Here is a 46,750-nt window from a genome sequence, read left to right on the forward strand (position 1 = left end):
CCCCGACAGGGCCATTGGTCAGGAGGATCCGGCCGACGTGCGGCGCATTCGTGCGGGTTTTCCCATCAGGTCGCCAGGCTGGCGTCCTTGAGCTTGCGGATCTGGTCGCGCACGCGGGCGGCATCTTCGAACTCCAGGTCGCGCGCATGCTTGTACATGCGGTCCTCGAGCTGCTTGAGCTTGGCCGCGATCTGCGAGGCGTCCATCGCGCCGTAGTCCACGCGCTCCTCCGCCACCACGGTGCCCCGGCCCTTGCCCTTCTTCTTCTCGCCCGGCTCGCTGCGCGCGCCTTCGAGGATGTCGACGATGGGCTTGGACACCGACACCGGCACGATGCCGTGCTCGGCGTTGTATTCGAGCTGCTTGGCGCGGCGGCGGTCGGTTTCGTCGATCGCCATCTTCATCGAACGCGTCATCGAGTCGGCGTAGAGGATCGCCTTGCCGCGCAGGTTGCGCGCGGCGCGGCCGATGGTCTGGATCAGCGAACCGCCGCTGCGCAGGAAGCCTTCCTTGTCGGCGTCGAGGATCGCGACCAGCGACACCTCCGGCATGTCGAGGCCTTCTCGCAGCAGGTTGATACCGACGAGTACGTCGAACTTGCCCAGGCGCAGGTCGCGGATGATTTCCACGCGCTCGACGGTGTCGACGTCCGAGTGCAGGTAGCGCACGCGGCAGCCGTGTTCGCCGAGGTATTCGGTCAGGTTTTCCGCCATGCGCTTGGTGAGCGTGGTGACGAGGACGCGGTCGCCCATCGCCACGCGCAGGTTCACCTCGCCGAGCAGATCGTCGACCTGCGTGGCGACCGGGCGGATTTCGACCTCCGGATCGATCAGGCCGGTGGGGCGCACGACGAGTTCGACGACTTCGCCGGCGGACTCGCGCAATTCGTACGGGCCCGGCGTGGCGGAGACGTAGATGCTGCGCGGCGAACGCAATTCCCATTCCTCGAACTTGAGCGGACGGTTGTCCATCGCCGAAGGCATGCGGAACCCGAACTCCACCAGCGTTTCCTTGCGCGAGCGATCGCCCTTGTACATCGCGCCGATCTGCGGAACGGTGACGTGCGATTCGTCGACGACCAGCAGCGCGTCGGGCGGCAGGTAGTCGTACAAGCACGGCGGCGGCTCGCCCGGCATGCGGCCGGTGAGATGGCGCGAGTAGTTCTCGATGCCGTTGCAGTAACCGACTTCGGCGAGCATCTCCAGGTCGTACGTCGTGCGCTGTTGCAGGCGCTGCGCTTCGACCAGCTTGTTCTGCGAATACAGGTATTCCAGCCGATCCTTGAGCTCGGCCTTGATCAGCTCCACCGCCTGCAACACCGTGCGGCGCGTGGTGACGTAATGCGACTTGGGATAGATCGTATAGCGCGGCACCTTGCGCAGCACTTCGCCGGTGAGCGGGTCGAAGATGGACAGCGATTCGATCTCGCCGTCGAACAACTCGACGCGCAGGGCTTCCATGTCGCTTTCGGCCGGGTGCACGTCGATGGTTTCGCCGCGCACGCGGTAATGGCCGCGCTGGAGTTCGAACTCGTTGCGCGTGTACTGCATCTCGGTGAGGCGGCGGATCAGCTCGCGCTGCTCGATGCGCTCGCCGCGCACCATGTGCAGCACCATGTTGAAGTATTCGTTCGGATCGCCCAGGCCGTAGATGGCCGAAACCGTGCAGACGATGATGGCGTCGCGCCGCTCCAGCAACGCCTTGGTCGCCGACAGGCGCATCTGCTCGATGTGCTCGTTGATCGAGCTGTCCTTCTCGATGTACGTGTCCGACGAGGGCACGTACGCCTCGGGCTGGTAGTAGTCGTAATAGCTGACGAAATACTCGACCGCATTGTGCGGGAAGAACGCCTTGAACTCGCCGTACAACTGCGCGGCGAGCGTCTTGTTGGGCGCCATCACCAGCGTGGGTTTCTGCACCCGGTTGATGACGTTGGCGATCGTGTACGTCTTGCCCGAGCCGGTGACGCCCAGCAACGTCTGCCGCGCCAGGCCCGACTCGAAATTGGCCACGAGTTTTTCGATCGCCGGTGGCTGGTCGCCGGCCGGGGAATACGGCGAAACGAGCTGGAACGGCGTGGTGTCGGACGAAGGTGGGCGCATCGGGCTCGGCAACGGAGGTGCAACGGGGGATCGGACGAGTGTAGCGCCGCGGGGATGAAGCCCGAGGCGTTGGCGCGGTGTTTCCTGACAACGCGGCGCAGGCGTTTCCGACGGCGGCCGTGGGGAGGCAGCACGCAGCATCGGAGGACCGAAACGAAGCCCCTGATATGCGTGCCCTTCCCACTGGTTTCAACCGCAGGCGCACCGATGGCGCCACGCTGCTCGAAGTGGCCATCGTGGTCGCGGTGGTCGCCACGCTCGCCGTGCTCGCGCTACCCCGCTTCACCGCCGCGCGCGAAGCCGCGCGCACCAGCGCCGTGCACCAGGCGTTGCTCGCGTCCCTGGTGACCGCGTCGACCCACGCCGCCTCCGCGGGCACCGACGTCGTCGCCTGCCCCGGCGCATCCGCGGGGTGCGCGGGCACGCACGACTGGAGCGGCGGATGGATCGTCTTCGCCGACCCCGACGGCGACCGCACGCGCGACCCGATGCGCGAGCCCCTCCTCCATCGCGCGGCGGCCGCCGGCGGCCGGACCCACCTGCGCACCACAATCGGCCGCACGCGCATCGTGTTCCAGCCCGACGGCAGCGCCGCCGGCTCCAATGCCACGTTCACGTTGTGCGACGGCCGCGGCCCGCAACGCGCGGTGGCGTTGGTGATGAACAACAGTGGTGCGTTGCGGGCGATGCCGGCGACGCCTGCGAGCGCGCAGGCATGTGCGACTGCGCTTTAGCGAAGCGCCGCCGACGATTTGGCGGGCCCGACAATCCGCATGTCTTCCGTGGTGCAAAGGCTGGGAATCAGCGCATCCACCCGCGACTCCCGCCTCGGGAATGCGCCCACGTTGTGCTCCACCGGCAAACCGGCGTACGACTGTCCGTGTTTCGGATACGAAAAAAGGCCTGCATCGCTGCAGGCCTTTTGTCAATCGAATCTGGCGCCCGAAGTTGGACTCGAACCAACGACCCCCTGATTAACAGTCAAGTGCTCTAACCGGCTGAGCTATTCGGGCGGGGGCGCATATTCTGGCCGCCGACGCGGGGCGGCGTCAACGTGTGCGGCGTCGCTTTCGCGGATTTCGAACATTTGCGTGTCTTCCAGCGTCGCCTGGTCGCCTTGCAGGTCCGTGGCGCCCGGGATATGCGTGCTGCTCGCGGCGCCGGAATTGGAGAGTCGCGCGACCGCGACGGCGTCGGTTGCGCCGTGTGCGAGGCCACGGACGCGGCCGCCGGGCACGGGCACATCGGCTGCCGGGTCGTGCGAATCGACGGCGAGCACGTCGGCATCACGCACGGACCATGCGGCGATGTCTGTGAGGTCCTGCGTGAAGAACGGCAGGTACGGCAGCACGCAATCGGCCAGGTGCGCTGAGCCGGCTGCGCAGCCGTCGTTTGCCCGACGCGCGTCGACCGCGTCGTCGAGTGCCTTGCGTGCGATGGGTTCTAGGGCGTCGACGTAGAGCGCCCGCGCGTGGAGATGGCGGCGGTCCGTCGGCGGGGGCGTCGCGATGGTGATCCGCGCCGGCAGGTTCAGGCCACGCGCGGGTTCGTCATGCAAGGCGCGCGCGTTGTCGGGCGCGGGGACGTCGGCGTATTGCGCGAGATAGTCGCGAACGAAGCGTGTGTAGCGATGCGCGGCCTCCGGGTCCGGTTTGCGCGACGCTGCCGGGACGCCGTCGATCGCTTCGGTTTGCAGCAACGCGAAGTGACGCGCCTGCAGATCCGCCGCGGTGCGCCACCACCCGTCGACCCGGACCAGGCGGCAGCTGTCGACGTAAGTCCCCGAGACAGTGTCGTCGACCTGGACGAGTGCGCCGCCTTCGTCGAGGTCGTACTTGCGATACCGGGGGTCTGCGTTGGCCGGATCGAACTCCGCATGGGGCGACGGACCCGCGACGTCGTGGCGATCGCGGCAGCATTCGCGGCATCTCGGGCTCTGGACGACGTCGGGGTCGGGGCCTGCGGTGTAAGCCGCGCCGGGTGGCGGCGTGTCGCCTTCCGGTGCGTAAAGGCCATAGCGGACGCCGGTCCAGATTGCCGGCCATTGCGGCACGCGATGAACCGGCCCGAGGTGGGCGCCGCCTGCGTCGTATCGGCATCGACACTTGATCACTTCCATTTCGATGCGATCGCCGATCCGCGCGCCTGCATCGTCGTCAGGGGTGTAGGTCACGATGTCGAAGCGCGTGCCGAGTGCGTCGATGCGCGGCGCCGTGGTCACTTGCATGCGTCCCTCGCCGACGGCGATCGGCAGCGCGTCCGCGGTGGTGATCGCCGCGGCGGTGCTCCGCACTTGCGGATGCAGCGGCATGTGCGCGAAGGCGCGAATCCGATTCGGATCCAGCGCGAGTCCGCCGAGCACGGTGCGCAGTTCGAGCGTGCGGGTTTCCCCCGTGGGCGCGGTCCACTCCGCTGCGACGCGCACGGATTTCGACGCACCACCGCCCGCCGACGCGACGGTCCGGTGCAGGCGCAGCCCGCGGATGCCGCTGTCACAGGCGGCGTGCTCGGCTTCGTTCGCCGGCGCCGCGCAGGTGGGGTCGCGCGCATCGATGGGCGCGGCGAGCGACGCGATGTCGGCGAACGGGGTCGCGCGCAACGCGTCGAGTTCACCGGACACCAGCGCGAGCACCCGGGAGCGCGCCTTCGCATCCGCGGTCCCCCGCGCCAGTGCGCCTTGCAATGCGGCGATCGCCAGCAGGCCCGTGGCGAGCAGCGCGACGGCGATGAGGACTTCGAGCAGGGAAAAGCCGAATGGACGACGTGGCATCAGCGCGGCCTCAGTACGACACGTGATCGCTCCACGCACCGGGGACCGGTGCATGGACGGCGGGGATGGTATCCGCGAGATTCGCGATGACATCGGGCGCCGAGACGATCGCGCGCGCGCCGCTCGCTTGGTCGACCGACCCTTGCACGACCACCGCCCCGTAGATCGCCGCCGAACCATGCAGGCGAAGGCGCGCGTTGCCGCCCGTCGCGGGATCGAGCGCGTCGCCGTCATCGCGGACGAACACGAGTCCGAAGACGCGGCCATGCACATGCAATGGACCGTCGGCGACCAACAACACAGGCGCGGCTGGGGTGCCCAACCCATCGCCGCTTCCGATGTCGCATGCGCGCTGGCACCATACCAGGCCCGCGAGCGCCGGCGAAGGATAGGACTCGACCAATGCCTGGTTGCGCCGCATCAGTGCCGCCGCAGCCGCGTCGCGCGGAATGATGCGTTTCGCATGCCGGTACAGGAACGCATCGTCGGCCGTGAGCTGCATGCGTCCCATCGTCGCTGGTGCGACATACGCCACTTGCGGCGCGCGGCTCTCGCAGAACGCATCCGCGTCCGCATCGATGCGCGCCACGACACCGAACACCTGCGCGAACAGATCGCAGGGGAATCCGCCGGGTTCCAGGTCGAGGTTCACTCCGAGCGCGTTCGATCCATCGCTGCCGTCGACATCGAGGATGTCGACGCCTTCCGGATCATGCGTGTCGACCAATCCACCGGCCAGCGGACAGCGACAGTCGTCGCAGGTAAGCGAACCGGATTGGAACGCCGCCGCGGCACCGTCGAAGAATTCGCCGGGATGGCACGTGTTCGCCGCGGACTTCAGGACATCGCGGCGGCTCCACGCCGAAATGGGAACACCGTGTCCGCCCGCATTCGGATTCGCGACCACGTTGAGCGGCGTGCGCAGATCGACCGACCCGCTGGCGATGACCGGTGGCATGCGCGGATTGGGTGCGAAGGCTGCAGTGCGCGCGAAGCGCTGCGTCACCGTCGCGCGTGCGCCCTCGTCGACCAGGCGACCCAGGCCGACGACGGTGTACGCGACGTCGCCGCCCTCTTCCGCCGGATCGGTCGTGCAGCGCGCGGGCGTCTCTCGGGCAGTGCGGCACAGGACCACGCCCGCGCCATGGGCGACGCGATCGAACGCGCCCACCTGCGTGATGCGCCCATCGGTCAACGGCAGCATGCGAGCGTCGAACACATCGACACCGCCGTCGCCATCGCGATCCCCGCCAACTTCCGTCCAGAAGTACATCCCCGCGCGCTGCGTGCCATCCGCGACCGCGCCGCACGGAAAGGCATCAGCTTCCACGAGGTCCGCGCAGCGCTGCCATTGCGCACCGTGCGCGAGCCGCATCGGATCGCCGGCGATCCACGCCGCGCCGTGCGCGACCGCAGCTTCCGCGAGCTCGGCCGCAACGCGACTGCGTACGAGATTGCCCGTTGCGCGTTGCTCGAACACGCCGACGTGCAGCGTCAACAATGTCGCCACGCTCGCAAGCAGCAGCACCAGGAGGGCGGCGACCAGCGCGTTGCCGTTCGAAGCATGCATCAGCCGCCCCCGTTCGAGCGCAAGGCCACGACCTGCCGCAGCCGCACCTCCCGCAGGGAGAAGAACGCCGGCGAACTGCGCAACGCCCCAGCCAGTTCCACCTGCACGCGCCGGTCATTGACCGACACCTCATGCGTGAAGCGCAGCGCAGTCATGCGCACGGCAGGGCTGCCCATGCCCTCTCCCGCCGCCTCGCAATCCACGCCCGGCCCGCGCGCCACTCGCAGCGCGCCGTCCCGCAACGAAATCGCGATGCCCGTGCCGACGAGACATCCGGGTGACGCAACGACATCCCCGCCACCCGCCCGCGCCCGACGCACCTCCGCCACGACGACCGCCATCGACGTCCGCAGCTCCTGCTGCAGCCGCGCCGACAGGACGATCTCGCTCCCCGCCCGCAATATCTGCAGCAGAAACCCGAGCGCCGCCGCGATCACCACCAGCCCCAGCGCCAGCGCGACCAACAACTCCACGAGCGTGAATCCGCGATTCAACATGCGGGCACCCCGGCGAACGCACCGCCACGACTGCACATCGAGACTTGCCCCATGGGGGAAACGGCGAGCGTCAACGCGAACTGCCCGGTGCGCGACGCCAGTTGCGCCCCGCTCCCAGGTGCACCGACGCGCGTCCCGCTCGCACCGTCGAATTCCAGCGCATCGCCAGGCACGACCAGCGCAACGCCACGATGCATCGCGCTCGTCACCACCGCCGTTCGCGCATCGACCACGCACGCGCCCACGGCGGCCGTGCAATCGCACGTGGCGCGCCCCGCCATCGGCATGCCGACCGGCGGCATCGCCGCTTCACGCGCGCCGACGCACCACTGCGTCCCGCCCCCGCCGAAACGCACCGTCACCGCGCGTCCCTGCTTCACCGCACCGATCCGCGCGTCCCCAATGAGCGATGCCACGGCATCCGCGGCCGCGCGCAAACGCGTCCTTTCGAAGTAAGCCGTGAACGCAGGGACCGCGAGTGTCGCAAGGATCGCGAACACCGCCAGCGCCACGATGAGTTCGACCAGCGTGAATCCGCGCGCCGTTGCGGCGTGCATGTATCGAGGCATCCGAGCCTCTCCTTCGTTGTCCGTTGCACGCGGTGTAGCATGCGCTTTCGGCGTGCGCGCCAGTCCGGACCGACGAGCGGGAACGGATGAGGGTGTCAACGGTCCGAGGCGCCGAACGTGCCGGCGTAGCATCGGCCGCACGCCCGCCATGGAGTGCCCGCGATGCGTCGCCGCCCGCCTGGATTCACGTTGATCGAAGTGATGATCGTCGTCGCCGTCGTGGCGCTGCTGGCGCTGATCGCGTTGCCGATGTACAGCGAGCAGATGCGCAAGGGCAAGCGCGCGGAGGCGGCTCAGGCATTGGGCGACATGCAGTTGCGCGAGGAGAGTTGGCGCGCGGACAACCCGGCGTACGGGTCGCTCGACAACCTGACGGGCAGCGCGGCGGCATCGACGGCCTTCAACAACGGGCTGAAGTACTACACGGTCGGCGTGACAACGCCGACCGCCACGGGTTACGTACTCACCGCCACGCGCAAGGGCGAGCTGGCCAACGATCCCAAGTGTGGGAACTTCACCTTGACGATGACTGCCGGCGTAGTCACGAAGGGCGTGAGCGCCGGCGATGTCGACTATTGCTGGCGCAGGTAAGCGTCAGGTCACCACGCGATAGCACGGGCGGTATTCGCCGGCGATCTTCATGCGGCGTTGTTCGACGAATGCGCGCAGCAAGCCATCCAGCGCTTCCATCATGTCGCGGTCGCCGTGGATCTCGAACGGGCCGCGTTCCTCGATGCGGCGCATGCCGTCTTCCTTGACGTTGCCCGCGACGATGCCGGAGAACGCGCGGCGCAGGTCCGCCGCCAGGGCATGCGGCTTGCGGCCGTGGTGCAGGTCGAGCGCGGCCATCGCTTCATGCGTGGGCACGAACGGCTTCTGGAACTCCAGCGGCACGTGCATCGCCCAGTTGAAGAAGAACGAATCCTTCTGCGCGATGCGCCAATCTTTCACCTTGCGCACGCCCGAGGCCATGCGCTTGGCCACCTTGCCCGGGTCGCCCACGATGATTTCGTAGCGCGACGTCGCCGCTTCGCCGAGGGTCAGGCGCAGGAACTGGTCGATCTGCTCGAAGTACGGCGCCGCCGCCGTCGGGCCGGTGAGGATCAGCGGGAACGGCAGGTCGGCGTTCTCTTCGCGCAACAGGATGCCGAGCAGATACAGGATTTCTTCCGCCGTGCCGACGCCGCCCGGGAACACGATGATGCCGTGGCCCATGCGGACGAACGCTTCGAGGCGCTTCTCGATGTCCGGCATGATCACGAGGTGGTTGACGATCGGGTTCGGCGATTCGGCGGCGATGATGCCCGGCTCGGTGATGCCGATGTACCGCATCGTGCGGCGGCGCTGCTTGGCGTGCGCGATGGTTGCGCCCTTCATCGGGCCCTTCATCGCGCCCGGGCCGCAGCCCGTGCAGATGTCCAGGCCGCGCAGGCCGAGCTCGTAGCCGACCTGCTTGGTGTACAGGTATTCGTCGCGGCCGATCGAGTGGCCGCCCCAGCACACGACGAGGTTGGGTTCCGACGGTTGCAGCACGCGCGCATTGCGCAGCAGGCCGAACACCGAATCGGTGATGGCTTCGCCGCTGTCGAGGTCGCGTTCGTTCAATTCGATCGCGGTGTACGCCAGGTCGCGCACGACGGCGAACAACAGTTCGGCGACGCCGCGGATGATCTCGCCATCGACGAACGCCATCGCCGGCGCGTTGAGCAGGTCGATGCGCACGCCGCGGTCCTGCTGCAGCACCTGGATGTCGAAATCCGGATACAGCTCCTGCGCGGCGCGCGGGTCGTCCGATGCGCTGCCACTGGTGAGCACGGCGAGCGCGCAGCGGCGCAGCAGGTCGTGCATGCCGCCGGAGGAGGCGTCACGCAGGCGGGCCACTTCGGCGCGCGAAAGGACATCGAGTGCGCCACGCGGATAGATGCGCGCGTTGGCGGTGGGGAGCATGGTCTGGGTGGCTTCGTTCATTGCGGCAAGGGTATCGCAAAAACAGAAACGGCCGGGTTTCCCCGGCCGTTTCGGCTCAAACGTATCGCTTCGAGATCTTAGAACTCGTAGCGCAGCGTGACGTTGGCGGCCCAACGCTGCGACGGGTTGAAGTTCTCGTTGACCGGCAGCGCGGTCGGGGCGTAGTTGCCGTTGCCATCCAGGTACGGGCGGATGTCGTAGACGTAACGGCCCTGCGCGTCGATGCCCGACACGTTGGCGAGCGTGCGCTCCAGCGGGAAGCTGGCGCGGTGTTCGACACCCCAATCCTTGTTGAGCAGGTTGAGGAAGTTGAAGATGTCGAGGCGGATCTCGCCCTTGTGGCCTTCACCGAAGCCCGGGATTTCCTGCGAGAACGACAGGTCGAGCTGGTTCACCCACGGCGCGCGGCCTTCGTTGCGGTCGAAGATGCTGCCCTGCTGGCGGACGAGCTGGTCGTTGTTCGCGATGTAGGCGAAGAACGAGTCGATCGAGGCCTGCGAGGTGCCGCCCGGCTGGCCTGCGTTGACGAACGAGATCTCGTTGCGGTTCATCGGGATGTAGGCCAGGTCGCGGAACGACGAGTCGCCGTTCACGTCATTGCCGAACACCCAGCTGTACGGCGCGCCGGAGTGGCCGTCGTACAGGGCCGACACGCGCGTGGCGTACTCGCCGAAGAAGGCGTGCTCGTACGTGAACTGCGCGAGCAGGCGCTGCGGCACCGAGTAGTTCGACGTGGCGAGGTAGTCGTCGTTCGGGTTGATCCAGTCGCGGTTGCCGTAGGAGCTGGCGGCGACCGAGCTGGTGCCCGGGTTGACGTCCTTCGCATCCGAGATCGTGTACGAGATCGACGCCGACCAGTCGTTCGCGAAGGGCTTCTTCCACGCGAAGGTCAGGTTGTCGGCGTAGCCCTTGTCCGTGTTGGTCAGCAGGATGTTCTGGCCGAACGACGGGTTGGCGTTCCAGCGGGCCTGGTTCGTGCCACCGGTGCCGGTGGTCGTGCCATTGGGATTGCGCTGGTAGGCAAGACGGCCATCAGGCAGCACGCCGGTCGGCGCGCCGAGGTTGATGTTGTCGTACTTGATGCCCTTGATCGTGTCGATGTGCTGCGCTTCGACGGTGAACACCGAGTCCAGGAACGGCAGCTGGTAGTCGTAGCCCAAGGTGTACTTGGCGACGGTCGGCAGCTGGAAGTCCGGGTCGACGATGGCGAGCGACATCGTGGACGTGCCCAGGCCCGGGTCGACCAGCGTCACGCCCGGGGGCGTCTGCGTCGAACCGTTCGGGTTGAAGGGCGGCGTCACGTTCGGCGTGGCCGGGTTGAACGCGCCGATGTCGTAGGTCGCGACGGCGACACCGTTGTTCGAGAACGGGTTGCCGAGCCACACGGCCGGGGTGTTCGAAACGAACAGGCCCGCGCCGCCACGCAGCTGCGAGTTCTCGTCGATCATGAAGTTGAACGACGCGCGCGGCTGGATGACGTCGTTGCCGTCGATCGTGCCCTGGTTGCTGAAGCCGTAACCGCCGACGGCGGCGTTCGAGTTGGTCGTGCTGGCGCGCAGGCCGCAGGGACCGAGGTCGCCCGTGGTGCCCGGAGCGGCGGCGAAGCACGGGTTGAACGTCGGGGTGTCGTTGATCTGCGGGATGTCGTAGCGCACGCCGTACTGGACGGACAGGCGGTCGGTGACCTGCCAGGTGTCCTGCACGAAGAAGCCGAACTGCTTGGTCGTCAGGACCGCGGCGACGTTGTTGAGGTCGTAGCCGGCCGCCGGCGTGGCGAGCTGGTAACGGTTGTACTGGTTGTTGACGAAGTTCGTCAGGCCGTTGAACTCGTACGCGCCGTTGTAGTTCTGCAGGAACAGGTTGTAGAGCTCGTCGCTCTGGTAGTCCACGCCGCCCTTGATCACGTGGTCGCCGAGGTAGTAGCTACCCGCGAAGTACGCATTCCACGTCTTCACGTTGAGGCGGTTGGCGTGCGTCGGCGGTTCGGTGCCGAGGAAGATGCCCGGGCCCGAGTTGGTCGTGCCGGTGCGCACGAGGATCGAAGGCTGGTGGCCACCGACCATCGGGTCGCGGTCCTGGTTGAACTCGCTGTAGGCGACCGAGGTTTCGGTGCTGAAGCTGTCGGACCAGTCGTCGTAGAAGCTCAGGGCGTAGGCGGTCGACTTCTTGTCGAGCGTGTACCAGTTCGACGAGAGCGCCAGGCGCGGCGACGAGCCGGTGACGGTGCCGTTGACGACGATGGGTTCGAACTCGGTCGTCTGGCTCAGGCGCAGGCTGGCGCGGTGCGCGTCGTTGATGTTCCAGTCGAACTTGACGAGGGCGCGCTCGGTGTCCATGTCAGGCGCCTGGCCGTTGTCGCCGGGCGTCAGGCCCTTGGCGGTGGCGGCGGCGGTGACGTCGTTGATGAACTGCTGCGAGATGCCCGGCACCTTCAGCGTGGCGTTGGACTCGGCCGGACCGGTGATCGAACCGATGCCGTCCTTCTGCTGCTTCTCGAGCGAGACGAAGAAGAACAGCTTGTCCTTGACGATCGGGCCGCCGAGCGTGATGCCCGCGGTGCGATCCTTGTCGTAGCCTTCCCACTTCTTGCCCGACGCGTTCTCGCCGACCATGCTCGAAGCGTTCTGGTAGACGAAGTACGCCGAACCGTGGAACTCGTTGGTGCCCGACTTGGTGACGGCGTTGATCGTCGCGCCGACGCCGCGGCGCGTGGCCACGTCGTAGTTGGCGGTCGAGATGTTGTATTCCTGGATCGCGTCCTGCGAGATCGGCGTGCCCTTGGTCGGCAGGCCGTTGTCGTTCAGGCCGAAGGGGTCGCCCGCGTTGACGGTGTCGACGGTGATGCTGTTGTAGCGGAAGTTCTGGCCGTTGGCCGAGAACGCGCCGCGGTCGCGGTCGGTGATCACGATGCGGGGATCGGCGCGCACGATGTTCTGGATCGAGCGGTCCGGGGCCGGCATGCGGTCCATGTCTTCGCGCGAGAGCGTCGTGGCGATGCCCTTGTTGTCGGGCTGGATGACCGAAGCGCCCGTCACGGTGACGGCGGCGAGTTCCTGCGGGGCGATCGACATGTCGACCTGCGCCACCTTGTCGAGCGGCAGGTAGACGTTGTTGGTCGTCTTCGTGCCGGTTTCAGCCTTGTTGACCGTGACCGTGTACGGGCCGCCGACGCGCAGGCCGCGCGCCGCGTAACGACCGTTCGCGTCGGTCACTGCCTTGCTGACGGTGCCCGATTCGGCGTGCACGATGGTCACTTCGGCGCCCGCGACGGGCTGGCCCGAGGCATCGACCACGCGACCGCCGACACCGGCGGACGTGCTCTGCGCGAACACGGGGGCGGCAGCGAGGGCCGCGATCAGCGCCACCGACAGCTTCGACAGCCGGACGCGATTTCGATCAGTCATCTTGGATCACCTTGGATGGGATGTGTTTTTCGGACAGAGCAAAGCCCCACGCCCGCATGTCCGTATGCGTGCCTGTGGCGAACGAATGGGTATTCCCCCGCCCGTGCGCGGGGCGCTTGGGCTAACAACAGTTTAACACCATAGATTCGGCGGATGACCGCCGAATGACGGTGCCCGGAGCGTGCGATCGCGAGGTTCGCGGCCCTGAAGGCTTCAGGTCACCGCGCCACCGGGGGTCACGCCCCCGGGGCGATGGTGCTGGTGACGTAAGTGCCCAGCCCGTCGAGGAACATCTGCACGGAAATGGCCACGAGCAGCATGCCCATCAGGCGTTCGAGGGCGATCAGCACGCGGGTGCCGAGCCAGCGATACAACACCGTCGCCGAGAACAGGATCGCGGCCGTGGCGCCCCAGGCGATCAGCAGCGCCAGGCTCCATTCGGACAGGCGATTGGGCTCGTTGCTGCCCATCAGCATCACCGCCGCCATGCCCGAGGGGCCGGCCACCAGCGGGATCGCCATTGGCACGATGAAGGGCTCGCCGCCGGGGAGATCGCCCATCAGGCCGCCTTCGGCCGGCGGGAAGATCATGCGCAGGCCGATGAGGAACAGCACGATGCCGCCGGCGATCGACACCGACTCTTGCCGCAGGTGCATCAATTCCAGCGCGTACTTGCCGCCCCAGAGGAACAGCATCAGCACGACGAGCGCGATGAGCAGCTCGCGCATCAGCACGAAGTGACGGCGCTTCGGCGGCAACGGCTTGAGCAGGCCGAGGAAGACCGGGATGTTCCCGAGCGGATCGAGGATCAGGAACAGCAGCAGCGCGGCCGACGCGATCGTCATTCGAGTTCGCCCGTCGCGCCGTTCGCGATTTCGCCGTTGAACGCCACGCCCATCGGCGAGAGCAGTTCGACGCAGGCCTGCGCGGCGAACGCGGGATCGCGCGCGTCGCGGTCCATGTCGTCGACGAAAGCCTTCGCGCGCAGGCCCGTGCGCATCGGGCCGGGTTGCAGGCCGGCGACGCGGATGGGCGAGTTCGCGAGTTCCGCGTGCAGCATCGACACCAGGCCGACGCGCGCATGTTGCGCCAGGCCGTACGCGCCCCAGTAGGCGCTCGACACGCGTTCGAGATCGTCGACGACGAAGACCACCGAGGCGTCGTTGGACTTGCGCAGCACCGGCAGGCACGCCTGCGTGAGCCACGCCGGCGCGGTGACGTTGACGTGCATCGCGCGCGCGAACGCGGACGGCTCGGTGTGTTCGATCGGCGTCAGCCCGCGGAAATCGGCCGCGCAATGCAGGATGCCGTCGAGCCGCCCGTAGGCATCGTCGATGCGTGCGGCGAGTTCGGCGAAATCGTCGGGCGATGCGCCTTCGAGGTCGAGCGGGTACAGCACCGGCGCCTTCGCGATGGCGGCGATGGCGTCGTGCAGTTTTTCCAGTTGCCGCACCTTGCGGCCCAGCAGCACGACCGTGGCGCCGGCCTGCGCGCAGGCCTTGGACGCGGCCGAGCCGAGCCCGCCGTGCGCGCCCGTCACCAGGACGATGCGCCCCGACAGGGGCGCGCGGTCGGGCCGGAAACTCACGCCTTCTGCGCTTCGGTGATCATGCGCGCCAGCTCGCCGGATTCGGCCAGTTCGCACGTGATGTCGCAGCCGCCGATGAGCTCGCCGTTGATGAACAACTGCGGGAAGGTCGGCCAATCCGAGTAGCGCGGCAGGTTGGCGCGGATCTCGGGTTCCTCGAGCACGTTCACCGTGTGCAGTTGCGAGGCGCCGGCGGTCTTGAGCGCCTGCACCGCGCGACTGGAGAAGCCGCACATCGGGAACTGCGGGGTGCCTTTCATGAAGAGCACGATGGGATGGCCGGTGACTTCGGCCTGGATGCGCTCCTGGATGGGCACGGACTGCAGGGACATGGTGGCTCCGTAAAAGCGTTGACGCGACGTGGGGCTAGAATTGTAAGTCTTCACCGCCCCACCAGGAGTCTTGTCATGGCGATCGAGTTGCCGCCCCTGCCCTACGACCGCACCGCGCTGGAACCCCACATCTCCGCCGAAACGCTGGATTACCACCATGGCAAGCACCACAAGGCCTACGTGGACAACCTCAACAAGCTGATCGCCGGCACCGAGTTCGAGTCGATGGACCTGGTGGAGATCGTCCGCAAGTCGCAGGGGGGCATGTTCAACAACGCCGCCCAGGTCTGGAACCACACGTTCTACTGGAACTGCATGAAGCCCGCCGGCGGCGGCGAGCCGCAGGGCAAGCTCGGCGAGGCCATCGCCAAGGCCTTCGGCGACTTCGGCAAGTTCAAGGAGCAATTCACCGACGTCGCCATCAAGACCTTCGGGTCGGGCTGGGCGTGGCTGGTGCAGCGCCCCGACGGGTCGCTCGCGCTGGTGAGCACGCCGAACGCGGCCACGCCGATCACCGGCGAGGACGTGCCGCTGCTGACGTGCGACGTGTGGGAACACGCTTACTACGTCGACTATCGCAACGCGCGTCCGAAGTACGTCGAAGCGTTCTGGAACCTCGTGAACTGGGACTTCGTGTCCGGCCAGATGCGCTGAGGCACGCTCAACGCAGGGCCGCGATCACAGGTTCGACCTGGGATTCGCGGCCCAGCGCTTTTCCGACGCGCGCCAGCGTCTGCGCGAGTTCCTGCGGCGTATCCGCCCGCAGCGTCGCGTGGCCCACCTTGCGGCCCTTGCGCGCGTCCTTCCCGTAATCGTGCCAATGCCCGCCCGGTTCGGCGAGCACGGCGAACGCATCGGGCATTTCGCCGATCCAGTTGAGCATGCATGCCTCGCCCACCATGCGCGTGGCGCCGAGCGGCAAACCGAGCACGGCGCGCAGGTGGTTCTGGAACTGCGAGGTCTCGCTGCCTTCGATGGTCCAGTGGCCGGAGTTGTGCACGCGCGGCGCGAGTTCGTTGGCGAGCAGCTCGCCGTCGCGGCAGAACAACTCCAGCGCGAACACGCCGACGTAATCGAGCGCATCGGCCAGCGCGCGCGCATACGTGATCGCCCTGGATTCCACTTCCGGCGTCGACGGCGCGGGCGCGAGGCTCGCGGACAACACGCCATCGACGTGCCAGTTCTGCGTGAGCGGCCATGCGCGGAATTCGCCATCGCGGCCGCGCACGGCGACGACGCTGACTTCCTTCTCGAATGCGACGAAGCCTTCGAGGATCAACCCGACCGTCGTGGCCTGCGCGCCGAGCGCGTCCCATGCGGCATCCGCATCGGCGAGCGTCTTCAGGCGGAACTGGCCCTTGCCGTCGTAACCCAGGCGCCGCGTCTTGAGGATGCACGGCGTGCCGATCTGCGCGAGCGCGGCATCCAGACCGTCGCGCGAATCGATCGCGGCGAAGGGCGGCACCGGGATACCGAGTTCGCGGAACAAGGTTTTTTCGGCGAGGCGATCCTGCGCGACGGCCAGCGCACGCGGGCTCGGGAACACGGGCACGCGTTCGGCGAGCCACTGCGCGGATTCGGCAGGGACGTTCTCGAAATCGAACGTCGCCACATCGATCTTCGATGCGAATTCGGCGAGCGCGTCTTCGTCGCGCCAATCCCCGACGATCATCGGCGCGAACTGGCCCGCGCATGCGTCGGCGACGGTGTCCATCACCAGGAAGCGCAGCCCGAGCGGCGCGCCGGACAGCGCGAGCATGCGGGCGAGCTGGCCCCCGCCGAGGATGCCGACGGTCGTCATCGGGTGACCCGAGTGCTTGTTCACTGCCTCGGATCGTCGTTGTTGGCGACGTCGTCGGTCTGCCGTTGACGGAATTGCGCGAGCGCATCGCCGATGGCCGGATGCGTGGCGGACAACAGCGCGGCGGCGAACAACGCCGCGTTCGACGCACCGGCGTTGCCGATGGCGAACGTCGCGACGGGAATGCCCGCCGGCATCTGCACGATCGACAACAGCGAATCCATGCCGTTGAGCGCCTTGCTCTGCACGGGCACGCCGAGCACGGGCACCGCGGTCTTGGACGCGAGCATGCCCGGCAGGTGCGCGGCGCCGCCGGCGCCGGCGATGATCGCGCGCAGGCCACGCGCGTGCGCCGTCGCCGCGTAGTCGAACAGCACGTCCGGCGTGCGATGCGCGGAAACCACGCGCACCTCGTGCGGCACGCCCAGCGCTTCGAGTTTCTGCGCGGCGTGCTGCATCGTCTCCCAGTCGGAGCGCGAGCCCATCACGATGCCGACCAGCGGTGCGGCGGTGCGCGCGTCTTCCCTTGCGGCCATGGTGTTCCCGATGCGGCTGGCGCCTGCTGCGAAGGGGGGTATTCTAGCGGGCCTTCCGACGACCTGCCCCGCACGTGCCCATGGATCGCAAGTTGCTCGACATCCTCGCCTGCCCCGTCACGCGCCAGCCGCTGTCGATGCTCGAAGGCAAGGGCCTGGCGGCCGTGAATTCGGCGATCGCCGCCGGCGGCATCCACCGGGCCGACGAACAGGCGCAGACCGACGCCCTGCGCGAAGCCCTCGTCACGCGCGACCGCAAGCTGGTCTACCGCATCGACGACGGCATCCCGGTGCTGCTGGCCGAAGAGGCCATCGCCACCGGCCAGGTCGCGGATTTCCCGCCGGCATGACGGAGTTCGCGCCGCCGCCGCCGTCCGTGGTCGAGGCCGACGTCGCGCGCGCGCTCGAAGAAGACCTCGGCACCGGGGATGTCACCGCCGCGCTGCTGCCCGACGTCCGCGATACCGCCTACCTGTTGTGCAAGGAAGCGGCGGTGATCTGCGGGCGCCCGTGGTTCGATGCCTGCCACCGCGCGCTCGATCCGGAAGTCGCAATCGCCTGGCACGTGGCCGAAGGCGACCGCGTGCGCGCCGGCACCGTGGTCGCGACGCTCGAAGGCCGCGCACGCGCGCTGGTCTCGGCGGAACGCGCATCGCTCAATTTCCTGCAGACGCTGAGCGGAACGGCGACGGTCACCGCGGATTACGTCGCGGCCGTCGCCGGCACGAACGCGCGGATCCTCGACACGCGCAAGACCATCCCGGGACTACGCCTGGCGCAGAAGTACGCGGTGCGCGTCGGCGGAGGCAGCAACCATCGCGTCGGGTTGTTCGACGCGGTGATGCTCAAGGAAAACCACGTGCGCGCCGCGGGCTCGATGTCCGCTGCCATCCGCAACGCACGCGCTGCGCAGCCGTCGCTGCCGCTGATCGTGGAAGTCGAATCGCTGGAGCAGCTCGACGAGGCGTTGCGCGAAGGCTGCACGCGGATCCTGATCGACGACTTCGACGCCGGCATGCGGCGCGAAGCCGTGCGTCGCGCGGCGGGCCGGATTCCGCTGGAGGTGTCCGGCGGCGTGGACCTCGACACCGTGCGCGCGATCGCCGAAGACGGCGTGGATTGCATCTCGATCGGCGGACTGACGAAGCATGTCCGCGCGGTCGACCTGTCGTTGAAGCTGGGACGGCGCGGCTGACTCAGCGGAACGCGTACACCAGCACCGCCGCCGCGACCACCGCGATGCCGGCGATCAGCATCCACATGCGGTTCGGCGCGGGCGCGTCGTGCACGGGTTCTTCGTGGTGCGCCGTCTCCGGCATGCCCGGTGCGATCAGGCGGAAGCGCAGCGTGTCGAATCCGATCTCGTCGCCGGCGTGCGCTTCACCGCGCAACACGCGCTTGCCGTTGAGGAAGCTGCCGTTCGTCGAACCGAGGTCTTCGAGCAGGAGGCCATCGTCGGTGGGCAGCAGGCGCGCGTGGATGCGCGACAGGCCCGGTTCGTCGATGCGCAGGTTGCACTCGTCGGCGCGGCCCACGGTGGTGGCGCCAACGACCGGGTACGTGCGGCCGAACGCTTCGCCCGACACGCCACGCAGCACGTAACGCGGCAACACGGGGCGGACGGCGGTGGCGCCCGGATCGTCGTTGGCCGATTCCGGCAGGCGGCCCGGGATGCCGGCGCGATGGCGCACCGCGGCGGGCGCTTCCATCGAGGAGAGCTTCGCCTCGACGCCGTCGAACGCGACGCTGTCGCCGGGGCGCAGCGCGATCAACCCGTCGACCTGGCGGCCGTTGACCGACACGGTGGTGCCGTGCGGCACGTCGAGCATCACGCCGCTCGGCGTCACGTGCAGCTGGCAGTGCTGCGGATTCACGCCTGGGCGGTCCAGCACGATGTTGGCCTGCGGATCGGACCCGATGCGGTTGACGCCTGGGCCGAGCAACACCTGCGGGTGTTCTCCGCCCGGGAAGACGAGTTTCATGCGCGTGGCTCCGTCGCGTCCTGCGTGTGTGGCATCAAGGAATTCCCCCGCCGGCGGCTTGCAGCCGCGCGAGCGCGCCGCCACATTAGGTGGATGGGAAGTCTACTCGTTGTGATGATCGTCGCAGGCCTCGCGTTCTTCTACTGGAGCGCCGGGCGCGCGGCCGCCGAACGCGCCGAAGCACTTGGGCGCGATGCGTGCCAGGCCGCGGGCGTGCAGTGGCTCGATCAATCGGTGCATGCCGCGGGACTGCGATTGCAGCGCGGGGAAAGCGGGTGGCTCGGATTCGAGCGCACGTTCCGGTTCGAGTATTCGTACGACGGCAGCGACCGGCATGTCGGGCGCCTGGTGCTGCGGGAAGGGCGGCTCGTCGCGTTCGTCGGGCCGACGCGCGCGGCGAACGTCGTGCAACTGCACTGACCGTTACTTGATGACGCGCAGGTGCCCGCGGCGCGGCGGCGCGCCATTGGTGTCGGGCGTCGCATCCGTGGGCGGCGGCGTGGGTTCGTCATGCGGGCCGGAGGGGTCTTCCGGCAATGCCATGCCCTGCCCGGTTTCGCGCGCATAGATCGCGAGCACCGCTGGGATCGGCACGATCACCGGATGGCTCACGCCGCCGAAGCGCGCGGTGAAACTCACCGCGTCGTTGTCGATCAGCAGGCGCGCGACGGCGCGCTCGGCGATGTTGAGGACGACCTTGCCGTCGCTCACGGCCTGTGGCGGCACCTGCACGCCGGCGCGCGTGGCGTCGACGAGGAGGTGCGGCGTCATGCCGTTGTCGGCGATCCACTCGTTGAGCGCCCGCAACAGGTACGGGCGATGGCTGGTCATCGAAGGGCCGGTGTCGCCGGTGCGCTCGTCTTCCATGCGCGGGAGTCTAGCGGCTTCGCGCGGCCTCAGGCCGGGACGGCGCGCAACTTCTTTTCCTGGTCGGTGAGGCTGCGCAGGAAACCGGGATTGCGGAAGATGCGGTTGCCGTAGTCCTCGATCACCTTGCCGTCCTTCGGCAGCGGGATGTCGAGCGCTTCCAGGCGCCAGATGATCGGGGCCATCGCGCAATCGGCCAGGCTCATTTCCGGATTCAGGAAGAACTTGCTGGCCTTGAACAGCGGCACCGACGCGGTGAGCAGTTCCTTCAGGCGCTTGCGGCCGGCTTCGGCCTGCTGGCGGTTGCCGAGCTGGATGGCCTGCACCTGTGGCACCCAGTCGTGCTCCAGGCGGAGCATCGCCAGGCGCAGGCGCGCGCGGGAGAGCGGGTCGACCGGCATCAGCGGCGGATGCGGGTAGCGCTCGTCGAGGTATTCGGTGACGACCGATGCGGCGTACAACACCAGCTCGCGCTCGACCAGCGTCGGCACCGAGTGGTAGGGATTGAGGTCGATGAGGTCTTCCGGCGGGTTCTGCGCATCGACCGGGATCAGGTCGTAGGTGACACCCTTGGCCGCCAGGACCAGGCGCACGCGGTGGCACAACACGTCGTCGGTCGACGAGAACAACGTCAGGGCATTACGCATACGCGGGCTCGCGGCCATCATCGATCTCTCCATCGATCGCAGCGTTGGCGCCGCCCCACCCCTTGCGAGGCGGTCGCCACGAATCCCGAGCCTAGCGCCGCTTCCGGAAAAAGTCGCCACCCCTGGCGCCAAGGTCCCGGTGGCCGGATCGTTTCGGATCCGGCCGCGTGCGCTATCAGTGCACGTCCTTCCAGTATTCCTTCTTGACCATGTAGGCCAGGAGGGTGAATGCGGCGAGGAACAGGACCACCCAAACGCCGAGACCCTGGCGCTTGAGGGCGGCCGGCTCGCCGGCATACGCGAGGAAGGCGGTGATGTCGCGGACGCTCTGGTCGTACTGCTCGGCCGACTGCGTGCCGGGCGTGCGCAGTTCCAGGCGCTCGACGTGCGCTTCGCCCGACGCGCTGGGCTTGGACAGCACGGCGTGCTGCAGGCCCTGCATTTCCCACAGCGGGTTGGGCATGGACACGTTCGGGAAGAGCGTGTTGTTCCAGCCGACCGGGCGGGTTTCGTCGAGGTAGAACGACTTGAGGTACGTGTAGATCCAGTCATTGCCGCGGACGCGCGCGATCAGGCTGAGGTCCGGCGGCATCTTGCCGAAGGCCTGCTGCGCGTGTTCCGGCGTCATCGCCGTGCCGATGGTCTCGCCGTACTTGACGCCCGACATGTTGAGGTTGCCCATCACCTCGTCCTCGCTCAGGCCGAGGTCTTCGGCCATGCGCGAGTAACGCAGGTACTTCAGCGAATGGCAGCCGCTGCAGTAGTTGATGTACAGCTGCGCGCCGCGCTGGAGCGATGCGCGGTCGTCGAGGCGTGCGCCCGACTGCTGCAGGTTGCCGCCTTCGGATGCGAAGGCGAGCGAAGCGGCGAACATGCCCGCGGCGAGGGCCGCGGCCTGGCCGGCGCGGACGAAGAAGTTAGTCATGCATCGTCACCCGTTCCGGCACCGGCTTGGTCCGATCCAACTTGGTCCAGATCGGCATGGTGATGAAGAAAACGAAGTACAGGAAGGTCAGCACGCGACCGATGATGGTCTCGGCCGGGTCCGTGCCCGGGCCGCCGCCGATCTTGCCGAGCCACAGGAAGCACACCGCGAGCATCAGCAGCATCGCCCACGACAGCTTGCCGCGGTAGCGGTAGGACTTGACCGGCGACTTGTCGAGCCACGGCACCAGGAACAGCACGGCGATCGCGGCGAACATCACCAGCACGCCCCACAGCTTGATGGCGAAGAACGACGGCACCACGCGCAACATCGCGTAGTAAGGCGTGAAGTACCACGTCGGCTTGATGTGCTCCGGCGTCACCAGGCGGTTGGCTTCCGTGAAGTTGTCGTGCTCCAGGAACAGGCCGCCGAAAGTGGGCTCGAAGAAGATGATGAAGGCCGCGATGATCAGGAAGAACCCGACGCCGAACAGATCCTTGCCCGTCGTGTAGTACGGGTGGAACGGGATGCCGTCGGCCGGCGCGGTCGTCGACCAGCGGTTGCCCTTCGGCCCCTTCTTGATGTCCACGCCGTCGGGGTTGTTGGACCCGACTTCATGCAGCGCGCCCAGATGCAGCACGACGAGCAGCAGCAGCACCAGCGGCAGCGCGATGACGTGCAGCGCGAAGAAGCGGTTGAGCGTGGCGTCGCCGGGCAGGTAGTCGCCCATGATCCATTCGGTCAGGCCGTTGCCGATGACCGGGATGGCGCCGAAGAGCGAGATGATCACCTTCGCGCCCCAGAACGACATCTGGCCCCACGGCAGCACGTAGCCCATGAAGGCTTCGGCCATCAGCACCAGGTACAGCACCATGCCGATGACCCACACCAGCTCGCGGGGCTTCTGGTACGAGCCGTACATCAGGCCGCGGAACATGTGCAGGTAGACGACGATGAAGAACAGCGAGGCGCCGGTGCTGTGCATGTACCGGATCAGCCAGCCCCACTCCACGTCGCGCATGATGTATTCGACCGACGAGAACGCTTCGGCCGCGGAGGGCTTGAAGTGCATCGTCAGGAAGATGCCGGTCAGGATCTGGTTGACCAGCACGACCGTCGCGAGCGAACCGAAGTAGTACCAGACGTTGAAGTTCTTCGGCGCGTAGTACTCGGTCATGTGCTTGCGATAGAACGGCATCATGCCGGGCGCACGCGCGTTGACCCAATCCATCACGTTGGTGGTGGTCCGCGTCAGGAAATTGGCCATGGCTTATGCCGCTCCCTTCGGGTCGACGCCGATCACGATCGAGGTGTCGCTCTCGTAATGGTGCGGCGGCACGAGCAGGTTGATCGGCGCGGGCACGCCGGCGAACACGCGGCCGGCCATGTCGAAGCGCGACTTGTGGCACGGGCAGAAGTAACCGCCCTTCCACTCCGGATCGAACGGCTCGGGCTTGATCTCCGCCTTCATTTCCGGCGAGCAGCCCAGGTGCGTGCACAGGCCGACGAGCACGGAGATCTCCGGCTTCACCGAACGCAGTTCATTGCGCGCGTACTGCGGCTGCTGGTCGAGGTTCTCGGACTTCGGATCGAGCAGGCGCGGGTCGAGCGTCGGCAGGATGTCGAGCATCGCCTTGGAGCGCTTGACGATCCAGATCGGCTGGCCGCGCCACTCGAGCACGATGCGCTGGCCTTCGGCCAGTGCGCTGATGTCCGCGGTGACCGGGGCGCCGGCGAGCTTGGCGCGCGCGCTCGGGTTCCAGGACTTGATGAAGGGAACGGCCGCGACGCCGACACCGACCGCACCGACCACAGCCGTGGTGGCGGTCAGGAACCGGCGACGGCCCTGGTTGACGGGTTCCCCGTCGTGGACATGAGCGGGATCGTTGACCCCTACCCCAACATTGGCCATCCGGCACTCCGCAGTAAGACGCTGAACCGAAGCAACGACCGCTTCCGCGCGATTGCGTGGAGGCGGCCAACAAAGACGGGGAAGTGTAACGGAACGCTTAATCGACCATCAATCCGGCATCGCGTCCGGATGAGGCAGGCGATTACTTCGCGGCGACCGCGGTGCCCGCGATGGCGCCGCGGTAGCGCTCGGCGAGGACCGAAACGCGCTCGACGTAGCGGCGGGTCTCGTTGTAGGGCGGGACGCCACGGTACTTGTCCACCGCGCCCTCGCCGGCGTTGTAGCCGGCCGCGGCGAGGCTGAGGTCGCCTTTGAAGCGCTTGAGCAGCCAGGCCAGGTACTGCACGCCGCCGGAGATGTTCTGCCCGGCATCGAACGAGTTGCTCACGCCGAAGCGGCGGGCCGTGGCCGGCATCAGCTGCATCAGGCCCTGCGCGCCCACGCGGGACAGCGCATTGGGGTTGTAGGCCGACTCGGCGTGGATGATCGCGCGGACGATGGCCTCGTCCACGCCGTGCTGCTTCGCGGCCGCACTGATTTCTGCGGAATAGGCATTGGTGTTGAGGCGCAGCGTGCCGAAGTTGACGCCCGGACGCGCGGCGCAGGCGTAGCACGTCTCCATGAAGCTGTAGCGGATGGTGCGCACCGACGAAGCACCCGCCACGCCCTTCGGCGCCTTGCTGGTGTAGTGGCGCACGCCGTCCTGGATGTACGAATACACCTGGCCCTGCACGAGGCGCGGGGCCTGGTAGGGCTTCTGCACGGGGGCGGCGGATGCCGGCGCGGCGGATTCGCTGGCCACGGTGGCGGAAATCGGCGAGCCGGCGACGTTGCTCGCCGTGGTCGTGCTGCCGACCGCGGCGGCGCGCGGCGCGGCGGGCGCGGGCGAGGCGGCCTTCGAATAACTGATGACGGTGCACTTCGCGCCGGGAATGCGCTTGCTCACGTAGCTGCGCGCGCCGTCGGCGGTGTCGCAGCGATACAACCCACCCGCGAACGCCGGCATCGCGGCGGAGGCCGCGAACACGAGCACGAGTGCGGCCAGGCCGCGCGAGAATCCCCATCCCCTAGTCATGGCCCGCATGCTGACCTCATTCTTGAGCCTTGACAAGTCCTTGATTCATATGAACGGACCCTTGATGCATGTGAACGAGACACCCGTCGCGAACCGGACGTCCGGGCGAGGCGCTAGACTTCGCCCCCTTCACGCAAACCACCCGGCGCGGACTACCCACCGCCCTCCCGGAACCGCCATGACCGACCTGCCTGTCCTCGATGTCGCCGCCCCTGCGGCCGACGCGCCCCGCCCCACGCCTCGCGGCAAGCTCTTCATCAAGACCCACGGGTGCCAGATGAACGAGTACGACTCGGCCCGCATGGCCGATGTCCTCGCACTCACCGAGGGCCTCGAGCTGACCGACAACCCCGAAGACGCCGACGTCGTGCTGGTCAACACCTGCTCGATCCGCGAAAAGGCGCAGGAGAAGGTCTTCAGCCAGTTGGGCCGCTGGAAGGCGCTCAAGAAGGACGGCAAGCCGGTGCTGATCGGCGTCGGCGGCTGCGTGGCCTCGCAGGAAGGCGCCGCCATCGTGAGGCGCGCGCCCTACGTGGACCTGGTCTTCGGCCCGCAGACCCTGCATCGCCTCCCCGAATTGATCCGCGAGCGCCGCGCGAGCGGCCAGCCGCAGGTCGACATCAGTTTCCCCGAGATCGAGAAGTTCGACCGGCTCCCCGAGCCGCGCGCCGACGGCCCGAGCGCCTTCGTTTCGGTCATGGAAGGCTGCTCGAAGTACTGCTCGTTCTGCGTCGTGCCCTACACGCGCGGCGAGGAAGTCTCGCGGCCCTTCGAGGACGTGCTGGTGGAAGTCGCGCAGCTCGCGGCGCAGGGCGTGCGCGAAATCAACCTGCTCGGCCAGAACGTCAACGCGTATCGCGGCCCGCTCGGCGACGGTGGCGATACCGATGAAAGCTACGCCGACCTCGGCCTGCTGATCCGCGCCATCGCCGGCATCGACGGCGTCGGCCGCATCCGCTTCACCACCTCGCATCCGCTGGAGTTCTCCGACTCGCTGGTCGAGGCCTATCGCGACGTCCCGCAACTGGCGAACTACCTGCACCTGCCCGTGCAGGCCGGCAGCGACCGCGTGCTCGCCGCGATGAAGCGCGGCTACACGGCGCTGGAGTTCAAGCAGAAGATCCGCAAGTTGCGCGCGGTGCGGCCGGACATCTCGATCTCCTCGGACTTCATCGTCGGCTTCCCCGGCGAAACGGACGCGGATTTCGAGAAGACGATGAAGCTGATCGAGGACGTCGGCTTCGACCAATCGTTCTCCTTCATCTACTCGCGTCGCCCCGGCACGCCGGCGGCGGATCTGTCGGACGAGACCACCGACGCGGAAAAGCACGCCCGCCTCGAACGCCTGCAGGCACGCATCAACGCGCACGCCGCACAGATCTCGCAGGCGATGGTCGGCACCGTGCAAACCGTGCTGGTGGAAGGCCCGTCGAAGAAGAACCCGAACGAGCTCACCGGCAAGACCGAGAACATGCGCTCGGTGAACTTCCCGGCCCATCCGCGGTTGATCGGCCAGTTCGTCGACGTGGTGATCACCGAAGCGTTGTCGAACTCCCTGCGCGCCCGCGTCGCGGTGGACTGAACCGTCAGTCCAACCGCTTGCGGAACCGCAGGATCGCCGCCGTCATCATCACCGCGGTGAACGCGATCAGCGCGATCGTCTCCGGCCACAGCTCCCACAGGCTCGCGCCGCGCAACATGATCCCGCGCACCAGCCGCAGGAAGTGCGTCAGCGGCAGCACCTCGGCGAGCCACTGGATGATCTTCGGCATGCCCGCGAACGGGAACATGAAGCCCGACAGCAGGATCGACGGCAGGAACACGAAGAAGGTCATCTGCATCGCCTGGAACTGCGACTGCGCCTTCGTCGAGATCATCAGGCCGAGCGAGAGGTTCGCCAGGATCAGCAGCACCGCGGCGATGTAGACATCCAGCAGGGCCCCGCGCACCGGCACTTCGAACAACCATGCGCCCAGGATCAGCACCAGCGTCGTCTGGATGAACCCGATTCCCGCGAACGGCAACACCTTGCCGATCATCAGCTCGCTGCTGCTTACCGGCGTTGCGATCAGCAGTTCCATGTTGCCGCGCTCGCGCTCGCGGACGATGGACACCGCGGTGAACATCACCATCGTCATCGTCAGGATGATCCCGATCAGCCCGGGCACGATGTTGATCGCCGAACGACGTTCGGGGTTGTAGAACCCGACGACACTGATCTGCGCCGGTTTCGATTTCACCGTCGACCCACTGTCCAGCGGCACCTGCGCCAATTGCCCCGCGGCCGCCTGCACCGACGTATCGCTGCCGTCGACGAGGATCTGCACCGCTTCGCGGCCGTCGATGCGGCGGCGCTCGAAATCCGGCGGAATGACGACCCCGACGCTGATCTCGCCCCGCCGCAGCATCGTCATCAGTTCCTGCGGCGACGTCGCATCCTTCACCGGGTTGAGCACGCCGGTGTTCTGCAGGTCCATCACCAGCGCGCGCGATCCCGCGGTGTTCGCCTGGTCGGCGATCGCGGTGTCCAGGTTGCGCAGTGTGAAGTTGATCGCATAGCCGAACAGCACCAGCTGCATCACCGGGATGCCCACGATCATCGCGAGCGTGATGCGGTCGCGGCGCATCTGCCGCAACTCCTTCACCATGATCGCGAACAGGCGGCGCGCGCTCATGCGGCCTCCTGCGCTTTGGCCGCTTCGCGACCGCGCGTGGCGGAGACGAAGACGTCTTCGAGGTTCGGTTCGGATTCGGCGATCTCGCCGTGCAGGCCGCCTTGCGCCAACACCTGCTGGAGGCGATCGGCGATGCCGCTTTCGCTGGTGAGCACGCGCAAGGTGTTGCCGACCTGCGCCGCGCTGATCACGCCGGGGGTTTCCATCAACGCGCGTCGCGCCCTGCGCGGCGTGTTGGAATGCACCGCGAGCGTGCGGCCGGCGATCGCGCCCGTGAGTTCTGCGGGGCTGCCGTCGGCGACGAGCACGCCGCGGTCGAGGATCGCGAGCCGATGGCAGCGTTCGGCTTCGTCCATGTAGTGCGTGGAGACGAGGATGGTCGTGCCGCCGTCGGCGAGTTCGAACAACTTCTCCCAGAAGTCGCGGCGCGATTCGGGATCCACCGCGCTCGTGGGTTCGTCGAGGAACAGCAATTCCGGCGAATGGATCACCGCGCCGGCGAGGGCGAGGCGCTGCTTCTGGCCGCCGCTCATCGTGCCGGCGAGTTGCTTCTGCCGATCTTCGAAGTGGTAACGCTGGACCAACTCGTCGATGCGGGCCTTCGCCTTCGCGCGCGGCAGGCCCTGCACCGCCGCCAGGAATTCCAGGTTCTCGCGCACGCTGAGGTCTTCGAACAACGAAAACTTCTGCGTCATGTAGCCGATGCGCAGGCGCAGGGCTTCGGCCTGTTTCGGCAGCGTCAGGCCGAGCACTTCGATCTCCCCTTCCGTCGGCGTCATCAGGCCGCACAGCATGCGGATCGTCGTCGTTTTCCCCGAGCCGTTGGGGCCGAGGAAGCCGTAGACGTTCGCCTTCGGCACGCTCAGGTCCACGTGGTCGACGGCGATGAGGTCCTTGAAGCGCTTCGTCAACCCGCGTGCGCGGATCGCGAGGTTGGTCGCGTCGGGTTGCGCGCTCACTCGCCGAACTCCGCGCGCACCGGCAAGCCGGCGGGAAGCTTCGACTTCGCATCGTCGACCAGGATTTCCGCGATGTACGACAGGCGCGCGGCGTCCTTGCCGATCAAGGCGAAATACGGCGTGTACGTCGGTTCGGTGCGGATCATGCGCACGGTGCCGGGGATCGCCTCGTCGCGGCCGTCGATGAACAGGCGCGCCTTCGTGCCGACGGCCACGTCCGCGCGGATCGGTTCGGGCACGTACACGCGCGCATACGGGCGGCCGACTAGCAGGATCGCGAGCGGTTGCCCCACCGCGGCCTGGTCGCCGAGCTTGTACGGCAGGCTGTCGACCACGCCGTCGCGCGGTGCGACGACCGAGAGTTTCTGCAACGTCACCTGTTGCGCGGCGACATCGGCTTCCGATGCGGCGACGGCCGCCTCGCCCTGCGCGATCTGTTCCGATCGCGTGCCGGCTTCCAGCTGGCGCAGCGCTTCTTCCAGCGCGCGCGCCGTGGCCGCGGAGTTCTGCGCGGCGGCGCGGGCGCGGTCGACGTCGGATGCCGACAGCAATTGCTGCGCGCCGAGCGGGCGCACGCGGTTGTAGTAGATGCGGGCGTCGTCGGCCTGCGCGCGTGCGGCGGCGAGTTCGGCGCGGGCGCGGGCGATCTCTTCTGCGCGCGGCCCGGTTTCCAGTTCGGACAACGACGCGCGCTGGCGGGCGGCCTGTGCGCGCATCGCCTCGGTGGCGGCGCGCGTGCGGTCGAGTTCGAGCTGCAACAGTGATTGGCCGGCCTTCACTTGCTGGCCTTCGCGCACGCCGACCACGACGATCTTTTCCGCCGCCGGCGCGGGCAGCGTGATGCGGTCGTATTCCAGCGTGCCGAGCGCTTGCGGCGCATCGTTGCGGCATGCGCCGGCGAGGACTGCGAATGCGCAGAGAACGAGAAGTCGGGGGCGAAGAGTCATGGCGGGCTCGTGGTCAGGGGATGCCGATGCCGGTGTCCAACAGGGCGATGGCGTGGTTCTTCATGGCGACGGCGTCGATGTCGTCGGCGTCGAACAGGCGGCGCCAGATCGGTGCGCCGGCGGCGGGAAACAGGGTCAGGCCGATCAGCGAGGTGACGAGCAGGCGCGGATCGAGGTCGCGCGCGAGCTGGCCGTCGGCTTGGGCTTTCGCGAATTTCGCCGCCAGGACCTGCGGCATCTGCGGGCCGACCGTCTGGAACAACACCTCGCGCAGCGCGCCGCCCTCGCACAACACCTCGCGCACCCACAGCGGCGGCAGCCACGGGTGCTTTTCGATGGTCTCGCACATGCCGCGCACGAAACCGGCGATGACGCCGGCGATGTCCTCGCCGCCCTGCATCGTGGCGTTGCGCACTTCGGTGAAGGCCGGCATGAGGCGCTCGGCGATCACCGCCTGCTGCAGTTGCTGCTTGTCGCCGAAGTAGTAGTGGACGAGCGCGGGGTTGACGCCGGCCTCGTGGGCGATCTCGCGCAGCGTGCTCGCGGCGATGCCGTGGTGGGCGAAGCAGGAGACCGCGACGTCGAGCAGCCGGCCGCGCAGGTCGGCCGAATCGCCCGTCGGGCGGCCGACGGCGCGCTTGCCGGCGGGCTTGCGGCCCCGTTTTGCGGCGGTTTTCGGGGGGAAAGAGGGCATGTCCATTATTTAATTCGGCAATGAATTAATGCGCAAGCGAGGTCCGACGAGCGGTCTCGGGCCTCCTTTTGGAGTCCACGCATTGCATTCCATCCGACGGCCGTCCTTTTTGGCCTACTTATCCGGATGGCGCCGCGCGTTCATCGCGCGTCGAACGCCTACCGCGCTACCCTTCGCCCCGCATGAACGAACCCACCCAGCGCGACTTCACCCTCGAACCCGCCGATACCGAACGCCTGGCCAACCTCGCCGGCGCATTCGACGCGCACCTGCGCCAGATCGAACTGCGCCTGGGCGTGGAGATCGCCAATCGCGGGAACATCTTCCGCGTCACCGGCCCGGAGCCCGCCGTGCAGCGCGCCGAGCGCTTCCTGCACGAGCTCTATGCGGAGGCCGGCGAGGAACGCTTCGACGGCCACGCGATCAACGTGCGCCTCAACGCCGTGGACGCCGACCACCACGCCGCGAGCGAGATCGAGCCGCAGGAGGTCGCCATCCGCGTCAAGCGCGGCACCATCCGCGGCCGCGGCGCGAATCAGGCCAAGTACCTGCACGCCATCGCGACCAACGACATCAATTTCGGCGTCGGCCCCGCCGGCACCGGCAAGACGTTCCTCGCCGTGGCGATGGCGGTCGAAGCGCTCAACGAATCGCGCGTTCAACGCCTGATCCTCGTGCGCCCGGCGGTGGAAGCCGGCGAGAAACTCGGCTTCCTGCCGGGCGATCTCACGCAGAAAGTCGATCCGTACCTGCGCCCGCTCTACGACGCGTTGTACGAAATGCTCGGCGTCGAGAAGGTCATCAAGCTGCTGGAGAAGAACGTCATCGAGATCGCGCCGCTGGCCTACATGCGCGGGCGCACGCTCAACGATGCCTTCGTGATCCTCGACGAGGCGCAGAACACCACCATCGAGCAGATGAAGATGTTCCTGACGCGCATCGGCTTCGGCTCGACCGCGGTGGTGACCGGCGACCTGACGCAGATCGACTTGCCCAAGCACCAGAAGTCCGGCCTGCGCGATGCCATCGACGTGTTGCGGGGCGTGGACGGCATCAGCTTCACGTTCTTCGAATCGCGCGACGTCGTCCGCCATCCGCTGGTGGCGCGCATCGTCGATGCCTACGACCGGCGCGACGATGCCGACAAGGCGAGCGGCCCCAACGCGTGATCGCGGACGGGTCTAAGATGGCGCGCCCCCACGCGCGCGACGGACTGCGATGACCAAAGGCCCCGTTCGTCTCGATGTCTCGGTCGAATACGCCCTCCCCCGCGCCGGCCTGCCGGCCGCGGTGAGCTTCCGCAAATGGGTCGGCGCCGCGCTGAAGGGCCGCATCCGCGAGGCCGACCTGGCACTGCGCATCGTGGGCACCCGGGAAGGCCGCGCGCTCAACCGCCATTACCGCGGCCGCGACTACGCCACCAACGTGCTCAGTTTCCCGGCCGAACTCCCCGAAGGCGTGGTCCTGCCCCTGCTGGGCGACATCGTCCTCTGCGCGCCCGTCGTCGCCCGCGAGGCCCGCGAACAGAAAAAGGCGCTGGCCGACCACTGGGCGCACCTGACGGTCCACGGCACGCTGCACCTGCTCGGCTGGGACCACGAGGACGCCCGCGAGGCCGAGTGCATGGAACAACTCGAGCGCGAGATCCTTGCCGAGATGGGCATCGGCGACCCCTACGCCGAAGACTGACCGCGCAACCGCCGCGATTCACCGGCCCGACCCCCGCCTGCGCTAGACTCCGGCCAGGTCGCTCCAGCTTCCGGAGCACTCCCCCACACCCATGGCCGACGACGACAGTCCCCCGCATTCCGAAGACAAGAGCCGCCGTACCTGGCTCGATCGCATCACCGCCGCGCTGTCCGGCGAACCCACCACCCGCGAGGACCTGGTCGAACTGCTGCGCGACGTGCAGGCCGACGGGCTGATCGCGGCCGACACCTTGCGGATGATGGAAGGCGCCATCGCGGTGTCCGACCTGACGGTGGGCGACGTGATGATCCCCCGCGCGCAGATGGTGGCGCTGTCCGCCGATGCGCCGCTCGACGTACTGATGCGGCTGGTCGTCGAATCCGGCCACTCGCGCTTCCCGGTCCACGGCGAAGGCAAGGACGAGATCCTCGGCATCCTGCTCGCCAAGGACCTGCTCCGCGTGGTGGTGGCCGAACAACACGCGCATTCGCACGAGAGCGTGCGCGAGTTCCTGCGCCCCGCGGTGCTGATCCCCGAGTCCAAGAAACTCAATGTTTTGCTGCGCGAGTTCCGCCAGTCGCGCAACCACATGGCCATCGTGATCGACGAATACGGCGGCGTCGCGGGCCTGGTCACCATCGAGGACGTGCTGGAGCAGATCGTCGGCGACATCGACGACGAGCACGACGAGGCCGTGGACGAAACGCAGCTGATCTCGGCGCAGGCCGACGGCCATTTCGTGGTCGATGCACTGACGCCGATCGCCGACTTCAACGAACGCTTCGGTTCGGACTTCGACGACGACGAATACGACACCATCGGCGGCCTGCTGACCGCGGCGATCGGGCACCTGCCCGAAGCCGGCGAGGAACTGACGCTGGGCCGTTTCGGCTTCCGCGTGGCGCGCGCCGACGCGCGCCGCCTGCACGCCCTCCATGTGAGCGTGCATGCGGACGCTTAAGGTTGTCGCGGCATTGCTGCTGTGGCTCGTCGCCACGGCAGCCACCGCCGCCACGCCCCGCATCGGCGTCATGACGATGCAGCCCGGCGAGATCTTCTTCGAACGATTCGGCCACAACGCGATCGTCGTCGACGACCCCGACGCCCCGGCGCCGCTGTCCTACAACTTCGGCTTCTTCGATCCGAGCGAGTCCGGCTTCATCGGCCGCTTCGTGAAAGGCGACATGCGCTACGTGCTCGCCGTGCTGCCGATGTCGGACGACTTGTCCTACTACCGCGAAGTCGGCCGCGGTGTGTCCATCCAGTGGCTCGACGTGACGCCTGCGCAGGCGCGTTCGCTCGCCGACGCACTCGCGTTCAACGCACGCCCCGAGAACGCGCGCTACCGCTACGACTACTTCACCGACAACTGCTCAACCCGCGTGCGCGACGCGCTCGATCGCGCCCTGGGCGGCACGTTGCGCAAGCAGCTCGCGGTGCGCTCGGCCGGCGATACGTTCCGCAGCGAAGCCGTGCGCCTGGCCTCGCCCGCGCAATGGATGTGGCTCGGCTTCGACATCGGCCTCGGGCCGTATGCCGATCGACCGCTCTCGCGCTGGGAAGATGCGTTCGTGCCGATGCGCCTGGCCGCCAGCCTGCGCGAGATGAAGAACACCGAAGGCCGCCCGCTGGTCCTCGAAGAATCGATGCTGCTGCCGCATCGCATCGCGCCCGAGCCGCCGGACGCGCCGCGCCGCTGGTGGCCGTGGCTGGTCGCCGGCCTGCTGGTCGCCATCGGTGCGCGCTGGCTGATGGCACGCAAGCCGCGCGTGCTCGGCGCGCTCGCGCTGCCGTTCTGGACGGTCTGCGGCGCACTCGGCCTGGTGATGGCGTTCCTGTGGTGCTGCACCGAGCATGTCGCCGGTTGGGCGAACCACAACCTGCTGCTGTTCTCGCCGTTGTGCCTGCTGTTGCTGCCCGGGGCCTGGGCGTTGCTGCGCGGGCGCGCGACGTCCCGATTCCACCAGTGGGTTCGCATCGCCATCGTGGTCGGCGGCGTGCTCGCCTGTTTCCTGCAATTGCCGGCGACCACGCAGTTCCAGGCCCCGTGGATCGCACTGCTGCTGCCGATCCACGCAGCGCTGGCCTTCCCCGTGCGCCGCGCCTGAGGCACGATGCGGGCCATGACCGAGCCCGCCGTCCTTCCCGCCTGCGTCATCAACTGTGCGGCCTACGACCGCAACGGCAGGCGTCGCGACATCACGCTCGATGAAATCAGCGACGTGCTGGCGGTCGACGACGGCACCTTCGTGTGGGTCGGCCTGTACGAACCCGAAGACACGCTGCTGGAAAAACTGCAGGAGGAATTCGGCCTGCACGAGCTCGCCATCGAGGACGCGCTGCACGCGCACCAGCGGCCGAAGATCGAGGCGTACGGCTCCTCGCTGTTCGTCGCCGTGCACACGGCGCAACTGGTGGACGACAAGATCCGCTTCGGCGAGACGCACGCCTTCCTCGGGCCGCGTTATCTCGTGACGGTGCGCCATGGCGCGTCGCTGTCCTACGCGCCGGTGCGCTCGCGCGTGGAACGAGAGCCCGAACTGCTCGCCCTCGGTCCCGCGTACGGCATGTACGCAGTGCTCGACTACATCGTCGACAACTACCAGCCGATCGTCGAGGGCTTCCGCGACTCGCTCAACGCGCTCGAGCAGGACATCTTTGCGGAAACCTTCCGGCGCGACACCATCGTCAAGCTCTACGAGCTCAAGCGCGAACTCACGCAGCTGCGCCTGGCGGTCTCGCCCATGCAGGACATCCTCGCGCAGCTCACGCGCATGCACGGCGGGCTGGTGCCCGACGAGGTGCGCCTGTATTTCCGCGACGTGCTCGACCATGCGATGCGCGTCAACGAATCCACCGACACCATGCGCGAGATGCTCACCGCCGCGATGAGCGTGAACCTCTCTCTCGTCACCGTGAACCAGGGCGAGGTGGTGAAAAAGCTTGCCGGCTGGGCCGCGCTACTCGCCGCGCCCACGTTGATCGCGAGCTGGTACGGCATGAACTTCGAGAACATTCCGGAGCTCCACGGTCGGTACAGTTACGCGATCCTCGTCTGCGTGGTCGGGGTGGTCGTGATCGGCCTGTACCGCTACCTGAAGAAAGTCCGCTGGCTCTAGGCCGCGAGAGGGAGACGCGCACGATGCGGAAGTTGGCTTGGCTCGGCTGGGGCGCGCTCGCCCTCTTCGCGGCGATGTGCCTGGCGACGCTCGCGCTCTCGCGCGGCGAATCGGTCGGCGCGTTGTGGATCGTCTCGGCGGCGGTGTCGGTGTTCTTCATCGGCTATCGCTTCCACGCGCGCTACATCGCGGAAAAGGCGCTGGGCATCGACCCCACGCGCGCGACGCCCGCGTGGCGCCGCAACGACGGGCTCGATTACGTGCCGACGCAGAAGTCGGTGCTGTTCGGGCACCACTTCGCCGCAATCGCCGGCGCCGGCCCGCTGGTCGGGCCCGTCCTCGCCGCGCAGATGGGCTACATGCCGGGATTGTTGTGGATCCTGTTCGGCGTCGTGCTCGCGGGCGCGGTGCAGGACATGATCGTGTTGTTCCTTTCGGTGCGTCGCGATGGGCGTTCGCTCGGCGAGATGATCCGCACCGAACTCGGCGCGGCCGCCGGCGTCACCGCGATGATCGGCATCCTCGCGATCATGGTGATCCTGCTCGCGGTGCTCGCGCTCGTCGTGGTCAAGGCGCTCGCGATCAGCCCGTGGGGCACCTTCACCGTGGCGATGACGATTCCGATCGCGCTGCTGATGGGCGCGTGGCTGCGCTGGTTCCGCCCGGGGCGCATCCTCGAAGCATCGGTCATCGGCCTGGTGTTGCTGCTCGCGTCGATCTGGCTCGGCGGGCACGTCGCCGCATCGCCGGAATGGGCGCCGCTGTTCACCTTCGACGGCAAGGCACTGGCGTGGATGTTGATCGCCTACGGGTTCATCGCCGCGGTCTTGCCGGTGTGGATGTTGCTTGCGCCGCGCGATTACCTGTCGACGTTCCTCAAGATCGGCACGGTGGTGTTGCTCGCCCTCGCGATCCTGGTGGCGATGCCGGAGCTGAAGATGCCGGCGATGACGCGCTTCGTCGACGGCAGTGGCCCGGTCTTCGCCGGTGCGTTGTTCCCGTTCCTGTTCATCACCATCGCATGCGGCGCGATCTCCGGTTTCCACGCGCTCATCGCGTCGGGCACCACGCCGAAGATGATTTCGAACGAGCGCGAAATCCGCGCCATCGGGTACGGCGGCATGTTGATGGAGGCCTTCGTCGCGGTGATGGCACTGGTCGCCGCGTGCGTACTCGACCCGGCCGTGTACTTCGCGATGAACTCCCCCGCCGCCGCGATCGGCACGACGGCCGACTCCGCCGCGCAGGCCATCGCGCAGTGGGGCTTCGTGATCTCGCCCGAGGTGTTGACGCAGACCGCGCGCGACATCGGCGAAACGACGATCCTCTCGCGCACCGGCGGCGCGCCGACGCTCGCCGTCGGCATGGCGCAGATCCTGCACGGCATCGCGGGCGGCACCGGGATGATGGCGTTCTGGTACCACTACGCGATCCTGTTCGAAGCCTTGTTCATCCTCACGACGATCGACGCGGGCACGCGCGTGGCGCGTTTCATGATCCAGGAAGTCGTCGGGCTGGCCGTGCCTGCGTTCAAGCGCACGGAGAGCTGGACCGCGAACCTGGTGTGCACTGCGCTCGCCGTCGCCGGCTGGGGCTGGTTCCTGTACCAGGGCGTCGTCGATCCGCTCGGCGGCATCAACACGTTGTGGCCGTTGTTCGGCATCGCAAACCAGATGCTCGCAGGGCTGGCGATGATCTTCGTGTGCGCGGTGCTGGTGAAGATGAAGCGCGAGCGCTTCCTCTGGGTCGCGGCGGTGCCGACCACGTGGTTGCTCGTGTGCACGCTGACCGCAGGCTGGCAGAAGCTGTTCCACTCCGATCCGAAGATCGGCTTCCTGTCCAACGCGCGGCGTTTTTCCGATGCGCTCGCGCGCGGCGAAGTGCTCGCGCCGGCGAAGTCGCTCGACGAAATGCGGCGCGTGGTCTTCAACAACCATCTGGACGCCGCGCTGTGCGCGTTGTTCATGGGCGTGGTGGTGTTGACGCTCGTGTTCGCGCTGCGTGCGGCGTTGCAGGCGCGCCGCAGCGGCACGCCGACGGCCGTGGAGACGCCGCATGTGGCGCTCGATGCGGCTGGTTGAGCAATTGCGCGAGGCGTGGTCGGCCGCGAAGGCGACCGCGCGGCTGGCGATCGGGCTGCCGGATTACGACGCGTACGTCGCGCATGTGCGCGCGCAGCATCCGGGAGCGACGCCGATGGCGCGCGAGGCGTTCGCCGTCGAGCGCATGGAGGCGCGTTACGGCAAGGGGCGGTCGCGCTGTTGTTGAGGCGTCAGGTCCGCGAGGCGATCGTGCCCCAGGCCGCGGCTTTCCGACGGTCCTTCCCGCTGCGACGGTCTTCCTTGTCCGGCTCGAACCGGATCATTTCGCGGCGGTCGCCGGTCTTGCGCCGTTCGGCGTTCTTCCGCCGGTCCGGCCCGCGATAGGCCTTGAATTCGCCCCCGTGGTCGATCTCGTACATGCCGCCTCCCCTCGCTGGAGCGGCCACCCTCCTGCCGCCACCGTCGAGCCTGCGTGAAACGCGAAGGCCCCGCAATAGCGGGGCCTTCGCCCGGTCGATCCGAGGGGATTACTGGCCGATGTGCTGCTTGAGCCAGGCGTTGACCGTGTCGTGCCAGAGCACGCTGTTCTGCGGCTTGAGCACCCAGTGGTTCTCGTCGGGGAAGTACAGGAACTTCGACTCGATGCCCTGGCGCTGCGCCGCGGTGAAGGCGCCGATGCCCTGCTCCACCGGGATGCGGAAGTCCATCTGGCCGTGGACGACCAGGATCGGCTTCTTCCAGTCCTTGACGTGGTTCACCGGGTTGAAGCGTTCGTAGTTTTCCGGGTGTTCGAACGGCGTGCCGCCGTTCTCCCACTCGCTGAACCACAGCTCCTCGGTCGCGTAACCCATCATGCGCTGGTCGAACACGCCGTCGTGCGTCACCAGGCACTTCCACGGCGCGTTCCAGTTGCCGGCGATCCAGTTGACCATGAAGCCGCCGTAGGAGGCGCCGAGCGCGCAGGCCTTCGATCCGTCGAGGAAGCCGAACTGCTTCTGCGCCGCGTCCCAGCCCTTCTGCAGGTCTTCCAGCGGGCGGTCGCCCCAGTGCTGGCTGATCGCATCGGTGAAGGCCTGGCCGTAACCGGTCGAGCCGTGGAAGTCGATCATGACCACCGCGTAGCCCTGGCCTGCGTACGTCTGCGGGTTCCAGCGATAGCTCCAGCCGTTGCCGAAGCTGCCCTGCGGGCCGCCGTGGATCAGGAACGCCACCGGGTACTTCTTGCCTTCCTGGTAGTTCCACGGCTTGACGACGTAACCGTGCACGGTCTCGTTGTTCCAGCCGATGAACTTGAACTGCGTGGCTTCGCCGAACTTCACGTCGGGCAACATCTGCCCCGCGCTTTGCGTGATGGCGCGCGGCGTGGTGCCGTCGGGCTGGGCTGCGAACAACTGGTCGCCGGTCTGCAGCGTGTTGCGCGTGTACACGAGCGTCGGGCCGGCGAGGTCGATCGACGTCACCGAACCGTCCTTGACGATCGAGGTGACTTCTCCGGTGGCGACATCCACGGAGAACAACGGGTCCTGCCCGAGTTCCTGCGCCGTGGTGTAGATCGACTTGCCGTCGTGGGTGAGCAGGAGGCCGTTGGCCGAGGCGTCCCATTTCGGCGCGATTTCGCGCGTGTTGCCGCTCGCGACATCCATCGCCATCAGCGCGAAGCGGTCGGCTTCGAAACCCGGGCGCTTCATCGCGCGGTAGTACAGCGTCTTGCCGTCACCGGAGAATACCGGGTTGGTGTCCCACGCCTTGTTGGCGGCGGTGAGGTTCTTCGCGGTGCCCGTGCCGTCGGCGTTGACGAGGTACAGGTCGAAGTTGGTCGACCACGGTTCTTCGCGATCGGCCTTGCGCGCGGAGAGCACGAGCGACTTGCCGTCGGGCGACCAGGCGAACTCGCTGGTGTCGCCGAACGGGCGCGAGGGCACGTCGCCGACCACGTCGTTGCCCACGAGCGTGGCCTGCGTGATCTTCGCGCCGTCTGCCGCGAAGGGCGCGACGAACACGCGATTGAGCTTGCCTTCGTTCCAGGCATCCCAGTGGCGGATGAAGACGCGATCGAACACGACGCCCGAGGCCTTGCGGTCCTCGCGTTCCTTGTTCTTCTTCACGTTGCACGCCAGGTCCGACTTGCAGTCGGCATACGCTTCGAGCGCGAGCGCGACGCGCTTGCCGTCCGGCGAGACGAGATACCCGCCGACATCCCCCGGCACATCCGTCAGCTGCACGGGCGCGCCGCCGGCGACCGGGATCGCGTAAAGCTGCATCGAGCCGTTCTTCGCGCTGAGGAAGTACACGCGCGCGCCGTCACCGGCGAACGTCGCGGAGTTGACGTTCCACCCTTCGGGCGTGAGTCGCACCGGCGGCGCGGAATCGCGCGCGAACAAGTCTTCGATCCACAGCGACGAGGCGCCCTTGTTCGCGTCGAAATCGACGACGCGCTTGGCGAACACGACCTTGCGGCCGTCGGGCGACAACACGGGCGACGACACGCGATCGAGCTTCGCCAGATCGCGGACTTCGAAGCCGCGTTCGGCATGCGCCACCACCGGCAATGCGGCGATCAGCGCGAGGGACAACAGAGCGGGACGCAAATTCATGTCGTGGGTCCTGGAGTGATGCGTTGGATCAACCGTTGACCGTGCGCGCGGCGCGTTCGGTCCAGCGATACAGGAAGAAGATCGCGGCGACGAATGCGATGCCGCCGATCCACACCGCCGGGCCGCTGGCGAATTCATCGCCCATGAGGCCCAGCGGGAACAGCTTGAACGCGACGATGGCGGCGATCAGCACGCCGATCAGGCCTTCGCCGACGATCATGCCGGAGGCGAGCAGCACGCCGAGTTGCTTGGTGGCTTCCGGGCGCGGGCCGCGGTCGGCGCGCTTGTCGAAGTACCAGCCGACGATGGCGCCGACGACGACCATCAACGTCGACGACGTCGGCAGGTAGATGCCCAGGCCCACGGCGAGCGGCGAGAGGTGCGCGCCCTTCGTCGTGCGGCGAAGCACTTCGTCGATGACGATCAGCACCACGCCGATGCCGGCGCCGATCTTGATCAGGCTCCAGTCGATGTTGTTCTGGATCACGCCCTGCGCGAGCGCGGAGATCAGGCCCGCCTGCGGCGCGGCCAATGCTTCCTTGCCCGCGTTGGGCGCGCCGACGAAACCGTAGGCCTGGTTCACGATGTCGAGGATCAGCGGAATGATCGCCGCACCGGCGATGACGCCGACGACGAGCGCCCACTGCTGTTTCGACGGCGTGGCGTCGACGAGCTGGCCCGTCTTGAGGTCCTGCAGGTTGTTGTTCGCGATCGCCGCCACCGTGAACACCACGCCGGTGATCATCAGCGCGAACGCCACGAGTCCCTTTTCCAGCCCCGGCGCGAGCGAGGGCTTGATGCCGAATACGAGCAGCAACGCCGCGCCGATCACCACGAGGATGCCGATGCCGGAGAGCGGGGAGTTCGACGAACCGATCAGGCCCGCCATGTAACCGCAGACGGTGGAGACGAGGAAACTCATCACCACGATGTAGACCAGCCCGCCGATCACGAGCGGCACGGTGTGCGAACCCAGGCCCGTTTCCGCGCTGAAATGCGAGATCAGGAACCCGAGCGGCACGAAGCAGGCGAGCATCACCGCACCCACGACGGTGATCGGGATGTCGTGTTCGGTGCGCGGCAGCGAGGCCAGGTTGCCCGACGAACGCGCGCGCTGCGCGGCCATCGCGGAGGTCAGGCCGCTGACGACGGGCTTGACCAGCTTGCCGAGCGTCCAGATGGCCGCGACGCCGATGGTGCCCGCGCCGACGAAGCGCACGTTGGTGCTCCACGTCGCGCCCGCGATGTCCTCGAAGCTGCCGGTGAGATCGGTGGCGAGCGCCGAGAAATGCGGGACGCCCCAGGCCCAGCCGATGATCGCGCCGAGCAACATCGCCAGGCCCACCCACAGGCCGACGAGGTGGCCGACCGCGAACAGCGCCATCGACAGTGCGAAGTCGAAACCGGTGACGCCCTCGCCCACCTTGAAGTAGCTCTTCACGTCACTGGCGAAGGTGCGCGTGGCGACGACGGCCGCGAACACCGCGGCGACGACCGCGCCCCACACGACCGCCATCAGACCGGCGCGGCTGTCTTCGGCGCCGTGCGCGGTGCCTTCCTCGCCGGGGCTGCCGACCTTCAGCACTTCGGCGCACGCCACGCCTTCGGGATACGGCAGGTCGGAGTTGGTGACCAGCGCGCGGCGCAGCGGGATCGAATACATCACGCCGAGGATGCCGCCGAGCGCGCAGATCAGGAACGACGCCCAGTAGGGGAAGCCCGTCCACCACCCGATGATCACCAGGCCCGGCAGCACGAAGATGATCGAGGACAACGTGCCCGCCGCCGAGGCGACCGTCTGCACGATGTTGTTTTCCTGGATCGTCGAATCCTTGAAGTAGCGCAGCAACGCCATCGAGATCACCGCCGCCGGGATCGACGTGGCGAAGGTCAGGCCGGCCTTGAGACCGAAGAAGACGTTGGCGGCCGTGAAGGCCAGGGTGATGATCACGCCCAGCACGAGGGCGCGCAGGGTGAATTCGGTGCGCGGCTCGAGGCCGGCCGGAGCGATGACTGACACGGCGGGCGATCTCCCGGAGAGGATGTCGAAAAAATCCGGCCCACCCTAAGCGCACGGCCGGTCCCAAGTCCAGCGCGCGACGCGGCGGCCTATACTCGCCCGGCCTGTCTGGCCCCGGGGGGAGCCGCGCGATGTCGTCGTCCGTCACCGCTTACAGCGACATCCCGCGCAGCGAGGACTTCCTCGGGCACCCCAAGGGCGTCTTCGTCTGCTTCTTCACCGAGATGTGGGAGCGCTTTTCCTTCTACGGGATGAAGGCGCTGCTGCTGCTTTACCTGCTGAAGCACCACGGCTTCAACGACGACGCCGGGTACGACCTCATCGGTGCGTACGGCGGCCTGGTCTACGCGGTGCCGGTGATCGGTGGCCTGCTCGCGGATCGCTGGCTCGGCATGCGCAAGGCGGTGGTGCTCGGCGGCGTGCTGTTGTGCCTGGGGCACCTGGGCATGGCGGTCGAAGGCACGCAGGCGCATCGCGTCGACGGCGTCATGGTGCGCGATGCCTTCGCATTGCAGGTGTTCTACGGGTCGCTCGCGCTGATCATCATGGGCGTGGGGTTCCTCAAGCCGAACATCTCGACCATCGTCGGCAAGCTCTACGCCGAGGACGATCCGCGCCGCGATTCGGGCTTCACGCTGTTCTATGCGGGCATCAACGTCGGCGGGTTGTTCGCCGGATTGATCTGCGCGTTCCTGGGTGAAACCTACGGGTGGAAATACGGCTTCGGCGCCGCGGGCATCGGCATGCTCGCCGGGCTGGCGATGTTCCTGTGGGGACAGAAGTACCTGCACGGCCACGCCGAACCGCGCGATCCGGCGGCGTTGCGCACGCGCGTAGCGGGCGTTTCGCGCGAATGGTGGATCTACCTGGGCTCGCTCGCCGGCGTGGCGGTGGTGTGGCAGCTGATCCAGACCACCGGCGCGGTGCATTGGTCGATGTACATCGTGGCGGCGGCGTTCTTCGCGTGGTTCGTGGTCTACGTCATCGGCTACTGCACGCGCGAGCAACGCCAGCAGATGATCGCGCTGCTGGTCCTCATCCTCGGCGTGCTCGTGTTTTTCACCCTGTACGAGCAGACGTACGGCTCGTGGCTGACCTTCACCGACAGGCTGATGACGAAGGACATGTTTCCGTCGCTGGTCAGCGATGCGAGCGGCACGCTGCCGTGGTCGGTGTGGCTCATGGCGGGTTCGCCGGTCCTGATCGTGATGGCGTTGCGCGCGAGCGACGCGGGCCGCGCGGCATTCGCGCGCGTGCTCGTGGGCATCTGGGTGGTGGCGATGGCGGTCGCGTGTTTCCGCGACGTCGTCCTGGTGCCGCAGACGGCGGGGTCGCTGACCTTCCTCGGGTCGTTCTTCGTCGTGCTGCTCTCGCCGATCTTCGCGTGGCTGTGGCCGTGGCTCGACAAGCGCGGTGCGAATCCGAGCAAGCCGCTGAAGAGCGCGATCGGATTGTTGTTCGCCGCCCTGTCGTTCTTGCCGCTGCTGGCCGCGGCGCGCACGGTCGGGCCGGATGTGATGGCGAGCGTGTGGTGGCTCGTGCTCGCCTATCTGCTGCTGGAAATCGGCGAGATGTGCCTGTCGCCGATCGGGTTGTCGGCGGTGACGCAGTTGTCCGTCGCGCAGGTGGTCGGCCTGATGATGGGCGGCTTCTGGCTGGCGACGGCGTTTTCCGAAGTGCTGGCCGCGCAGTTCGGCAAGCTGGCGTCGATCGAGATCCCCGAAGGCGGCGCGATCGACGTCGTCGATGCGGCGGGCAAGTACGCGCACCTGTTCCAGATCATGCTGTGGATCGGACTCGGGAGTGCGGTGGTGTTCCTGGTGCTGGCGCCGCTGTTGCGGCGGTGGATGCACGGGGTGAAGTGACGCCGATTACATCCGGTCGAGCGTGGCGTCCAGCGCCGCGCGCCATTCCGGAATCGCGACGCCGAAGTCGCGCTGGATCCCGGTCGTATCGAGCACCGAGTACGCGGGGCGCGCGGCAGGCGTCGGGTACTCGCTCGTCGGGATCGGCACCACGCGCGGCGCCTTCGCGATCAGGCCGCGCGCGAGCGCGCCTTCGAAGATCGCGGTGGCGAAGCCATGCCAGCTCGTGCGGCCGGTCGTCGCCAGGTGCCACAGGCCGGTGCGGCGCACGGGGGCGCGCAAGACCTGCGCGGTGACGTCGGCGAGCAGCCACGCGGGCGTGGGCGTTCCGACCTGGTCGTCGACGACGCGCAACTCGTCGCGTTCGGCGCCAACGCGCAGCATCGTGCGCAGGAAGTTGTGGCCGTGCACGTCATACACCCACGCAGTGCGAAGAATCGCGTGTCGTGCGCCGCTTTGCTCGATCGCCAGTTCCCCGGCGCGCTTGGAACGGCCGTACACGCCGAGCGGCGCGGTGACGTCATCCTCGCGATACGGACGCGCGCCCTGCCCGTCGAACACATAGTCCGTCGAGTAGTGCACGAAATACGCATCGCGCGCGGCACAGGCGGCCGCGATGCGCGCGGGCGCTTCGGCGTTGATGCGATGTGCGAGGTCGGGCTCGGATTCCGCGCGGTCGACCGCCGTATGCGCGGTGGCGTTGACGACGATCTGCGGCGCAACGCGCGCGATCAGCGCATCGATCGCATCGAGATCGGCGAGATCGAGCGCTTCGCAGACCGTGCCGTCGGCGAGCGTGCCGCCGCGCGAAGTGACGACGAGATCGCCCAGCGGGGCGAGTGCACCGCGCAGGCGGCGACCGAGCTGGCCGTCGCCCCCGAGCAGCAGGACGGTCATGGCGCCTCGAAGATCGGCAGGCGGTCTTCGGGCACGTCGGCGAGGAGCGGCGCGGTGGCGTCCTTCTCCGACAACGACGGATTGCCGATGGGCCAGTCGATGCCGAGCTTCGCGTCGTTCCAGCGGATGCCGGCGTCGGCCGCCTTGTCGTACGGCGCGGTGCACAGGTAACTGAAGAGCGCGCGATCCGACAACACGGCGAACCCGTGCGCGAAACCTTCCGGCACCCAGAAATGCCGCTTGTTGTCGGCGCTGAGGATCACGCCGGTGTGCTGTCCGAAGGTGGGCGAGCCACGGCGAATGTCGACCGCGACGTCATAGACCTCGCCTTCCAGCACGCTCACCAGCTTGCCCTGCGGATTGGGCCACTGGTAATGCAGGCCGCGCAGCACGCCCCGGCTCGACGAAGAGACGTTGCTCTGCATGAAGTTGGTCGGCAGGCCGAGTGCGCCGAACCGCTGCGCGTTCCAGGCTTCGTAGAAGAAGCCGCGCGCATCGCCCCACACGGCGGGCTCGATCACGACGCAGCCGGGCAAACCGGTTTCGACGACTTTCATTCGACGCGTCCGTGTTCCAGCAGGCTGAGCAGGTATTGGCCGTAACCGTTCTTCGCCAAGGGCTTGGCGAGCGCTTCCAACTGCCCGCGATCGATCCACTTGTTGAAGTAGGCGATTTCCTCGGGGCAGCACACGCGCAGGCCCTGGCGTTTCTCGATCGTCTCGATGTACGTCGAGGCTTCGACCAGCGATTCGTGCGTGCCGGTGTCGAGCCACGCGTAACCGCGTCCGAGTTTTTCCAGGTGCAGGCGGTTCTGTTCGAGGTACACCCGGTTGAGGTCGGTAATCTCGAGCTCGCCGCGCGCCGACGGCTTGAGTTGCGATGCGTATTCGCTCGCGCGGCCGTCGTAGAAGTACAGGCCGGTGACGGCGTAGTTGGAGCGCGGCTTCTCGGGTTTTTCCTCGAGGCCGACCACGCGCCCGTCGGCGTCGAACTCGGCGACGCCATAGCGTTCCGGATCGCGCACCCAGTAACCGAAGACCGTGGCGTCGTTGGTGCGGTCGTCCGCGCGTTGCAGCAGGTCCGTCAGGCCGTGGCCGTAGAAGATGTTGTCGCCGAGGACCAGGCAGCTCGGCTTGCCGTCGACGAACTTCTCGCCGATGACGTACGCCTGCGCCAGGCCGTCGGGGCTGGGCTGCACGGCGTATTCGATCTTCATGCCCCACTGCGAGCCGTCGCCGATGAGGTTCTGGAACAGCGCCTGCTCGTGCGGCGTGTTGATGATCAACACTTCGCGGATGCCCGCGAGCATCAGCACGCTCAGCGGGTAATAGATCATCGGCTTGTCGTAGACGGGCAGCAGCTGCTTGCTGATCGCCTTGGTGATCGGGTACAGGCGCGTGCCCGACCCGCCGGCAAGGATGATGCCCTTGCGCTGTGTGGTGCGTGCGGGCGTCATGCGGCGGTCCCGATGCGTTCGAGGCGGTAGCTGCCGTCGGTGACGCGCTGCACCCACTGCTGGTTCGACAGGTACCAGTCGACGGTGTCGGCGATGCCTTGCTCGAACGTGTGCTGCGGCGCCCAGCCCAGTTCCGACTTCAGCTTGTTCGCGTCGATCGCGTAGCGGCGGTCGTGGCCCGGGCGATCGGCGACGTAGGTGATCTGCGATTCGCGCTTGTTGCCGTCCTCGCGCGGGCGGCGGTCGTCGAGCAGCGCGCAGATGGTGCGCACGACATCGATGTTCTGGCGCTCGGCATCGCCGCCGACGTTGTACGTCTCGCCGACGCGGCCGCCTTCCAGCACGGCGCGGATCGCGGCGCAGTGGTCGCCCACGTACAGCCAATCGCGCACGTTCTTGCCGTCGCCGTACACGGGCAGCGGCTCGCCGGCCAGCGCGCGCGCGATGATCAGCGGGATGAGTTTCTCGGGGAACTGGTACGGCCCGTAATTGTTGGAGCAGTTGGTCGTCAGGACCGGCAGGCCGTAAGTGTGGTGGAACGCGCGCACCAGGTGGTCGGACGCGGCCTTCGACGCCGAATACGGCGAGTTGGGCGCGAACGGCGTGGTCTCGGTGAACTTGCCGGTGTCGCCGAGCGAGCCGTAGACCTCGTCGGTGGACACGTGCAGGAAGCGGAAGGCGTCCTTCGCGCCGCCCTGCAGCGACTTCCAGTGGTCGCGCACCGATTCCAGCAGCGCGAGCGTGCCGACGACGTTGGTCTGCACGAAGGCGGCCGGGCCGTCGATCGAACGGTCGACATGGCTTTCGGCCGCGAAGTTGATCACCGCATCGGGCGAGTGTTCGCGCAGCAAGCGGTCGACCAGTGCGCGGTCGCCGATGTCGCCGTGCACGAACACGTGGTTCGCATCGTTGGCGAGGGGCGCCAGCGTGTCGACGTTGCCCGCGTAGGTCAACGCGTCGAGGTTCACCACGCGCACGCCGCGGCGGACTGCGTCGAGTACGAAATTACCGCCGATGAAACCGGCGCCGCCGGTCACCAACCACGTTGTCACATCAGCCTCCAGTGCCTAGCGCTCGCCGACCCCGTCCGGCGATGGGAAGCGACCCCTCTCCCGGGCCGCGTGTTGACGTGCGATGCGCCGGCGACCGTGACGGCCCCGGCGCTCGCCGATCAGAACGGGATGTCGTCGTCCGCGAAGTCGTCGCCGAAATCGCGCGCGGCCGGCGCGGCCGACTCGCGGCGCGGCG

45 protein-coding genes and 1 tRNA gene are annotated in these 46,750 nt (G+C 67.6%); 15 read left to right on the top strand and 31 right to left on the bottom strand.

The window, feature by feature from the left end; genetic code table 11:
* Positions 1 to 65: 65 nt before the first annotated feature.
* The gene (gene uvrB / locus LF41_RS11920) at positions 66 to 2,102 is read right to left on the bottom strand and encodes an excinuclease ABC subunit UvrB (protein ID WP_036169945.1); all 2,037 of its coding nucleotides are present in this window, start codon (positions 2,100 to 2,102) and stop codon (positions 66 to 68) included.
* 167 nt (positions 2,103 to 2,269) lie between these two features.
* Here uvrB and LF41_RS11925 point away from each other — a divergent pair, with 167 nt between their 5' ends.
* Positions 2,270 to 2,836: a GspH/FimT family protein gene (locus tag LF41_RS11925; protein WP_052116379.1), complete on the top strand. Its 567-nt coding sequence runs from the start codon at positions 2,270 to 2,272 to the stop codon at positions 2,834 to 2,836.
* A gap of 202 nt (positions 2,837 to 3,038) precedes the next feature.
* Here LF41_RS11925 and LF41_RS11930 read toward each other — a convergent pair.
* From LF41_RS11930 to LF41_RS16235, 5 genes are all read right to left on the bottom strand, one after another.
* A tRNA-Asn gene (locus LF41_RS11930) sits at positions 3,039 to 3,115 on the bottom strand.
* Positions 3,106 to 4,872: a type IV pilus modification PilV family protein gene (locus tag LF41_RS16495; protein WP_084073585.1), complete on the bottom strand. Its 1,767-nt coding sequence runs from the start codon at positions 4,870 to 4,872 to the stop codon at positions 3,106 to 3,108. The genes LF41_RS11930 and LF41_RS16495 overlap by 10 nt, the downstream gene beginning before the upstream one ends.
* A 10-nt stretch (positions 4,873 to 4,882) precedes the next feature.
* Positions 4,883 to 6,442: a hypothetical protein gene (locus LF41_RS17030; RefSeq protein WP_036169947.1), complete on the bottom strand. Its 1,560-nt coding sequence runs from the start codon at positions 6,440 to 6,442 to the stop codon at positions 4,883 to 4,885.
* Positions 6,442 to 6,939, bottom strand: a complete 498-nt coding sequence (locus tag LF41_RS11940) for a prepilin-type N-terminal cleavage/methylation domain-containing protein (RefSeq protein ID WP_036169949.1) — start codon at positions 6,937 to 6,939, stop codon at positions 6,442 to 6,444. The genes LF41_RS17030 and LF41_RS11940 overlap by 1 nt, the downstream gene beginning before the upstream one ends.
* Positions 6,933 to 7,496, bottom strand: coding sequence for a pilus assembly FimT family protein (locus LF41_RS16235; RefSeq protein ID WP_052116381.1), 564 nt, complete (start codon positions 7,494 to 7,496; stop codon positions 6,933 to 6,935). Before LF41_RS16235 ends, LF41_RS11940 begins: the two co-directional genes overlap by 7 nt.
* A 174-nt stretch (positions 7,497 to 7,670) precedes the next feature.
* Between LF41_RS16235 and LF41_RS11950 the strand changes: the two genes are divergently transcribed.
* Complete coding sequence (locus LF41_RS11950; RefSeq protein ID WP_036169951.1) at positions 7,671 to 8,099, top strand: type IV pilin protein; 429 nt, start codon at positions 7,671 to 7,673, stop codon at positions 8,097 to 8,099.
* 3 nt (positions 8,100 to 8,102) lie between these two features.
* Here LF41_RS11950 and ppnN read toward each other — a convergent pair whose 3' ends face one another.
* The 5 genes from ppnN to grxD all read right to left on the bottom strand — a co-directional run bounded on the left by ppnN (position 8,103) and on the right by grxD (position 14,785).
* Complete coding sequence (ppnN, locus tag LF41_RS11955; protein WP_036169953.1) at positions 8,103 to 9,476, bottom strand: nucleotide 5'-monophosphate nucleosidase PpnN; 1,374 nt, start codon at positions 9,474 to 9,476, stop codon at positions 8,103 to 8,105.
* Positions 9,477 to 9,553: 77 nt separating this feature from the next.
* On the bottom strand, positions 9,554 to 12,880 hold the full coding sequence (locus tag LF41_RS11960; protein ID WP_036169955.1) for a TonB-dependent receptor: 3,327 nt from the start codon (positions 12,878 to 12,880) through the stop codon (positions 9,554 to 9,556).
* A gap of 236 nt (positions 12,881 to 13,116) precedes the next feature.
* Positions 13,117 to 13,725: a YhgN family NAAT transporter gene (locus LF41_RS11965; protein WP_036169957.1), complete on the bottom strand. Its 609-nt coding sequence runs from the start codon at positions 13,723 to 13,725 to the stop codon at positions 13,117 to 13,119.
* Positions 13,722 to 14,468, bottom strand: a complete 747-nt coding sequence (locus tag LF41_RS11970; protein ID WP_036169958.1) for an SDR family NAD(P)-dependent oxidoreductase — start codon at positions 14,466 to 14,468, stop codon at positions 13,722 to 13,724. The genes LF41_RS11965 and LF41_RS11970 overlap by 4 nt, the downstream gene beginning before the upstream one ends.
* A complete protein-coding gene (gene grxD, locus LF41_RS11975; RefSeq protein ID WP_036170089.1) occupies positions 14,465 to 14,785 on the bottom strand; it encodes a Grx4 family monothiol glutaredoxin in 321 nt (106 codons plus the stop codon). The genes LF41_RS11970 and grxD overlap by 4 nt, the downstream gene beginning before the upstream one ends.
* 90 nt (positions 14,786 to 14,875) lie before the next feature.
* On the opposite strand from grxD, the gene LF41_RS11980 reads away from it, so the two are divergent.
* On the top strand, positions 14,876 to 15,454 hold the full coding sequence (locus LF41_RS11980; RefSeq protein WP_036169960.1) for a superoxide dismutase: 579 nt from the start codon (positions 14,876 to 14,878) through the stop codon (positions 15,452 to 15,454).
* Between the two features lie 7 nt (positions 15,455 to 15,461).
* On the opposite strand, the gene LF41_RS11985 is transcribed toward LF41_RS11980, so the two are convergent.
* Complete coding sequence (locus LF41_RS11985) at positions 15,462 to 16,601, bottom strand: 5-(carboxyamino)imidazole ribonucleotide synthase (RefSeq protein WP_036169963.1); 1,140 nt, start codon at positions 16,599 to 16,601, stop codon at positions 15,462 to 15,464.
* A 20-nt stretch (positions 16,602 to 16,621) separates the two neighbouring features.
* On the bottom strand, positions 16,622 to 17,137 hold the full coding sequence (purE, locus tag LF41_RS11990; RefSeq protein WP_036169966.1) for a 5-(carboxyamino)imidazole ribonucleotide mutase: 516 nt from the start codon (positions 17,135 to 17,137) through the stop codon (positions 16,622 to 16,624).
* 80 nt (positions 17,138 to 17,217) lie between these two features.
* Here purE and LF41_RS11995 point away from each other — a divergent pair, with 80 nt between their 5' ends.
* A complete protein-coding gene (locus LF41_RS11995; protein WP_036169969.1) occupies positions 17,218 to 17,487 on the top strand; it encodes a Trm112 family protein in 270 nt (89 codons plus the stop codon).
* On the top strand, positions 17,484 to 18,332 hold the full coding sequence (gene nadC, locus LF41_RS12000) for a carboxylating nicotinate-nucleotide diphosphorylase (protein WP_036169972.1): 849 nt from the start codon (positions 17,484 to 17,486) through the stop codon (positions 18,330 to 18,332). Before LF41_RS11995 ends, nadC begins: the two co-directional genes overlap by 4 nt.
* Before the next feature lies 1 nt (position 18,333).
* Here the strand turns inward: nadC and LF41_RS12005 are convergent, their stop codons facing one another.
* Positions 18,334 to 19,119, bottom strand: a complete 786-nt coding sequence (locus LF41_RS12005; RefSeq protein WP_036169974.1) for an FHA domain-containing protein — start codon at positions 19,117 to 19,119, stop codon at positions 18,334 to 18,336.
* Between the two features lie 93 nt (positions 19,120 to 19,212).
* Between LF41_RS12005 and LF41_RS12010 the strand changes: the two genes are divergently transcribed.
* Positions 19,213 to 19,539, top strand: coding sequence for a DUF3301 domain-containing protein (locus tag LF41_RS12010; RefSeq protein ID WP_036169976.1), 327 nt, complete (start codon positions 19,213 to 19,215; stop codon positions 19,537 to 19,539).
* Between the two features lie 3 nt (positions 19,540 to 19,542).
* Here the strand turns inward: LF41_RS12010 and LF41_RS12015 are convergent, their stop codons facing one another.
* From LF41_RS12015 to LF41_RS12040, 6 genes are all read right to left on the bottom strand, one after another.
* Complete coding sequence (locus tag LF41_RS12015; RefSeq protein ID WP_052116382.1) at positions 19,543 to 19,986, bottom strand: ClpXP protease specificity-enhancing factor; 444 nt, start codon at positions 19,984 to 19,986, stop codon at positions 19,543 to 19,545.
* A gap of 29 nt (positions 19,987 to 20,015) precedes the next feature.
* Positions 20,016 to 20,651, bottom strand: coding sequence for a glutathione S-transferase N-terminal domain-containing protein (locus LF41_RS12020; protein WP_036170091.1), 636 nt, complete (start codon positions 20,649 to 20,651; stop codon positions 20,016 to 20,018).
* 157 nt (positions 20,652 to 20,808) lie between these two features.
* Complete coding sequence (locus tag LF41_RS12025) at positions 20,809 to 21,558, bottom strand: cytochrome c1 (RefSeq protein WP_036169979.1); 750 nt, start codon at positions 21,556 to 21,558, stop codon at positions 20,809 to 20,811.
* Complete coding sequence (locus tag LF41_RS12030; RefSeq protein WP_036169980.1) at positions 21,551 to 22,825, bottom strand: cytochrome b; 1,275 nt, start codon at positions 22,823 to 22,825, stop codon at positions 21,551 to 21,553. Before LF41_RS12030 ends, LF41_RS12025 begins: the two co-directional genes overlap by 8 nt.
* A 3-nt stretch (positions 22,826 to 22,828) precedes the next feature.
* Positions 22,829 to 23,470, bottom strand: a complete 642-nt coding sequence (gene petA / locus LF41_RS12035) for a ubiquinol-cytochrome c reductase iron-sulfur subunit (protein ID WP_036169983.1) — start codon at positions 23,468 to 23,470, stop codon at positions 22,829 to 22,831.
* Positions 23,471 to 23,612: 142 nt separating this feature from the next.
* Complete coding sequence (locus LF41_RS12040; RefSeq protein ID WP_052116383.1) at positions 23,613 to 24,545, bottom strand: lytic transglycosylase domain-containing protein; 933 nt, start codon at positions 24,543 to 24,545, stop codon at positions 23,613 to 23,615.
* 178 nt (positions 24,546 to 24,723) lie between these two features.
* Here LF41_RS12040 and miaB point away from each other — a divergent pair, with 178 nt between their 5' ends.
* A complete protein-coding gene (gene miaB / locus LF41_RS12045; RefSeq protein WP_036169985.1) occupies positions 24,724 to 26,127 on the top strand; it encodes a tRNA (N6-isopentenyl adenosine(37)-C2)-methylthiotransferase MiaB in 1,404 nt (467 codons plus the stop codon).
* Positions 26,128 to 26,131: 4 nt separating this feature from the next.
* Here miaB and LF41_RS12050 read toward each other — a convergent pair whose 3' ends face one another.
* From LF41_RS12050 to LF41_RS12065, 4 genes are read right to left on the bottom strand one after another with little or no spacing between them, the layout of a single operon-like run.
* Complete coding sequence (locus LF41_RS12050; protein ID WP_036169986.1) at positions 26,132 to 27,220, bottom strand: ABC transporter permease; 1,089 nt, start codon at positions 27,218 to 27,220, stop codon at positions 26,132 to 26,134.
* Positions 27,217 to 28,146 carry an ABC transporter ATP-binding protein gene (locus LF41_RS12055; protein WP_036170093.1) on the bottom strand — a complete coding sequence of 310 codons (930 nt, stop codon included), beginning with the start codon at positions 28,144 to 28,146 and terminating at the stop codon, positions 27,217 to 27,219. Before LF41_RS12055 ends, LF41_RS12050 begins: the two co-directional genes overlap by 4 nt.
* Positions 28,147 to 28,175: 29 nt before the next feature.
* A complete protein-coding gene (locus LF41_RS12060) occupies positions 28,176 to 29,126 on the bottom strand; it encodes an HlyD family secretion protein (RefSeq protein WP_036169988.1) in 951 nt (316 codons plus the stop codon).
* Positions 29,127 to 29,139: 13 nt separating this feature from the next.
* Positions 29,140 to 29,820: a TetR/AcrR family transcriptional regulator gene (locus LF41_RS12065; RefSeq protein ID WP_036170094.1), complete on the bottom strand. Its 681-nt coding sequence runs from the start codon at positions 29,818 to 29,820 to the stop codon at positions 29,140 to 29,142.
* A 182-nt stretch (positions 29,821 to 30,002) separates the two neighbouring features.
* On the opposite strand from LF41_RS12065, the gene LF41_RS12070 reads away from it, so the two are divergent.
* The 7 genes from LF41_RS12070 to LF41_RS12100 all read left to right on the top strand — a co-directional run bounded on the left by LF41_RS12070 (position 30,003) and on the right by LF41_RS12100 (position 36,896).
* Positions 30,003 to 30,989 (top strand): PhoH family protein, encoded by a 987-nt coding sequence (locus LF41_RS12070; RefSeq protein WP_036169990.1) that lies wholly within the window; start codon positions 30,003 to 30,005, stop codon positions 30,987 to 30,989.
* Positions 30,990 to 31,038: 49 nt separating this feature from the next.
* Positions 31,039 to 31,509: an rRNA maturation RNase YbeY gene (gene ybeY / locus LF41_RS12075; RefSeq protein WP_036169993.1), complete on the top strand. Its 471-nt coding sequence runs from the start codon at positions 31,039 to 31,041 to the stop codon at positions 31,507 to 31,509.
* Between the two features lie 91 nt (positions 31,510 to 31,600).
* Entirely contained in the window at positions 31,601 to 32,470 is an 870-nt protein-coding gene (locus LF41_RS12080) for a CorC family transporter (protein WP_036169995.1), read from the top strand.
* Positions 32,457 to 33,617, top strand: coding sequence for a lipoprotein N-acyltransferase Lnb domain-containing protein (locus LF41_RS12085; RefSeq protein ID WP_036169997.1), 1,161 nt, complete (start codon positions 32,457 to 32,459; stop codon positions 33,615 to 33,617). The genes LF41_RS12080 and LF41_RS12085 overlap by 14 nt, the downstream gene beginning before the upstream one ends.
* Before the next feature lie 15 nt (positions 33,618 to 33,632).
* Positions 33,633 to 34,628, top strand: a complete 996-nt coding sequence (gene corA / locus LF41_RS12090; protein ID WP_036169998.1) for a magnesium/cobalt transporter CorA — start codon at positions 33,633 to 33,635, stop codon at positions 34,626 to 34,628.
* A 23-nt stretch (positions 34,629 to 34,651) separates the two neighbouring features.
* A complete protein-coding gene (locus LF41_RS12095) occupies positions 34,652 to 36,709 on the top strand; it encodes a carbon starvation CstA family protein (RefSeq protein ID WP_036170000.1) in 2,058 nt (685 codons plus the stop codon).
* Positions 36,684 to 36,896, top strand: coding sequence for a YbdD/YjiX family protein (locus tag LF41_RS12100; RefSeq protein WP_237577740.1), 213 nt, complete (start codon positions 36,684 to 36,686; stop codon positions 36,894 to 36,896). The genes LF41_RS12095 and LF41_RS12100 overlap by 26 nt, the downstream gene beginning before the upstream one ends.
* Before the next feature lie 4 nt (positions 36,897 to 36,900).
* Here LF41_RS12100 and LF41_RS12105 read toward each other — a convergent pair whose 3' ends face one another.
* The 3 genes from LF41_RS12105 to LF41_RS12115 all read right to left on the bottom strand — a co-directional run bounded on the left by LF41_RS12105 (position 36,901) and on the right by LF41_RS12115 (position 41,284).
* Positions 36,901 to 37,089 carry a hypothetical protein gene (locus tag LF41_RS12105; protein ID WP_036170005.1) on the bottom strand — a complete coding sequence of 63 codons (189 nt, stop codon included), beginning with the start codon at positions 37,087 to 37,089 and terminating at the stop codon, positions 36,901 to 36,903.
* A gap of 108 nt (positions 37,090 to 37,197) precedes the next feature.
* Entirely contained in the window at positions 37,198 to 39,264 is a 2,067-nt protein-coding gene (locus LF41_RS12110; protein ID WP_036170008.1) for a S9 family peptidase, read from the bottom strand.
* Between the two features lie 28 nt (positions 39,265 to 39,292).
* Positions 39,293 to 41,284: an OPT family oligopeptide transporter gene (locus tag LF41_RS12115; RefSeq protein WP_084073588.1), complete on the bottom strand. Its 1,992-nt coding sequence runs from the start codon at positions 41,282 to 41,284 to the stop codon at positions 39,293 to 39,295.
* Between the two features lie 131 nt (positions 41,285 to 41,415).
* On the opposite strand from LF41_RS12115, the gene LF41_RS12120 reads away from it, so the two are divergent.
* Positions 41,416 to 43,149 carry a peptide MFS transporter gene (locus tag LF41_RS12120; protein ID WP_036170011.1) on the top strand — a complete coding sequence of 578 codons (1,734 nt, stop codon included), beginning with the start codon at positions 41,416 to 41,418 and terminating at the stop codon, positions 43,147 to 43,149.
* A 6-nt stretch (positions 43,150 to 43,155) separates the two neighbouring features.
* On the opposite strand, the gene rfbD is transcribed toward LF41_RS12120, so the two are convergent.
* Genes rfbD through rfbB form a run of 4 tightly spaced genes read right to left on the bottom strand, consistent with a single transcriptional unit; the run spans position 43,156 to position 46,554 of the window.
* On the bottom strand, positions 43,156 to 44,046 hold the full coding sequence (gene rfbD, locus LF41_RS12125) for a dTDP-4-dehydrorhamnose reductase (RefSeq protein WP_036170012.1): 891 nt from the start codon (positions 44,044 to 44,046) through the stop codon (positions 43,156 to 43,158).
* On the bottom strand, positions 44,043 to 44,603 hold the full coding sequence (gene rfbC / locus LF41_RS12130; RefSeq protein ID WP_036170014.1) for a dTDP-4-dehydrorhamnose 3,5-epimerase: 561 nt from the start codon (positions 44,601 to 44,603) through the stop codon (positions 44,043 to 44,045). The genes rfbD and rfbC overlap by 4 nt, the downstream gene beginning before the upstream one ends.
* Positions 44,600 to 45,502, bottom strand: a complete 903-nt coding sequence (rfbA, locus tag LF41_RS12135) for a glucose-1-phosphate thymidylyltransferase RfbA (protein WP_036170016.1) — start codon at positions 45,500 to 45,502, stop codon at positions 44,600 to 44,602. Before rfbA ends, rfbC begins: the two co-directional genes overlap by 4 nt.
* Positions 45,499 to 46,554 carry a dTDP-glucose 4,6-dehydratase gene (rfbB, locus tag LF41_RS12140; RefSeq protein ID WP_036170018.1) on the bottom strand — a complete coding sequence of 352 codons (1,056 nt, stop codon included), beginning with the start codon at positions 46,552 to 46,554 and terminating at the stop codon, positions 45,499 to 45,501. The genes rfbA and rfbB overlap by 4 nt, the downstream gene beginning before the upstream one ends.
* Positions 46,555 to 46,750: the final 196 nt, after the last annotated feature.

Origin of the sequence: Lysobacter dokdonensis DS-58 (assembly GCF_000770795.1) — a bacterium.
Taxonomy (GTDB): Bacteria; Pseudomonadota; Gammaproteobacteria; order Xanthomonadales; family Xanthomonadaceae; genus Noviluteimonas; species Noviluteimonas dokdonensis.

Bases quoted from the DNA above. Each gene is read 5' to 3' on its own strand.
- uvrB (WP_036169945.1), bottom strand. From the start codon at position 2,102: ATGCGCCCACCTTCGTCCGACACCACGCCGTTCCAGCTCGTTTCGCCG.
- LF41_RS11925 (WP_052116379.1), top strand. From the start codon at position 2,270: ATGCGTGCCCTTCCCACTGGTTTCAACCGCAGGCGCACCGATGGCGCC.
- LF41_RS16495 (WP_084073585.1), bottom strand. From the start codon at position 4,872: ATGCCACGTCGTCCATTCGGCTTTTCCCTGCTCGAAGTCCTCATCGCC.
- LF41_RS17030 (WP_036169947.1), bottom strand. From the start codon at position 6,442: ATGCATGCTTCGAACGGCAACGCGCTGGTCGCCGCCCTCCTGGTGCTG.
- LF41_RS11940 (WP_036169949.1), bottom strand. From the start codon at position 6,939: ATGTTGAATCGCGGATTCACGCTCGTGGAGTTGTTGGTCGCGCTGGCG.
- LF41_RS16235 (WP_052116381.1), bottom strand. From the start codon at position 7,496: ATGCACGCCGCAACGGCGCGCGGATTCACGCTGGTCGAACTCATCGTG.
- LF41_RS11950 (WP_036169951.1), top strand. From the start codon at position 7,671: ATGCGTCGCCGCCCGCCTGGATTCACGTTGATCGAAGTGATGATCGTC.
- ppnN (WP_036169953.1), bottom strand. From the start codon at position 9,476: ATGAACGAAGCCACCCAGACCATGCTCCCCACCGCCAACGCGCGCATC.
- LF41_RS11960 (WP_036169955.1), bottom strand. From the start codon at position 12,880: ATGACTGATCGAAATCGCGTCCGGCTGTCGAAGCTGTCGGTGGCGCTG.
- LF41_RS11965 (WP_036169957.1), bottom strand. From the start codon at position 13,725: ATGACGATCGCGTCGGCCGCGCTGCTGCTGTTCCTGATCCTCGATCCG.
- LF41_RS11980 (WP_036169960.1), top strand. From the start codon at position 14,876: ATGGCGATCGAGTTGCCGCCCCTGCCCTACGACCGCACCGCGCTGGAA.
- LF41_RS11985 (WP_036169963.1), bottom strand. From the start codon at position 16,601: ATGACGACCGTCGGCATCCTCGGCGGGGGCCAGCTCGCCCGCATGCTC.
- purE (WP_036169966.1), bottom strand. From the start codon at position 17,137: ATGGCCGCAAGGGAAGACGCGCGCACCGCCGCACCGCTGGTCGGCATC.
- LF41_RS11995 (WP_036169969.1), top strand. From the start codon at position 17,218: ATGGATCGCAAGTTGCTCGACATCCTCGCCTGCCCCGTCACGCGCCAG.
- nadC (WP_036169972.1), top strand. From the start codon at position 17,484: ATGACGGAGTTCGCGCCGCCGCCGCCGTCCGTGGTCGAGGCCGACGTC.
- LF41_RS12005 (WP_036169974.1), bottom strand. From the start codon at position 19,119: ATGAAACTCGTCTTCCCGGGCGGAGAACACCCGCAGGTGTTGCTCGGC.
- LF41_RS12010 (WP_036169976.1), top strand. From the start codon at position 19,213: ATGGGAAGTCTACTCGTTGTGATGATCGTCGCAGGCCTCGCGTTCTTC.
- LF41_RS12015 (WP_052116382.1), bottom strand. From the start codon at position 19,986: ATGGAAGACGAGCGCACCGGCGACACCGGCCCTTCGATGACCAGCCAT.
- LF41_RS12020 (WP_036170091.1), bottom strand. From the start codon at position 20,651: ATGGCCGCGAGCCCGCGTATGCGTAATGCCCTGACGTTGTTCTCGTCG.
- LF41_RS12025 (WP_036169979.1), bottom strand. From the start codon at position 21,558: ATGACTAACTTCTTCGTCCGCGCCGGCCAGGCCGCGGCCCTCGCCGCG.
- LF41_RS12030 (WP_036169980.1), bottom strand. From the start codon at position 22,825: ATGGCCAATTTCCTGACGCGGACCACCACCAACGTGATGGATTGGGTC.
- petA (WP_036169983.1), bottom strand. From the start codon at position 23,470: ATGGCCAATGTTGGGGTAGGGGTCAACGATCCCGCTCATGTCCACGAC.
- LF41_RS12040 (WP_052116383.1), bottom strand. From the start codon at position 24,545: ATGACTAGGGGATGGGGATTCTCGCGCGGCCTGGCCGCACTCGTGCTC.
- miaB (WP_036169985.1), top strand. From the start codon at position 24,724: ATGACCGACCTGCCTGTCCTCGATGTCGCCGCCCCTGCGGCCGACGCG.
- LF41_RS12050 (WP_036169986.1), bottom strand. From the start codon at position 27,220: ATGAGCGCGCGCCGCCTGTTCGCGATCATGGTGAAGGAGTTGCGGCAG.
- LF41_RS12060 (WP_036169988.1), bottom strand. From the start codon at position 29,126: ATGACTCTTCGCCCCCGACTTCTCGTTCTCTGCGCATTCGCAGTCCTC.
- LF41_RS12065 (WP_036170094.1), bottom strand. From the start codon at position 29,820: ATGCCCTCTTTCCCCCCGAAAACCGCCGCAAAACGGGGCCGCAAGCCC.
- LF41_RS12070 (WP_036169990.1), top strand. From the start codon at position 30,003: ATGAACGAACCCACCCAGCGCGACTTCACCCTCGAACCCGCCGATACC.
- ybeY (WP_036169993.1), top strand. From the start codon at position 31,039: ATGACCAAAGGCCCCGTTCGTCTCGATGTCTCGGTCGAATACGCCCTC.
- LF41_RS12080 (WP_036169995.1), top strand. From the start codon at position 31,601: ATGGCCGACGACGACAGTCCCCCGCATTCCGAAGACAAGAGCCGCCGT.
- LF41_RS12085 (WP_036169997.1), top strand. From the start codon at position 32,457: ATGCGGACGCTTAAGGTTGTCGCGGCATTGCTGCTGTGGCTCGTCGCC.
- corA (WP_036169998.1), top strand. From the start codon at position 33,633: ATGACCGAGCCCGCCGTCCTTCCCGCCTGCGTCATCAACTGTGCGGCC.
- LF41_RS12095 (WP_036170000.1), top strand. From the start codon at position 34,652: ATGCGGAAGTTGGCTTGGCTCGGCTGGGGCGCGCTCGCCCTCTTCGCG.
- LF41_RS12100 (WP_237577740.1), top strand. From the start codon at position 36,684: ATGTGGCGCTCGATGCGGCTGGTTGAGCAATTGCGCGAGGCGTGGTCG.
- LF41_RS12105 (WP_036170005.1), bottom strand. From the start codon at position 37,089: ATGTACGAGATCGACCACGGGGGCGAATTCAAGGCCTATCGCGGGCCG.
- LF41_RS12110 (WP_036170008.1), bottom strand. From the start codon at position 39,264: ATGAATTTGCGTCCCGCTCTGTTGTCCCTCGCGCTGATCGCCGCATTG.
- LF41_RS12120 (WP_036170011.1), top strand. From the start codon at position 41,416: ATGTCGTCGTCCGTCACCGCTTACAGCGACATCCCGCGCAGCGAGGAC.
- rfbD (WP_036170012.1), bottom strand. From the start codon at position 44,046: ATGACCGTCCTGCTGCTCGGGGGCGACGGCCAGCTCGGTCGCCGCCTG.
- rfbC (WP_036170014.1), bottom strand. From the start codon at position 44,603: ATGAAAGTCGTCGAAACCGGTTTGCCCGGCTGCGTCGTGATCGAGCCC.
- rfbA (WP_036170016.1), bottom strand. From the start codon at position 45,502: ATGACGCCCGCACGCACCACACAGCGCAAGGGCATCATCCTTGCCGGC.